The sequence below is a fragment of the Nocardioides sp. CER19 genome (assembly GCF_029846275.1).
Taxonomy (GTDB): Bacteria; Actinomycetota; Actinomycetes; order Propionibacteriales; family Nocardioidaceae; genus Nocardioides.
Genome location: NZ_JARVWS010000003.1, coordinates 566,994 through 624,664, shown reverse-complemented (window position 1 = coordinate 624,664; position 57,671 = coordinate 566,994). Strand labels below are relative to the sequence as shown.

At 66.4% G+C, this 57,671-nt stretch carries 55 protein-coding genes (1 of these 55 only partly in view); 43 read left to right on the top strand and 12 right to left on the bottom strand.

Going from position 1 to position 57,671, the window contains the following annotated elements:
- The 5 genes from QDS12_RS18455 to QDS12_RS18435 form a co-directional block, all read left to right on the top strand.
- Nucleotides 1–811, top strand: the 3' portion of a protein-coding gene (locus QDS12_RS18455; RefSeq protein ID WP_279881726.1) for a mycofactocin-coupled SDR family oxidoreductase. It extends 44 nt beyond the left edge of the window; only the last 811 of its 855 coding nucleotides appear in the window; its start codon lies off the left edge, out of view; its stop codon occupies nt 809–811.
- Nucleotides 808–2,091 carry an aspartate aminotransferase family protein gene (locus QDS12_RS18450; RefSeq protein ID WP_279881724.1) on the top strand — a complete coding sequence of 428 codons (1,284 nt, stop codon included), beginning with the start codon at nt 808–810 and terminating at the stop codon, nt 2,089–2,091. Before QDS12_RS18455 ends, QDS12_RS18450 begins: the two co-directional genes overlap by 4 nt.
- A 49-nt stretch (nt 2,092–2,140) precedes the next feature.
- A complete protein-coding gene (locus tag QDS12_RS18445; RefSeq protein ID WP_279881720.1) occupies nt 2,141–2,530 on the top strand; it encodes an SMR family transporter in 390 nt (129 codons plus the stop codon).
- On the top strand, nt 2,530–2,847 hold the full coding sequence (locus tag QDS12_RS18440) for an SMR family transporter (RefSeq protein WP_279882209.1): 318 nt from the start codon (nt 2,530–2,532) through the stop codon (nt 2,845–2,847). The genes QDS12_RS18445 and QDS12_RS18440 overlap by 1 nt, the downstream gene beginning before the upstream one ends.
- A 124-nt stretch (nt 2,848–2,971) precedes the next feature.
- Complete coding sequence (locus tag QDS12_RS18435; RefSeq protein ID WP_279881717.1) at nt 2,972–3,934, top strand: helix-turn-helix transcriptional regulator; 963 nt, start codon at nt 2,972–2,974, stop codon at nt 3,932–3,934.
- 10 nt (nt 3,935–3,944) lie between these two features.
- On the opposite strand, the gene mftF is transcribed toward QDS12_RS18435, so the two are convergent.
- Genes mftF through mftA form a run of 5 tightly spaced genes read right to left on the bottom strand, consistent with a single transcriptional unit; the run spans nt 3,945 to nt 7,793 of the window.
- A complete protein-coding gene (mftF, locus tag QDS12_RS18430; protein ID WP_279881714.1) occupies nt 3,945–5,330 on the bottom strand; it encodes a mycofactocin biosynthesis glycosyltransferase MftF in 1,386 nt (461 codons plus the stop codon).
- Between the two features lie 35 nt (nt 5,331–5,365).
- Entirely contained in the window at nt 5,366–6,160 is a 795-nt protein-coding gene (locus tag QDS12_RS18425; RefSeq protein WP_279881711.1) for a mycofactocin-coupled SDR family oxidoreductase, read from the bottom strand.
- A 12-nt stretch (nt 6,161–6,172) separates the two neighbouring features.
- Nucleotides 6,173–7,405, bottom strand: a complete 1,233-nt coding sequence (gene mftC / locus QDS12_RS18420) for a mycofactocin radical SAM maturase (protein WP_279881709.1) — start codon at nt 7,403–7,405, stop codon at nt 6,173–6,175.
- Nucleotides 7,402–7,698: a mycofactocin biosynthesis chaperone MftB gene (mftB, locus tag QDS12_RS18415; RefSeq protein ID WP_279881707.1), complete on the bottom strand. Its 297-nt coding sequence runs from the start codon at nt 7,696–7,698 to the stop codon at nt 7,402–7,404. Before mftB ends, mftC begins: the two co-directional genes overlap by 4 nt.
- Nucleotides 7,698–7,793 carry a mycofactocin precursor MftA gene (mftA, locus tag QDS12_RS18410; protein ID WP_279881705.1) on the bottom strand — a complete coding sequence of 32 codons (96 nt, stop codon included), beginning with the start codon at nt 7,791–7,793 and terminating at the stop codon, nt 7,698–7,700. Before mftA ends, mftB begins: the two co-directional genes overlap by 1 nt.
- A gap of 260 nt (nt 7,794–8,053) precedes the next feature.
- Between mftA and mftD the strand changes: the two genes are divergently transcribed.
- The 6 genes from mftD to QDS12_RS18380 all read left to right on the top strand — a co-directional run bounded on the left by mftD (nt 8,054) and on the right by QDS12_RS18380 (nt 14,536).
- Nucleotides 8,054–9,283: a pre-mycofactocin synthase MftD gene (gene mftD / locus QDS12_RS18405; protein WP_279881703.1), complete on the top strand. Its 1,230-nt coding sequence runs from the start codon at nt 8,054–8,056 to the stop codon at nt 9,281–9,283.
- A 191-nt stretch (nt 9,284–9,474) separates the two neighbouring features.
- Nucleotides 9,475–10,353, top strand: coding sequence for a pyridoxal 5'-phosphate synthase lyase subunit PdxS (gene pdxS / locus QDS12_RS18400; RefSeq protein ID WP_279881701.1), 879 nt, complete (start codon nt 9,475–9,477; stop codon nt 10,351–10,353).
- Between the two features lie 48 nt (nt 10,354–10,401).
- Entirely contained in the window at nt 10,402–11,391 is a 990-nt protein-coding gene (locus QDS12_RS18395; RefSeq protein WP_279881699.1) for an aminotransferase class IV, read from the top strand.
- A gap of 13 nt (nt 11,392–11,404) precedes the next feature.
- A complete protein-coding gene (locus QDS12_RS18390) occupies nt 11,405–12,550 on the top strand; it encodes an FAD-dependent oxidoreductase (protein WP_279881697.1) in 1,146 nt (381 codons plus the stop codon).
- Between the two features lie 71 nt (nt 12,551–12,621).
- Entirely contained in the window at nt 12,622–13,416 is a 795-nt protein-coding gene (gene mftE / locus QDS12_RS18385) for a mycofactocin biosynthesis peptidyl-dipeptidase MftE (protein WP_347882189.1), read from the top strand.
- A gap of 154 nt (nt 13,417–13,570) precedes the next feature.
- A complete protein-coding gene (locus QDS12_RS18380; RefSeq protein ID WP_279881693.1) occupies nt 13,571–14,536 on the top strand; it encodes a helix-turn-helix transcriptional regulator in 966 nt (321 codons plus the stop codon).
- 46 nt (nt 14,537–14,582) lie between these two features.
- Here the strand turns inward: QDS12_RS18380 and QDS12_RS18375 are convergent, their stop codons facing one another.
- A complete protein-coding gene (locus QDS12_RS18375; RefSeq protein ID WP_279881691.1) occupies nt 14,583–15,206 on the bottom strand; it encodes a TetR family transcriptional regulator in 624 nt (207 codons plus the stop codon).
- Nucleotides 15,207–15,319: 113 nt separating this feature from the next.
- Here QDS12_RS18375 and QDS12_RS18370 point away from each other — a divergent pair, with 113 nt between their 5' ends.
- From QDS12_RS18370 to QDS12_RS18330, 9 genes are read left to right on the top strand one after another with little or no spacing between them, the layout of a single operon-like run.
- Nucleotides 15,320–16,546 (top strand): acetyl-CoA C-acetyltransferase, encoded by a 1,227-nt coding sequence (locus QDS12_RS18370; RefSeq protein WP_279882207.1) that lies wholly within the window; start codon nt 15,320–15,322, stop codon nt 16,544–16,546.
- A 36-nt stretch (nt 16,547–16,582) separates the two neighbouring features.
- Nucleotides 16,583–17,338: an SDR family oxidoreductase gene (locus tag QDS12_RS18365; protein WP_279881689.1), complete on the top strand. Its 756-nt coding sequence runs from the start codon at nt 16,583–16,585 to the stop codon at nt 17,336–17,338.
- Nucleotides 17,335–18,111: an SDR family NAD(P)-dependent oxidoreductase gene (locus QDS12_RS18360; RefSeq protein WP_279881687.1), complete on the top strand. Its 777-nt coding sequence runs from the start codon at nt 17,335–17,337 to the stop codon at nt 18,109–18,111. The genes QDS12_RS18365 and QDS12_RS18360 overlap by 4 nt, the downstream gene beginning before the upstream one ends.
- Nucleotides 18,108–18,779 (top strand): HAD family phosphatase, encoded by a 672-nt coding sequence (locus QDS12_RS18355; protein WP_279881685.1) that lies wholly within the window; start codon nt 18,108–18,110, stop codon nt 18,777–18,779. Before QDS12_RS18360 ends, QDS12_RS18355 begins: the two co-directional genes overlap by 4 nt.
- The gene (gene fabG, locus QDS12_RS18350) at nt 18,776–19,537 is read left to right on the top strand and encodes a 3-oxoacyl-ACP reductase FabG (protein WP_279881684.1); all 762 of its coding nucleotides are present in this window, start codon (nt 18,776–18,778) and stop codon (nt 19,535–19,537) included. Before QDS12_RS18355 ends, fabG begins: the two co-directional genes overlap by 4 nt.
- Complete coding sequence (locus tag QDS12_RS18345) at nt 19,534–19,986, top strand: MaoC family dehydratase (protein ID WP_279881681.1); 453 nt, start codon at nt 19,534–19,536, stop codon at nt 19,984–19,986. Before fabG ends, QDS12_RS18345 begins: the two co-directional genes overlap by 4 nt.
- Entirely contained in the window at nt 19,983–21,014 is a 1,032-nt protein-coding gene (locus tag QDS12_RS18340) for a phosphotransferase family protein (RefSeq protein WP_279881679.1), read from the top strand. The genes QDS12_RS18345 and QDS12_RS18340 overlap by 4 nt, the downstream gene beginning before the upstream one ends.
- The gene (locus tag QDS12_RS18335) at nt 21,014–22,246 is read left to right on the top strand and encodes an acyl-CoA dehydrogenase family protein (protein WP_279881677.1); all 1,233 of its coding nucleotides are present in this window, start codon (nt 21,014–21,016) and stop codon (nt 22,244–22,246) included. The genes QDS12_RS18340 and QDS12_RS18335 overlap by 1 nt, the downstream gene beginning before the upstream one ends.
- Nucleotides 22,243–23,769 carry a long-chain fatty acid--CoA ligase gene (locus QDS12_RS18330; RefSeq protein WP_279881675.1) on the top strand — a complete coding sequence of 509 codons (1,527 nt, stop codon included), beginning with the start codon at nt 22,243–22,245 and terminating at the stop codon, nt 23,767–23,769. The genes QDS12_RS18335 and QDS12_RS18330 overlap by 4 nt, the downstream gene beginning before the upstream one ends.
- Nucleotides 23,770–23,843: 74 nt before the next feature.
- Here the strand turns inward: QDS12_RS18330 and QDS12_RS18325 are convergent, their stop codons facing one another.
- Complete coding sequence (locus tag QDS12_RS18325) at nt 23,844–24,704, bottom strand: mycofactocin-coupled SDR family oxidoreductase (protein ID WP_279881673.1); 861 nt, start codon at nt 24,702–24,704, stop codon at nt 23,844–23,846.
- 23 nt (nt 24,705–24,727) lie between these two features.
- A complete protein-coding gene (locus QDS12_RS18320) occupies nt 24,728–25,705 on the bottom strand; it encodes an alpha/beta hydrolase (RefSeq protein WP_279881670.1) in 978 nt (325 codons plus the stop codon).
- Between the two features lie 295 nt (nt 25,706–26,000).
- Here QDS12_RS18320 and QDS12_RS18315 point away from each other — a divergent pair, with 295 nt between their 5' ends.
- The 13 genes from QDS12_RS18315 to QDS12_RS18255 all read left to right on the top strand — a co-directional run bounded on the left by QDS12_RS18315 (nt 26,001) and on the right by QDS12_RS18255 (nt 40,469).
- Nucleotides 26,001–27,449 carry an APC family permease gene (locus QDS12_RS18315; RefSeq protein WP_279881668.1) on the top strand — a complete coding sequence of 483 codons (1,449 nt, stop codon included), beginning with the start codon at nt 26,001–26,003 and terminating at the stop codon, nt 27,447–27,449.
- 216 nt (nt 27,450–27,665) lie between these two features.
- Entirely contained in the window at nt 27,666–28,748 is a 1,083-nt protein-coding gene (locus QDS12_RS18310; RefSeq protein WP_279881666.1) for an LLM class flavin-dependent oxidoreductase, read from the top strand.
- Between the two features lie 120 nt (nt 28,749–28,868).
- Nucleotides 28,869–29,435, top strand: a complete 567-nt coding sequence (locus tag QDS12_RS18305; RefSeq protein WP_279881664.1) for a flavin reductase family protein — start codon at nt 28,869–28,871, stop codon at nt 29,433–29,435.
- 2 nt (nt 29,436–29,437) lie between these two features.
- A complete protein-coding gene (locus QDS12_RS18300) occupies nt 29,438–30,199 on the top strand; it encodes an SDR family NAD(P)-dependent oxidoreductase (RefSeq protein WP_279881662.1) in 762 nt (253 codons plus the stop codon).
- A gap of 35 nt (nt 30,200–30,234) precedes the next feature.
- The gene (locus QDS12_RS18295) at nt 30,235–31,440 is read left to right on the top strand and encodes a saccharopine dehydrogenase NADP-binding domain-containing protein (protein ID WP_279881660.1); all 1,206 of its coding nucleotides are present in this window, start codon (nt 30,235–30,237) and stop codon (nt 31,438–31,440) included.
- Between the two features lie 1,003 nt (nt 31,441–32,443).
- The gene (locus QDS12_RS18290; RefSeq protein ID WP_279881658.1) at nt 32,444–32,935 is read left to right on the top strand and encodes a thioesterase family protein; all 492 of its coding nucleotides are present in this window, start codon (nt 32,444–32,446) and stop codon (nt 32,933–32,935) included.
- A gap of 4 nt (nt 32,936–32,939) precedes the next feature.
- Entirely contained in the window at nt 32,940–34,085 is a 1,146-nt protein-coding gene (locus QDS12_RS18285; RefSeq protein WP_279881654.1) for an acyl-CoA dehydrogenase family protein, read from the top strand.
- Nucleotides 34,086–34,607: 522 nt separating this feature from the next.
- Nucleotides 34,608–36,272: an ABC transporter substrate-binding protein gene (locus QDS12_RS18280; RefSeq protein ID WP_279881651.1), complete on the top strand. Its 1,665-nt coding sequence runs from the start codon at nt 34,608–34,610 to the stop codon at nt 36,270–36,272.
- Nucleotides 36,273–37,220, top strand: coding sequence for an ABC transporter permease (locus tag QDS12_RS18275; RefSeq protein WP_279881648.1), 948 nt, complete (start codon nt 36,273–36,275; stop codon nt 37,218–37,220).
- Complete coding sequence (locus QDS12_RS18270; protein WP_279881645.1) at nt 37,217–38,089, top strand: ABC transporter permease; 873 nt, start codon at nt 37,217–37,219, stop codon at nt 38,087–38,089. Before QDS12_RS18275 ends, QDS12_RS18270 begins: the two co-directional genes overlap by 4 nt.
- Nucleotides 38,086–39,063, top strand: a complete 978-nt coding sequence (locus tag QDS12_RS18265) for an ABC transporter ATP-binding protein (protein ID WP_279881642.1) — start codon at nt 38,086–38,088, stop codon at nt 39,061–39,063. The genes QDS12_RS18270 and QDS12_RS18265 overlap by 4 nt, the downstream gene beginning before the upstream one ends.
- Entirely contained in the window at nt 39,056–39,871 is an 816-nt protein-coding gene (locus tag QDS12_RS18260) for an ATP-binding cassette domain-containing protein (protein ID WP_279881639.1), read from the top strand. The genes QDS12_RS18265 and QDS12_RS18260 overlap by 8 nt, the downstream gene beginning before the upstream one ends.
- A 280-nt stretch (nt 39,872–40,151) precedes the next feature.
- Nucleotides 40,152–40,469, top strand: a complete 318-nt coding sequence (locus tag QDS12_RS18255; RefSeq protein WP_279881636.1) for a hypothetical protein — start codon at nt 40,152–40,154, stop codon at nt 40,467–40,469.
- 138 nt (nt 40,470–40,607) lie between these two features.
- Here the strand turns inward: QDS12_RS18255 and QDS12_RS18250 are convergent, their stop codons facing one another.
- From QDS12_RS18250 to QDS12_RS18235, 4 genes are all read right to left on the bottom strand, one after another.
- Entirely contained in the window at nt 40,608–42,026 is a 1,419-nt protein-coding gene (locus tag QDS12_RS18250; RefSeq protein ID WP_279881633.1) for an aldehyde dehydrogenase family protein, read from the bottom strand.
- A 503-nt stretch (nt 42,027–42,529) separates the two neighbouring features.
- A complete protein-coding gene (gene rraA / locus QDS12_RS18245; protein ID WP_279881630.1) occupies nt 42,530–43,024 on the bottom strand; it encodes a ribonuclease E activity regulator RraA in 495 nt (164 codons plus the stop codon).
- A gap of 26 nt (nt 43,025–43,050) precedes the next feature.
- Entirely contained in the window at nt 43,051–44,202 is a 1,152-nt protein-coding gene (locus QDS12_RS18240; RefSeq protein WP_279881628.1) for an MFS transporter, read from the bottom strand.
- 63 nt (nt 44,203–44,265) lie between these two features.
- Nucleotides 44,266–44,964 (bottom strand): GntR family transcriptional regulator, encoded by a 699-nt coding sequence (locus QDS12_RS18235; RefSeq protein ID WP_279881625.1) that lies wholly within the window; start codon nt 44,962–44,964, stop codon nt 44,266–44,268.
- A gap of 260 nt (nt 44,965–45,224) precedes the next feature.
- Here QDS12_RS18235 and QDS12_RS18230 point away from each other — a divergent pair, with 260 nt between their 5' ends.
- The 10 genes from QDS12_RS18230 (at nt 45,225) to QDS12_RS18185 (ending at nt 57,402) form a co-directional block, all read left to right on the top strand.
- A complete protein-coding gene (locus QDS12_RS18230) occupies nt 45,225–46,388 on the top strand; it encodes an extracellular solute-binding protein (RefSeq protein WP_279881623.1) in 1,164 nt (387 codons plus the stop codon).
- 168 nt (nt 46,389–46,556) lie between these two features.
- Nucleotides 46,557–48,209 (top strand): iron ABC transporter permease, encoded by a 1,653-nt coding sequence (locus QDS12_RS18225; RefSeq protein ID WP_279881620.1) that lies wholly within the window; start codon nt 46,557–46,559, stop codon nt 48,207–48,209.
- Nucleotides 48,202–49,329 (top strand): ABC transporter ATP-binding protein, encoded by a 1,128-nt coding sequence (locus QDS12_RS18220; protein WP_279881618.1) that lies wholly within the window; start codon nt 48,202–48,204, stop codon nt 49,327–49,329. Before QDS12_RS18225 ends, QDS12_RS18220 begins: the two co-directional genes overlap by 8 nt.
- Nucleotides 49,330–49,373: 44 nt before the next feature.
- Nucleotides 49,374–50,462 carry an isocitrate/isopropylmalate dehydrogenase family protein gene (locus QDS12_RS18215; protein ID WP_279881616.1) on the top strand — a complete coding sequence of 363 codons (1,089 nt, stop codon included), beginning with the start codon at nt 49,374–49,376 and terminating at the stop codon, nt 50,460–50,462.
- An 84-nt stretch (nt 50,463–50,546) separates the two neighbouring features.
- The gene (locus tag QDS12_RS18210) at nt 50,547–51,215 is read left to right on the top strand and encodes a hypothetical protein (RefSeq protein WP_279881613.1); all 669 of its coding nucleotides are present in this window, start codon (nt 50,547–50,549) and stop codon (nt 51,213–51,215) included.
- The gene (gene otnK, locus QDS12_RS18205) at nt 51,212–52,483 is read left to right on the top strand and encodes a 3-oxo-tetronate kinase (RefSeq protein WP_279881610.1); all 1,272 of its coding nucleotides are present in this window, start codon (nt 51,212–51,214) and stop codon (nt 52,481–52,483) included. The genes QDS12_RS18210 and otnK overlap by 4 nt, the downstream gene beginning before the upstream one ends.
- Complete coding sequence (otnC, locus tag QDS12_RS18200; RefSeq protein WP_279881607.1) at nt 52,480–53,157, top strand: 3-oxo-tetronate 4-phosphate decarboxylase; 678 nt, start codon at nt 52,480–52,482, stop codon at nt 53,155–53,157. The genes otnK and otnC overlap by 4 nt, the downstream gene beginning before the upstream one ends.
- Nucleotides 53,154–54,218 (top strand): Ldh family oxidoreductase, encoded by a 1,065-nt coding sequence (locus QDS12_RS18195; protein WP_279881604.1) that lies wholly within the window; start codon nt 53,154–53,156, stop codon nt 54,216–54,218. Before otnC ends, QDS12_RS18195 begins: the two co-directional genes overlap by 4 nt.
- Nucleotides 54,218–54,553, top strand: a complete 336-nt coding sequence (locus QDS12_RS18190) for a putative quinol monooxygenase (protein ID WP_279881601.1) — start codon at nt 54,218–54,220, stop codon at nt 54,551–54,553. The genes QDS12_RS18195 and QDS12_RS18190 overlap by 1 nt, the downstream gene beginning before the upstream one ends.
- A complete protein-coding gene (locus QDS12_RS18185) occupies nt 54,550–57,402 on the top strand; it encodes an aconitate hydratase (RefSeq protein WP_279881598.1) in 2,853 nt (950 codons plus the stop codon). The genes QDS12_RS18190 and QDS12_RS18185 overlap by 4 nt, the downstream gene beginning before the upstream one ends.
- Nucleotides 57,403–57,671 lie beyond the last annotated feature (269 nt).

Genomic DNA, 57,671 nt, shown 5'->3' with positions numbered 1-57,671 from the left:
GCGCGGTCAGGGCCGCGCCCACGCGGTCGGGTTCGCCGAACAGGGGGCATCGATCGTCGCCCTCGACGCGTGCGCGCCGGTTGACGGCATTCGGTACGCCCTGGCAAGCAAGGAGGACCTTGCCGAAACGGCGGACCTGGTGAAGCGGGCCGGAGGTGAGATCCTGACTCGCATCGCCGACGTGCGAGCACAAAGCGACCTGGACGAAGCCGTGTCCGAGGCCCTCGCGGCCTTCGGGCGGATCGACCACGTGATCGCCAACGCGGGCGTCTTCTCACACGCACCCAAGACATGGGAGATGACGGAGGAGACCTGGACGACCACGGTCGACATCGACCTCAACGGCGTGTGGCGAACCTGCAAAGCGGCCATCCCGGCCATGATCGAGGGCGGCCGCGGCGGGTCGATCACCATCACTGCGTCCTCCAACGGCTACCGCGGTGAGCACGGCCACCCCGCCTACAACGCCTCGAAGCTCGGCATCGTCGCGTTGATGCGGGTCCTGGCCGCTGAGCTGGGCGAACACAGCATCCGGGTCAACACCATCCACCCAACGACGGTGAAGACGCCCCTGATGTGGAACGACGAGTTGGTGTCCATCTTCGCCCCGGGGGAGACCACCCGGACGATCTCGATCGACGACTGGTGGGAGGGCATGGTCGGAATGAACATCCTCCCGATCGGCGCGATGGAAGCCGAGGACATCACTCGTGTCGTCCAGTTCCTCGCCTCGGACGCGGGGCGCTACATCACCGCCAGCGAGATCCCGATCGACGCCGGATACATCATGAAGATGGGGAACCAGGGATGACGGCAGTCAACACCGACCCGGTGGCTATCTCTCCGAGTTCCCGGGTGGCCTGGGAGCGCGCGAAGAGGAGCATCGGCGGCGGAGTCAGCTCCGGCCTGCGCGGAGACTTCCAGCCGTATCCGATCTTCGTCGATCGTGCCCAGGGCCCTCTGATGTGGGACCTCGACGGGCGCGAGTTCATCGACTATATCGGCGCATGGGGGCCGATGCTTCTCGGTCACTCCCACCCCGACGTGATCGCCGCCGTGGCCGAGGAACTCCCGCGGTTGCAGATGCCCGGCACCGGCCACGTGCTGGAGTACGAGGCTGCGGAGGCCGTCCTCGGCGCCGTCCCCGGGGCAGAGAAGCTGCTTTGGAGCAACACCGGTACCGAGGCCGTCCAAGTTGCGCTGCGCTTGGCGCGCGCTTGGTCGGGACGAAATCACATCGTCAAGTTCACCCGTGCCTACCACGGCTGGCACGACTCTGTCTTCGCCAGCGTCGCGGAGCACGGCGAGGGTACTCGGGCGGTCGCTCACAGCAAGGGGCAAAACCCGCGGGTGCTCGACGACCTCATCGTGTTGCCGTTCAACGACACCGAGCAGGCAGCGAAGACGTTGGCACGCGCGGCCGAACTCGACATCGCCGCAGTGCTGATTGACCCGATCCTGAACAGCGGTGGGGGAGTCGAGCCCGACCCCGAGTTCCTCGCCGTCCTGCGTCAGACCTGCACTGAGCACGGCGTCGTCCTCATCTTCGACGAGGTCGTCAGTGGGTTCCGAGTGGCACGCGGCGGCGCGGCTGAGCGCTGGGGCGTCACACCCGACCTCTGGACGCTCGGGAAGGCACTGGCGGCCGGGTTCTCCCAGAGCGCCGTCCTGGGACGAGCCGAGATCATCGACCAGGTGACCGTCGACGTTTACCACGCAGGCACCTACAACGGGAACCCGGTCGCCCTCGCCGCAGTCAAAGCCGCGATGCACGCCTATAGCTCGCCGGGGGTCTACGACAGCCTCGAAGAGAACGCTGCTCACCTCGAGAACGGCGTCGCCGCAGCCGCCGAGAGGACGGGCGCGCCGTTCGGCGTCCACCGCGTTGCCTCGATCATGTGGGTCTATCCCACACGGGGGGACGACGACACTGCAGACGCCTTGGCCATCGAGCTCGCCGCCCGGGGGATCTTGCTCCTGCCACGCGGCGAGATGTTCGTGTCGATGGCGCACACCCGGGAAGTGGTCGACCGCACGATCGTTGCGTTCGAGGACGCCTTCGCCGCGGTTTCGGCCTCGAATCCATCCTGATCCTGAGCACCCCGGGGTCTTTTGAGCCCGGGGTGAGAAAGGTGCACACGTGCATAAGTGGGTGTTCCTCGTGGGCGCGATACTCGGCGAGGTGACCGGCTCCCTGTCGATGGAAGCAGCGACGCGACACCCAATCTTCTACACGATCGTCGCGGTCGGATATGGCATTTCCTTTGCCCTCTATTCGGGGGCGCTGCGTCGCGGCATGGCGCTGAGCGTGGCGAGCAGCGTGTGGGCCGGCAGCGGTGTGCTGTTGACAGCCATCTTCTCGGCTCTCGTCTACAAGGAGCGATTCGCCCCAACGGCAATGATCGGATTGGCCCTAGTTTGCGTCGGCGTCGTCCTCGTTTCGACGGGCGCACGCCCGAAAGGCAAGGTAGGCCGACCGTTGGACGGCCCGTCCGAGGGCCCAAGGCACTCGAGTCAGGTCGTCGCGTGATGGGCTGGCTCTACTTAACCATTGGCATCGTTGTGGAGGTCGGAGCCGGCCTCTCGCTGCGCATGGCGGCTCATGGACGCCCGATCTGGTACATCCCCATGACGCTGGGCTACGCGACTTCCTTCATAGCGCTCATGCTCACCCTCCACGCCGGCTTCGGCATCGGTGTCGCCTACGGCATCTGGGCAGCGGCGGGGGTCGCGCTCATGGCCGTCGCGGCCCGGGTCCTCTTCGATGAACCGCTGACGCCCCTGATGTGGACGGGGATCGCCCTAGTCAGCGGCGGTGTGCTCCTTGTCGACCTGGGAGGAATCTAGCCGCCCGGCTGATGGGCGGAATCCGCCGTTCGCGCGCATGCAATGTCACCGAAACAGGGCGACGGCAAGATCTTCGTAATTCGTTCGCTTCCGCAAGGTGAGCAACACAGCCAGGAGGCTACCGATGACCCGCATTGCCCCTACGCCGCACGCTTCGCCGACGCCGACCGCTCACGTCGACTTCGAAGGCTGGCGACAGTTCTGTTCCGACAGCCTCATGGGCGACGACGTATGGCCGATTGAGAACGAGGACCACTTCAGCGGCGAGTTCGACCGACGATGGATCGACGATTGTCTCGTCGTTCGCTGCTCGGCCTCGCCGTACCACGGCTCATTCCGGCGAAATTCCCAAGCCAGCGACTACCTCGCCTTCAGCATCTCGTGGCCCCCGACCGGCGAGGACTTCGTCTTGCGGACCGAGGAACAAGTCCGATCATCCGACACCCGGATGGGGTTGTGGGATCACGCGAGCATCCACCAGTTCGCGGTGAACATCCGCCGCGACAACACCTACGTCTTCGTACCGAAGGACGCGCTCAGGGGACATGGGGTCCGATTGAGCACCCTCTCGCAGCCAACCGGTGTCGACGCACGACCCACGGCACAGGTCCTCGCCGGCGTCCTCTCATCGATTCTCGATCAGCCGGCACCCCTGGCACCGGCGGACTCGAGCGCCATTAGGAGCGCCATCCTCAACCTCTTCGCTGGCACATCGCGCGACGTCGTTCTTGAGACCTCCGGGGCGGTGAGCGCCATGATGAGGCAACGCGTCGAACAGTGGATCGCAGCTAACGTCAGCACCGGCCCGGTCAGCCCGGCCGCTGCCGCGAACGCTCACGGCATCTCAGTCCGGTCCCTCCACCGCCTCTTCTCAGAAACGTCGGAGACCTACGGTGACGTCGTGCGGGCAGTGCGGTTGGATGGTGCCCGCCAGGAGCTGGCATCGAGCTCCGCCACCGTCCAGACGATCGCAACCCGATGGGGCTATGCGGACGTCAGCCACTTCTGCCGTGAGTTCAAGCGGTCCTTCGGGATGACGACAGGCGACTTCCGAAAGTCGCTGCACGCTCCTCGTTATGTCGCATAGCCGGCGCCGGTCAGCTCCGGGGCCGACGCGGCAGGAGGCATTCGATCGACCTCGCCCGCAGCGCACCCAACCAGAGCCCCGCGCCATATGCCAGGTCGTCGAGCCGACGACCGACCAGAAGATATGGAGCAGTCGGCATCTCCAGCCGCGCGGCGACCGCGTCCACGATGAGGGCGGACGCGACGGCTCGGCGAACCGCCGGCACGAAGGGAAACAGGACGACGGTCAACGGCCACCAGTGCCGCAGGAGGAGTGCCGACTCCTGACGCACCGCCCAGGCTGTGCCCTCTACCGACAGGCACATCGATCGGGTCACCCGACCCTCCATGGACGGCAGGCGGCGGTTGAGCCGCCACCACGTGTAGCCGACACCGGCGACGAGCGCCGGTGCTGACCATCGGCGACGAATCAGCACCGCCGCGGCGGAGGTTGCACTGACGACGCTGAGCACGGCCGGTGCACCGTGGCGCCCATGCCGGGCAGCAAGGGCGGCTCCGCCCGACCCGTAGATCAGCTTCCGTCCGAGCCAGCCAGCGAGCGACGATCTGGTGTCATGGTCGGCACCATGGCTCGGGTCGTACCGCACTCTCCATCCGGCGTCGAGCAAGCGCCACACGAGATCGACGTCCTCGCCTACCCGCATCGACGCATCGAAACCTGGAAGCGGCAGCTGCCGCAGCGCCAACGTCCGCCCGACCAGGCAGGCTGACGGCAGCCAGCCGACCGCCGCTCCAGGACGCACCGAGCTGGGACGATTGCCGAGGGCCAGCGACGACGCCGCCTCGTCATACTTCTCGAACCACCGGGAATCGCGCCCCGACAGGGCGGCGGTAAAGCGCCCACGGACCAGCGGGCCGACGAGCGCCAGGCGCGCGTCGCGGAAGTGGGCCATGAGCTGGACGAGCATGGACGCCTCGGCCGTCACGTCGGAATCGACGAACGCGACGAAGGTGGTCCTAACATGCTGCAAACCCGCATTCCGTGCGCCTGCCGGACCCTGATTCACCGGAAGACGCAGGTACCGCGCCCCGTGAGCATCTGTGACCCGACGAATCGATGCCGAGTCGATCGAAGCGTCGTCCACGACGACAACGGACAGGTTTCCCAGTGAAGCAAGGCACCGTTCCAGCTGCTGTGGCCGGTCCCTCACCGGAATGACCACGGTCATCTCCGACGCCTCACCATCGGTGTCGTTCGGGTCCGCCGGGTCGACCAGAGGATCGGCGAGGTTAGCGTCGAGCAGATAGCCAGCGACGCGGTCCGATACCCTGTCGGTGACCGTGAGGACTCCTCCGCTGATTCGGCTCAGGGCGCTCTGACCGATCCGGACGGCGCGCATCGGAGACCCTCCGACCAGCACATCACCCCGGACCGTCGTACGTGCCCGCAGCCTCACTCGGAACCCGGCGGGAAACCGACGCTCGTACGATGTCACCCGCGGAAGCCGCCGTCGGCGTGCAGCACTGACCCGTTGAGAGACGCGCCTTCGATGGAGCAGCAGAATGCCACTGCTGCAGCGACCTCGTCAGGGCTCAGGGCCCGTTGGAGCAGCTGGTGATCGGAGAGGTCTTCGGTTGTCGCGCCCGGGTAGAGCGCTACGGTCGCATCAAGCATCTGAGTGCGTGTGGAACCGGGGGACACGGCCACAGCGGTGACGCCGGTGCCGGTCAGGTCCGCTGCGAGTCCTCGGACGATGCCGACGGCCGCATGCTTGGCCGCGTTGTATCCGGCGAGATGAAAGAGACCCCGCGAGCCTGCTGCTGACGTCACAGCGACGAAGCGACAACCGGAAGGGTCGGGTCCCGCAAGCATGGCCGGTATTGCCGCTGCCGCGGTATTCCAGACACCCTTGGCGTTGACGCCCCACTCGAACTCGAGTTCCTGGTCGGGGGTGTCCCACAAGGTGCGCCCGCCGGTGATCACGCCCGCGCACGCAACGGCGACATCAAGTCTTCCCCAGCGATCGTGCGCGAGTTCGACCGCAGCGTCCATACCCTGTCGGTCGCGCACATCGGCGACGTGCGCGACCGCACCACTGAGCGGCCCAACCACGGCGTCGAGGTCGGACCGCTCAGGCATGGGATAGGGGTACGCGCTGGGGCCCGCGCACCAATCCAAAGCGAGCACCGAGTAGCCGTCGGCTGCAAGCCGCCTTGCAGTGGCGGCACCGATGCCGCGGGCGGCACCGGTGACCAGGGCAACTCGAACCACTTTCGTCTCCCGCATCGACTGCTGGTGTCAGGAATGGGCGCTCGCGGCGGTACCGGCGAGAGGGTTCTCGTCACAGGCAGTCGTCGGGGGGCGGCGCTGAAGCGTGAGTAGCACGGGGGCGTTCCGCCCAGGGCTGCTGCGTGAGTGGTCCTGGCTCGCGGCGGGCACCTCGCGGGGCGCCGCGAGTGCTGCCTCACCATAACCCTGGACGCACTCCGGGTCCGGCCCGTCGAGCGGAAGGCCCGTGAAGAACTTCGCTGCCATGCAGCCGCCGCGGCAAGCGTCGAAGAACTGGCAAGAGGTGCAGGCTCCTCCCGTCTGCGGAGAGCGTAGATCTGCGAACAGCCTCGACGTCTGCCACACGTGCTGGAAGCCTGCTTCGAGCACATTGCCCGCCAGGAACTCCTCGTGGATCGCGAACGGGCAAGCGTAGACGTCACCGATCGGATCGATCAGGCAGACGACCCGGCCGGCACCGCACAAGTTTAAACCTGGCAGCTTCTCGCCGAACGGGGCCAGATGGAAGAAGGAGTCGCCGGTCAGAACGTTGTCGCCACGCGCCACCAGCCAGTCGTAGAGCTCTCGCTGCTGTGCGGGCAGGGGGTGGAGCACATCCCAAACATCCGCTCCGCGCCCGGAAGGGCGAAGTCGGGTGAGCCGCAACGTCGCACCATAGGCATCGGCGATCGACTTGAACTCGTCCAATTGGGGGATGTTCTCCCGGGTACAGACAACCGACAGCTTGGGGTCCTTGAACCCAGCCTCGTGCAGGTTGCGCAGCGCGGTGATGGCGGTGTCATATGACCCAGGCCCGCGGACACGGTCATTCACGTCTGCGGTGGCGCCGTCAAGTGAGATCTGCACGTCGACGTAGTCGGTCGACGCGAGCCACCGGGCCCGCTCGGGCGTCAGGCGCACGCCGTTGGTGGAGAACTTCACGCCGACGTGATGCGCGACCGCGTACTCGACCAGGTGCCAGAAGTCTGGGCGGACGGTCGGTTCTCCACCACCGATGTTGACGTAGAAGACCTGCATCCGCTCCAGCTCGTCGATGACCGCCTCGCACTGCTCGGTGGTCAGCTCGCGTGGGTCCCGCCGGCCGGACGAGGAGAGACAATGTGCGCACGCCAAGTTGCACGCATAGGTCAACTCCCAGGTAAGGCAGATGGGTGCATCCAGTCCAGCTTCGAACTGCTGCACCAAGTCACCCCCGCGTGGGCGCGTCGGACCTGTCGCCTCTACACCGAGCGTCGTGGTCATGATGCGCGCTTTCGGATCATGTCAGTCGCAGCCAGCCCGGACAGAGCGTCTAGGTAGGCCGCGCGCTGACGAGCGGAGATGCCGACGATGTCCAGAGCCGAAGCGACGCTCGGCGCGCTGGCGAGCGCCCGTACCAGGGCCACCAGGTCAGGTCGTTTGAGAAAGGTCAGCTTCCGATTACCGAAGTGATACGCCAGCGCCCCGAACGGCTCTGGACGCAAGGCAACGGAGGGAGACAGTTCCCACGCCTCAGCAAGGTCGACCCGCGCCTGCTCGGCTCCGGACGCGACCATCAGTAGACGCCGCACATACCGTCGATCGAGACCTCTTCGATGAGGCTCTCGCCGTCGAGGTCGAAGTCCTCGTCGTGCTCTGCTCGCGGCTTCATAATTCTCCTCCTGTCGTCGCGATTCTGCGGGAACACCGTAGGCCGGGCGGAGCCTGGAATCAGGGGCCGGCACAGGTCGTGACGCTGAGGCGCAACAGCGTGACCCGCTCAGTCAACCGACGCAGGCGCGGAGGACCCGACCCGATCGCCTTTCAGGTCACGTCCCGTTCACGCAAGGCCGTGGCACGCACACTCAATGAGGCAGACGACGAGGCGGGCGACGATCGAGCCACCAACACCCGACATGTGGAAGGAAACACATGGCCATCGCACGTCCCGCCTGGCTGGCGAATCCGTGGAAGCAGAATCCATGGTTCGAATCGGTGGCAGTCGCTCAGGAGCGGGCACGGAAGCGGCTACCGAAGCCGGTCTATATGGCCCTGGTCGCCGGCTCCGAACGGGGGCAGACGGTCGCGAACAACCAAGCCGCGTTTGCGGAGCTGGGTTTCGCTCCGCATGTGGTCGGAGCCAAGGCAGACAGGCGAATGAGCCGCACCGTTCTCGGCCAGGACGTCAGTCTTCCGGTGATCATCAGTCCGACCGGCGTTCAGGCGGTGCACCCCGACGGCGAGGTCGCGGTCGCGCGGGCGGCGGCCAGTCGCGGCACGGTGATGGGGTTGTCCAACTTCGCCTCCAAGTCGGTCGAGGAGGTCGTCGCCGCCAATCCGAGCACCTTCTTCCAGATGTACTGGACCGGCAACCGGGAAACGATGGTTGAGCGGATGGAGCGCGCCCGCGCTGCGGGCGCGCAAGGTCTGATTGCCACCACGGACTGGTCGTTCTCGGTCGGACGCGACTGGGGGAGTCCGGAGATTCCCGAAAGGGTCAACCTGAAGGCGATCGTGCGCAATAGCCCAGCAATGGCGCTCAAGTTCAGTTGGTGGTGGTCCTTCCTGCGCACCCGAAGGGTCCCTGACCTGACCGCGCCGAACTTGGCGGCCCGCGGCGCAACAAAAGGCCCGACCTTCTTCGGTGCCTACTACGAGTGGATGACCACCCCGCCGCCCCAATGGGAGGACATCGCGTGGGTCGCCTCCACCTGGCAACAGATGTCAGGCAAGCCCTTCGTGCTCAAGGGTGTTACGCGGATCGACGACGCCAAGCGCGCCGTTGACGCAGGTGTGGACGCCATCTCGGTCTCCAACCACGGTGGCAACAACCTCGACGGCACGCCCCCCACGATCCGGCTCATCCGTGGCATCGCCGAGGCGGTCGGTGGTGAGATCACGGTGCTTTTCGATGGTGGGATCCGACGCGGATCCGACGTGGTGAAAGCCCTCGCTCTCGGGGCCGACGCCGTGATGATCGGACGCGCCTACCTGTGGGGGCTCGGCGCGAACGGGCAGGCCGGAGTCGAGAACGTCCTCGACATCCTGCGCAGCGGAATCGACTCGACGTTGAGCGGGCTGGGCGTCCAGTCGATCGACGAGCTCACCCACGAACACCTCATCATCCCCGAGGGTTTCGACCTCCACCTCGGCCGAAAGTAGGCACGCAAGTAGTCGGTCCCTCGCGACGGAGTTGACCCGCTCGCCGCCACCGCCCGGCGTTCAGGCGCCGCCAGACCAACCACTGGCACGCAGGCTCAACCGGCGGATCGGCAGCGACGCCAGACTCGCAACCGCACACAACATCCTGCAGAGAGGCAGTTATGGACTCGCGGCACGACACCGGGCCTGGCGTGGCTGGCACCACCGGCGTGAAGCGCGGGATGGCCGAGATGCTCAAGGGCGGCGTGATCATGGACGTCGTCACGCCCGACCAGGCGAAGATCGCCGAGGACGCCGGTGCCGTCGCGGTGATGGCGCTGGAGCGGGTGCCGGCCGACATCCGCGCCCAGGGCGGCGTCTCCCGGATGAGCGACCCGGACATGATCGACGGCATCATCGAGGCCGTCTCCATTCCCGTGATGGCCAAGGCCCGGATCGGCCACTTCGCCGAGGCCCAGGTGCTCCAGGCGCTGGGCGTCGACTACATCGACGAGTCCGAGGTGCTCACCCCGGCCGACTACGAGAACCACATCGACAAGTGGGCGTTCACCGTTCCCTTCGTCTGCGGCGCCACCAACCTCGGCGAGGCGCTGCGCCGGATCACCGAGGGCGCGGCCATGATCCGCTCCAAGGGGGAGGCCGGCACCGGCGACGTCTCGAACGCCGTGACCCACATGCGCACGATCCGCAAGGAGATCCGGCGGCTCGGCTCGCTCTCCGAGGACGAGCTCTACGTCGCCGCGAAGGAGCTCCAGGCGCCGTACGACCTCGTCCGGGAGGTGGCGCCCAACGGCAAGCTGCCCGTCGTGCTCTTCACGGCCGGTGGCATCGCCACCCCGGCCGACGCCGCCATGATGATGCAGCTCGGCGCCGAGGGCGTCTTCGTCGGCTCCGGCATCTTCAAGTCCGGCAACCCCGCCCAGCGCGCCGAGGCGATCGTCAAGGCGACCACCTTCCACGACGACCCCGACGTCGTCGCGAAGGTCTCCCGCGGGCTCGGTGAGGCGATGGTCGGCATCAACGTCGACGACATCCCGGTCCCGCACCGGCTCTCCGAGCGCGGCTGGTGAGCCGCGTCCCATCCTAAGTCGTCACCAACATTTCGAAAGGGAAAACACATGGCTCTCACTACCGAGGACGGTTCGCTCGCCTACAAGGCAGACACGGGAATCGACTACATCACCTACAGCGACTACACGCTTTCCGCGGACAACCCGCTCGCCGGCGCGGCCGCCTGGATCGAGGGCGAGTTCGTCCCCGCCGACCAGGCGCGAATCTCGATCTTCGACCAGGGCTACTTGCACTCGGACGTCACCTACACGGTCTTCCACGTCTGGCACGGAAGGGCCTTCCGCCTTACCGACCACATCGATCGGCTCTTCCAAGGTGCCGAGGCGATGCGAATCGACCCTCCCATGACAAAGGACGAGGTCGCCCGCATCGCCCTGGAGCTCGTCGCTCGGACCGAGCTCCGCGAGGCCTACGTCTCCATCTCGCTCACTCGCGGTTACGCCACGAGCCCGGGCGAGCGTGACATGACAAAGCACCGGCCTCAGATCTACATGTACGCCGTCCCGTACCAGTGGATCGTGCCGTTCGAGCGAATTGCCAACGGCGTCAAGGCGATGGTCGCCCAGACGGTGCGCCGCGCAGGACGGAATGTGATCGACCCTCACGTCAAGAACTACCAGTGGGGCGACCTGATCCGGGCGATCCACGAGAATCGAGACCGTGGCTACGAGATGCCGATCCTTCTCGATGTTGACGGCTTGGTCGCCGAGGGCCCGGGCTTCAATGTCGCGATCATCAAGGACGGCGAACTCCTCACCCCTGGTGGCGCTGCGTTGCCGGGAATCACCCGCAAGAGTGTCCTTGAGGTCGCGGAGGCGCTCGGTCTGCGGACACGCCTGGCGGACATCACGCTCGATGACCTCTACAACGCAGATGAGGCACTCGGCTGCACCACCGCGGGTGGCGTCTGGCCATTCGTGTCATTCGACGATGCCGTCCTCGGAGACGGCACGCCCGGCCCGTACACGCGCAGAATCATCGAGGGTTACTGGGGACTGATCAATCACCCGGAGCTCATCACTCCGGTGCGGTACTGATCGCGGGCAGTGGATGAGCAACCCCTTCGACGCCATCGTCATCGGCGGTGGTATTGCCGGCGTGTCGTTGGCCTACGAGCTCGCGTCCGAACGAACCGTCGTCCTTCTCGAGGCTGAATCGACCCTGGCGCACCACACCACGGGGCGATCTGCCGCTACCTGGCTGGGAACATATGGAAACGAGCCCGTCCGCGCCCTCGCCGCGGCCAGTCGCTCCTTCTTGGTCGAACCCCCCGAGGCCATGTTCGAGGCGCCCCTCACAAAACCCCTCGGGCTGCTGTACGTGGCGGGTCTCGGGCAGTCGGCAGCACTTCGAGCGCTCCACCGGTCCGTGGCAGAACTGACGCCAGAGGCACAACTGCTCGACCGCCAAGAGACGTTGGCCGCTAACCGCCTGCTGCATCCGGAGCGCATCGAAGGGGGGCTTATTGAACCTGGTGCCATGGACGTCGATGTCAACGAGCTGCACGCGGGATACGCCCGCGCACTGCGTCGGCGCGGCGGTCAGATCGTCACCCGATCGCGTGTGATTGCTGCGGAGCGTGTCTCGACCGGTTGGCGAGTGACGACGAGCGCGGGAGACACCTACACATCCCCTGTCGTTGTGAACGCAGCTGGAGCGTGGGTCGATGAGGTTGCCGCGCTCCATGGCGCGGCTCCCATAGGCGTCAGACCGCTACGTAGGACCATGTTCGCCGCTCCAGCTGACGGCGTTGACCTGGCGTCGGTTCCGATGACGTTTGCCATTGATCATTCCTTCTACTTCAAACCTGAGGGTCCGCAGCTCCTTTGCTCGCCTCAAGATGAAACATTGTCACCGCCCGGCGACGCGAAGCCTGATGAACTGGAGATCGCTCGAGCGATCGAGGCCATCAACGAGATCACAACATTGAACATTCGACATGTGCGGAGCCCGTGGGCAGGGCTGCGGACATTCGCACCCGATTCGACGCCTGTAGTCGGTTGGGCCGCCGACGCCGACGACCTGTATTGGTACGCCGGTCAGGGAGGGTACGGCATCCAGATCGGGCCGGCGATGGCGCGATTTGCCGCAGCCGAGATACTCGGCCACCCGGTGCCGCCTGACATCGCGGCCACGCTCTCTGATCCGAGCGTTCTATCCCCGCGACGGTTCGCCGCTGCGCCAGCACGCTCCTGAGCAGCTCCGGCCCGCGGTGACCAGCGGCCGCCTGAGAGGCCAGCACCGTCACCGCCGGCAAGGGCTGTGGTGTGCCGACGTCTCCCGGTCGACGCCCTGACACGTGGGAAGGTAATTCTGTGAGTTGCGGTCCGTGGACCCCCTGGCCCGATCTTCCCATTGGGCCGGTCGTGCTCGTCCCCACTGGTTCAATGGAGCAGCACGGGCCCCACCTGCCCCTCGACACGGACACGGTCATCGCCAGTGCCGTGGCCAACGGCATCGCCGCCCGGATCGAGGGCGAGGTCTTCGTCGCCCCTCCCATCGCGTACGGCGCGAGCGGTGAACATGAAGCATTCCCCGGCACTGTCTCGCAAGGGTCCGAGGCGCTAGCGCACATGCTGCTCGAGGTCGGCCGATCTCTTCGCCACTGGGCCTTGCGATACGTCTTCGTCAACGGCCACGGTGGCAACGTCGCCGCTCTCGAGACTGCGGTGAGGCGGCTGCAAAGCGAGGGCGACACTGCGCAATGGGTGCCGTGCGCGGTCCCCGACGCGGACCCGCACGCCGGACGCACCGAGACCTCGTTGATGCTCCACCTGATGCCGGAACGGGTCCGTCTGGGTGCCGCGCGCCCGGGCAACGTCGCGCCCCTTGCAGAGATCCTGCCCGAGTTAAGAGCGCGGGGCGTTCGCGCCGTATCCAGCTCTGGCGTCCTGGGCGACCCGCGCGGTGCAAGCCCCGCTGCCGGGGAGGCGATCCTCGCAGACATGATCGACAGGGCGGTACGTCTGATTACCGCTGACGGGGGGCCGCCAGGAAAGAACGCGGATCCTGCTAGGCGGGTCACCGGCACCGACGAACGGTCCAAGACAATTTCGGACTGAGTCTTGGGCTCGTCCGTGGTGTTTGTCATATGGGGATGTATTGTGGCCGCCGTCACGTCAGGGTCTCGGGTAAGCGGCGCAGCGATCATCCGAGCACTGCAGAACCGCTCTGCACCTGACGGCAGTGACCGCGATACACCCCGGGAGGCACTCGATGGGCAACTCCACCCTCGAAACAGTCCGATTTGGCCGGCCGTCAACCACTGAAGGGTTCGACGAGTGGCGACAAATCTGCGCGCAGAACTTCCTCGGGGACACGGTGTGGCCGATCGCTGGCGAGCGTGGATTCAGCGGCGAGTTCCAGCGTCGATGGATCGACGACTGCATCGTGATGAGGTACACGGTCACCCCCTACGCCGGACGCTTCCGGCCCGCCTCTGAGGCCGGAGAATTTGTGGGCTTCGGCGTCACCTGGGACGGCGGAGGAGAGACCTTCACGACGCGACGGGACTCCTCGGTCCAGGAAGCTAACTCGATGCTCGGCATCTGGGACAACGGCAGTATCGCCGACTTCTCAGTCAACGTGCCCCGCGAGCAGAGCTACATCTTCGTGCCCAAGGACGCGTTGGCACGGTTCGGCGTCCGCGTTCGCGACCTAGCCGAACCCTTGAGCGTCGATGACAAGCCGTCGGCCCGCATCCTGGCCGGCGTCATCGATTCCGTGCTGAATGCGCCGCCACACGTTGAGCTGCCCGACGCAGTCGCAATCCGCAATGCCGTTCTCAGCCTCCTGACCGGCACGCTTCGCGACACATCAGGGAGTGAGACCGGTGCCGTGAGCGAAGCCATGAAGCGCAAGGTGGAGGACTGGGTCACCAGTCGACTCTCGGACGGCACGATCAGTCCTGTCGATGCGGCCGCAGCACACGGAATCTCGGTTCGATCCCTTCACCGCCTCTTCTCCGACTCCGGCGGCACGTTTGGCGACATGGTCCGAGCCCTCCGGCTAGAGCGTGCCCGTCAAGACCTCGCGTTGACCTCGCGCACTGTGCAGGCGATCGCCACCCAGTGGGGGTACGCAGACGTCAGTCACTTCTGCCGGGAGTTCAAGCGCACGTACGGGATGACCACGACGGCGTTCCGCAACGAGGTGTCCGCACAGGACGCCGTCGCCTCCTGACTTCCGGCCCGCGGACCTCGGACCGCGGCCTGCCTCCCCGTAGGGCCTAGGCGGGCGTGGCAGGCGGCCGTCGTGCGCCCAGCATCCGCAGCGCCATATCGGCGTAGAAGGCGCCGACTCTCTCAGGCGTCCAAGAACTGCCATCGCGGTACCAGCGCGCGACGTCGATGCCGAGTGACATGACTGCGTTCGCCGCCATATGCGTATCGCTGGTGGCGAAGACCCCGTCGGCGACTCCTCGCTCCACGATGGTGACGAGCTCACGCGCGATCGCCTCGCGCAACCCCAAGATCTCGTCCAAGTGCGCGGGCTCCAAGGCCAGGAGCTCGTAGTTCACCAGCCGGGCACGGACGTGATGACGAGCGTGATCCTCAGCGAAGGCCCGAGCCACCTCCTCCAATTGGGCCTGGGCGCCCTCTCGGCTTCTGGCGGCATCCTGGACCAGTTCCAGGATGTGACGATGACCATCCCGGGAGAGAACGAAGAGAAGGTTCTCCTTGGAACCATGGTGGATGTAGACGGCGGCAGGACTCATGCCCGCGGCCGCGGCGATGTCGCGAGTCGAAGTGCCGTGGAAGCCGCGGGTCGCGAACGCCGCTGCAGCTGCTTCCTCGATGCGTAACCGGGTCTCGGCGCCTTTGCGGTAGCCCCTCGCAGTCTCAGATGCCATGTGCCTCTTCTCTCCTCCCTCGGGTCAGGTCGTCGAACTGCTTGACGCCACATCCGCCGAGCGGCACGATACTGACATCAAAAGTAAGCGACCGCTTAGATTGTGAGAGTCAAGTGCCTGAAGCCGTCATCGTCTCGACCGCTCGCTCACCGATCGGCCGTGCCTTCAAGGGCTCGCTGAAGGATGAGCGTCCCGACGATCTCGCCGCTCAGATCGTGCGCGCCGCACTCGACAAGGTGCCTGCCCTCGATCCTCGCGACATCTCCGACTTGATCCTCGGCTGCGGGCTCCCCGGAGGTGAGCAGGGATGGAACATGGGCCGCAACCTGGCCGTCCTGCTCGGATACGACCACCTGCCCGGCACCAGCGTCACCCGATACTGCTCGTCCTCCCTGCAGACGACCCGGATGGCATTCCACGCGATCAAGGCAGGCGAAGGTGACGCCTACATCTCGGCCGGCGTGGAGACGGTGAGCCGCTTCTTCAAGGGCAACTCCGATTACATCGAGGGTCAGGATCTGCTCAACCCCCGCTTCGCTGACGCCACGCACCGAACGCACGTACGCTCGAAGGCGGACGCCGAGACCTGGACCGATCCCCGCCTCGACGGCGAGCTCCCGGACGTGTACATCGCGATGGGCCAGACAGCCGAGAACGTCCAGCAGATCATCGGCATGAGCCGACAGGAGCAGGACGAGTTCGCCGTCCGTAGCCAGAACCTAGCGGAGCAGCGCATCGCCGAGGGCTTCTGGGCCCGCGAGATCACGCCTGTCACAGTTGCTGACGGGAGCAAGGTGAGCGCAGACGACGGGCCGCGGCCGGGCGTCACCCTCGAGGCCGTCAGCGCACTGCAGCCGGTGTTCCGCCCCGACGGCACGGTCACCGCCGGAAACGCCTGCCCGCTCAACGACGGCGCCGCCGCGCTCGTCATCATGTCCGACACGAAGGCCCGCGACCTTGGCCTGAGGCCCTTGGCCCGCATCGTCTCGACCTCAGTCACTGGCCTTTCGCCGGAGATCATGGGCCTGGGGCCGGTCGAGGCCATCCCCGCCGCACTCAACAGCGCGGGCCTGACCATCGACGACATCGACCTGTTCGAGATCAACGAGGCCTTCGCCGTCCAGTCCCTCGGCTCGGCCCAGCAGCTCGACATCCCCCTCGAGAAGCTCAACGTCAACGGTGGCGCGATCGCGATCGGCCACCCGTTCGGCATGACGGGCGCTCGCATCACGACCACCCTCATCAACTCCTTGCAGTGGCACGACAAGCAGTTCGGCGTCGAGTCCATGTGCGTCGGCGGCGGCATGGGGATGGCCATGGTCCTCGAGCGCCTGAGCTGACCCGCCCTCACTACAGAATCCCCAGGAGCACGACACATGTCCCGATTCACCGGGAAGACCGCCATCGTCACGGGAGCCAGCCGTGGCATCGGCCTTGCCATCGCCGAGCGGCTCGTCGCCGACGGCGCAAAGGTTGTCATCACGGCCCGCAAGGCCGAGGCCCTCGACGAGGCCGTCCAGTCTCTCGGTGGCCTAGACAACGCCCTCGGCGTTGCTGGCCACGCAGCGGACCTCGACCACCAGGTCGAGGTCATCTCACGCGCCATCGACACCTTCGGAAGTGCCGACCTGCTGGTCAACAATACCGGCATCAACCCCGCCTATGGCCCGCTGACGGAACTGCCCCTCGACGCAGCCCGGAAGGTCATCGACGTCAACTGCATCGCCGCTCTTTCCTGGGTCCAGCAGATCCACCGGCTCTGGATGAAGGAGCATGGAGGGGCGATCGTCAACGTCGCCTCCGTCGCAGGCCTCAAGCCCGCCCCCGGGATCGCGCTGTACGGCGCAAGCAAGGCCATGCTCATCCACCTGACCGAAGAGCTCGCGGTCGAACTCGGCCCGACCATCAGGGTCAATGCGGTCGCGCCTGCCGTGGTCAAGACAAAGTTTGCGACCGCGCTCTACGAGGGTCGTGAAGAGACCGTCGCGGCGCAGTATCCGCTCAGGCGACTGGGCGAGCCGGAGGACATCGGCAGCGTCGTCGGCTTCCTGCTCTCCAAGGACGCAGCCTGGCTGACAGGCCAGACCATCGTGATCGATGGCGGTCTAACCCTCACAGGCGGCGTCGAATGACCGTCGCCGGCACGCGCGCCGTTGTCACTGGCGCAGGGAACGGTATCGGCCGAGCCCTCGCCACACGGTTGGCTGCCGATGGTGCGACGGTTGTCGTCAACGATCTGGACGGCGGGGCCGCCGAACAGGTCGCGTCCGCCATCGGCGGTATCCCGCTCCCGGGAGACGCTGCAAGTGAGGGTGGGCTCGCGACGCTCGTGGACCAGGCTCACGACCGGCTGGGCGGCATCGACAGCTGGTTCGCGAATGCCGGAATCGACGTGGGTCGCGGACTTGAGGCCTCAGAGTCTGACTGGGCCCTTGCCCACGAGATCAACGTCATGGCGCACGTCCGGGCCGCGCGCCTACTGCTGCCCGAATGGCTTGAACGCGGTCGCGGCAGATTCGTCGTGACGGCCTCGGCCGCCGGAGTGCTCACAATGCTCGGCAGCCCCGTCTACTCCGTGACCAAGCATGGCGCTGTCGCATTCGCCGAGTGGCTCTCGGCCACCTACCGACACCGGGGCATCGACGTCCACGCCATCTGCCCGCAGGGCGTGAACACCCGCATGTACGACAACCTCGGAAACCTTCAACAGCTCGTGGGTCGCGACACCGTCGTCGAACCGGAGCAGGTTGCCGATGAGTGCATGCGCTCGATCGCGCTCGACCGGTTCTTCGTCCTTCCACACGCCGAGGTCGGGCGCTACTACGCGGCTCGGGCCGCCGCGCCGGACCGATGGCTACGACAGATGAACAAGGTCCAGCAGCAGCTTGAGGGAAGAGCCTCATGACGGCGCCAGCACCCCAGGCGATCCTCTTCGATTACGGGGGCGTGCTGACGACACCGGTAAGCGAGTCAATCGCTGCCTGGCTCACGGCCGACGGAATCGAGCCGACGTCCTTCAGTCGGGTACTCAAGGCATGGCTCGGGCGCACCGCTCCGTCCGGAACACCGATCCATCGCCTCGAGACCGGTGACCTGAGCATTCCTGACTTCGACGCACTGCTCGCCGCCGAGCTCAGCACACTCGACGGCAGCCCGGTCAAGCCGGTCGGCGTCTTGCAGAGGCTGTTTGCACGGATGCAACCGGACTCGTCGATGTTCGAGCTTGTCGCGCAACTTCGCGAGTCCGGCCTGAAGGTCGCGCTCGTCTCGAACAGCTGGGGCAACACGTACCCGCGGCAGCGCATCGACGCCTCCTTCGACGAGGTCGTGATTTCGGGCGAAGTGGGCCTGCGCAAGCCAGACGCCGCCATCTATCGGCTGGCGCTGGGCCGCTTGGGCGTCGAGCCAAGCAACGCCATCTTCGTCGACGACGCAGAGCCCAACGTCGAAGGCGCCCGGGCGATCGGGATGCCGGCGATTCTCCACACCGACCCCGCCGCCACCCGCACAGCCCTCGCTGAGGCTCTGCCACACCTCATCAACATCAACGAACCTGCAGGAGTTTACGAATGAGCGACAACACCCCCCGCACAGCAATCGTGACGGGCGCTGCACGAGGGATCGGCGCGGCGATCGCACGCCGCCTTGCCTCCGACGGCCTGCGAGTCGCCGTCGTCGACCTCGACGAATCGGCGTGCTCGGCCACCGTCGACGCCATCAAGTCAGCCGGCGGCGAGGCCGGTGCCTTCGGCGCCGACGTCGCCGACGAAGCCGCCGTCTCGAGCGCCGTCGAGCGCATCGTCGCAGACCTCGGCGAGCCGACGGTGCTGGTCAACAACGCCGGAATCATCCGTGACAACCTGCTCTTCAAGATGACGGTCGACGATTGGGACGCCGTCATGAGTGTCCACCTTCGCGGGGCCTTCCTGATGAGCCGAGCCACGCAGGGCTACATGACCCAGGCCGGTTTCGGGCGCATCGTCAACATGTCCAGCAACTCAGCCCTCGGCAACCGCGGGCAGGCCAACTACTCCGCTGCCAAGGCGGGGCTGCAAGGCTTCACGAAGACCCTTGCTCTCGAGCTCGGCAAGTTCGGTGTCACGGTGAACTCCATCGCGCCGGGCTTCATCGAGACCGAGATGACCGCCCAGACAGCGGCCCGCATCGGGATGGGCTTCGAAGATTTCAAGGCGGCTGCGGCTGAAGGGATCGCGGTGCGCCGCACCGGCGTCCCTGACGACATCGCTCACGCGGTCTCGTTCCTAGCCAGCGAGGGGGCCGGGTTCGTGTCTGGTCAGATCATCTACGTCGCGGGTGGGCCGCAGGGATGAGGCGCTTCACTTCGGTCGACGAGGTCCGCGCCGCGGTGGGCGAGCATCTAGGCCAGTCGGATTGGCATGAGATCACTCAGCATCAGATCGACCTCTTCGCGGAGGCCACCGGCGACCATCAGTGGATCCACGTTGACGCCGCGCGGGCACAGGCCGGACCGTTCGGAGCGACCGTCGCCCACGGCTACCTCACCTTGTCGCTGCTCCCGCACCTCGTCGGTCAGGTCTACACCGTGGACGGGACGTCGATGGCGGTTAACTATGGATCGAACAAGGTCCGCTTCCCTGCTCCCGTCCCCGTCGGCTCACGTGTGAGGGCGGGCGTCGAACTGGTCAGCGTCGAAGCCAGCGGAAACGGTCATCAACTCGTGACACGGGTGACCGTGGAGCGCGAGGGCGCCGACAAGCCTGTGTGCGTCGCCGAGACCGTGAGCCTGCTGGTGCCATGACCGAGAAGAAGCAGCTCCCGGGTCTTGACCTCGAACGCCTCACTGACTGGATCGCAGAAGCTGCGCCGAACCTGGCATCCGAGCGCCCGCTGGAAGCCTCACTCGTCGCCGGCGGACGGTCGAACCTCACCTACTCGGTGACCGACGGCAGCCGCCACTGGATCCTCCGCCGACCGCCTCTAGGCCACGTCCTAGCGACCGCGCATGACATGGGCCGCGAATACCGGGTGCTGAGTGCGCTACAAGACACCGCAGTTCCGGTCCCTCAGACCTATGCGCTCTGCACAGACACGGCCGTCCTTGGCGCGCCGTTCTACCTGATGGAGCAGGTTGCGGGAACGCCGTATCGGACTAGGGACGAACTAGCAACCCTCGGCGCCGACCGCACCCGACGCATCACCGAGCGCCTTGTCGACACCCTTGCCGCCCTGCACGCGGTTGACCCCGCTGCCGTTGGGCTCTCGGACTTCGGCAAGACCGACGGCTTCCTCGCTCGACAGGTCGGACGCTGGAAGAAGCAACTGGACGCGTCCTACACACGCGATCTGCCCGCCGCAGACGAGCTTCACCAGAAGCTTCTCGGTGCTGTCCCGAGCGAGTCCGCGACGGGCATCGTGCACGGTGACTATCGGCTGGACAACATTCTCGTCGACGAGGGCGATCGCGTCACCGCAGTCCTCGACTGGGAGATGGCGACGCTCGGCGATCCGCTGACGGACCTCGCTCTGATGATCACCTACCACCGGCTGGACCTGATGCTCGACAACGGTGCGACCAGCGCGGCCTCGTCGCCAGGCTTCCTCAATGAGGCCGAGGTGATCGCACGCTACGGACGCGGGAGCGAGCGAGACCTCTCGCGGTTCGGCTTCTACCTCGGGCTGGCGGCCTTCAAACTCGCCACCATCCTCGAAGGCATCCACTTCCGCCACCTGCAAGGCAAGACGGTCGGGGAGGGGTTCGACACCATCGGTCAAGCCATCGACCCCCTGCTTGCTGCCGGCCTCTCGGCTTTGAAGGAGACCTACTGATGGACTTCCAGTACGACCCGCGCACCAGCGGCCTGATCGAGAACCTGCTCGACTTCATGGATGGCCACATCTACCCCAATGAGCGTGCGTTCGAGGAGCAGGTCAACTCGCTCGAGAACATCTGGGCCTGGGACTCGGCACCTCTTCTCAAGAAGGTTCGGGAAGAAGCCCGCGGCCGAGGCCTGTGGAATCTCTTCCTGCCCGGACAGCAAGGTGCCGGGTTGACCAACCTGCAGTACGCGCCGCTGGCCGAGATCACTGGACGAAGTGGCGCATTGGCACCTGCGGCCCTCAACTGTGCAGCACCGGACACGGGCAACATGGAGGTGCTGCACCAGTTCGGCACCGAGGCGCAGAAGGAGAAGTGGCTCGAGCCGCTCCTCGACGGCCGGATCCGGTCGGCGTTCGCCATGACCGAGCCCGACGTCGCCTCCTCCGACGCCACCAACATCCAGCTCAGCATCGTTCGTGACGGCGACTCCTACGTCATCAACGGCCGCAAGTGGTGGATCACTGGCGCCATGAACCCCAATTGCCGCATCTTCATCGTGATGGGCAAGACCGACCCGGGCGCCGCCCGCCACCGGCAGCAGTCGATGATTCTCGTCCCGCGCGACACCCCCGGCCTGGAGGTGAAGCGCGGCATGCACGTCCTCGGGTACGACGACCACGACCACGGCGGCCACGCCGAGCTGTCCTTCACCGACGTGCGGGTGCCGGTCGAGAACCTCATCGGCGAGGAGGGCGCCGGCTTCGCGATCGCCCAGGCGCGGCTCGGTCCCGGCCGCATCCACCACTGCATGCGCTCGATCGGCGTCGCCGAGCGGGCGATCGAGCTGATGTGCGCCCGAGCCTCCTCGCGCGTCGCCTTCGGACGCCCGATCGCCGACCAGGGCGTCGTCCGCGACTGGATCGCCGAGTCGCGGGTCCGGATCGAGCAGCTGCGCCTGCTGGTGCTCAAGACCGCGTGGCTGATGGACACCGTCGGCAACAAGGGCGCGCACTCCGAGATCCAGGCGATCAAGATCGCCACGCCGGCGACCGTGCAGTGGATCCTCGACAAGGCCATCCAGGTGCACGGTGCGGGCGGCCTCTCGCAGGACTTCCCGCTGGCCGCGATGTACGCCGGCGTCCGCACGCTGCGGTTCGCCGACGGCCCCGACGAGGTACACAAGAACGCCCTCGCCAAAGCCGAGCTGCGCCGCCACCAGGCCGGCAGGAAAGGTGCATGACCATGAGCTTCAATCTTGCAACGATGCTGCGTGAGTCGGCGGCCTCCGCCGGCGCCGACCGGCCCCTTGCCTACTTCGGGACGCACACCTTCACGTACTCCGAAGTCGACGCGAACTCGGGGCGAGTCGCCTCCGCGCTGCGAGCCGCTGGGCTCGAGCCAGGCGACAAGGTGGCAGTGCAGCTGCCGAACGTGCCTGAGTTCCTGTTCGCCTACTTCGGCATCCTGAAGGCCGGCTTGGTGATGGTGCCGCTGAACCCGTTGCTGGCGAGGCCGGAGATCGCCTACCAGTTGGACGACAGCGACGCGAAGCTTGTCATCACCCATGCCGTGTGCATCGACCGGGCCGCGGGTGCGGCCGCCGACGCAGGGAGCCTCCCCGTCTACATCGTCGGTGACGCCGACGCACGAGGGGCCAAGCCGTTCGGCGAACTATTGCAGGCCCCCGACGCAGGCCTGCTGCACCCGACCAGTTCCGACGACACCGCGGTACTGCTCTACACCAGCGGAACCACGGGGAAGCCGAAGGGCGCCGAGCTCTCGCACTTCCAGCTCTTCATGAACTCAACGACCTCAGGTGCGCTCTTCGGCCTCTCCGCCGACGATGTCAGCGTCGCCGTGCTTCCGCTGTTCCACGTCTTCGGCCTTTCCGCGGTGTTGGGAAACGCCGTGCGATACGGCGCCAGCATGGTCCTCATCCCTCGGTTTGACGCCAACGACGTGCTGGACGCCATCGAACGCCACCAGGTGACAGTTTTCTCCGGTGTTCCGACCATGTTCAGCGCGCTTCTGCAGGCCGACACAACCGGCCGAGATCTCTCCAGTCTCCGTGCAGCTGTGTCCGGAGGCGCGTCCATTCCGGGAGAGGTTATTCGCGCATTCGAGGAGAAGTACCCGAACGCCGTCATCCTGGAAGGCTACGGACTGTCCGAGACCGCCAGCACTGCCACGTTCAACGTGAGCGCCGATCAGCGGAAGGTTCTCTCGATCGGGCGCCCGATCTGGGGCGTCGAGCTGCGCATCATGGGCAGCGACGGCGAGCCGCTCCCGCCGGGCAAAGCGAACGTGGGCGAGATCGTTCTTCGCGGCCACGTCGTCACCAAGGGCTACTACAAGAACCCCGAAGCCACAGCGGCCGCGATTCGAGATGGCTGGCTCCAGACCGGCGACCTCGCGTACCGCGACGAGGATGGATACGTATTCATCGTCGACCGCGTGAAGGATCTGGTCATCCGAGGTGGCTACAACGTCTATCCACGCGAGGTCGAGGAGGTGCTCTACGAGCACCCAGCTGTGGCCGAGGCCGCCGTCGTCGGACGACCTGACCAGGAGTTGGGCGAGGAAGTTGTCGCCTTCGTTGCCTTGCGGCCCGGCGCGTCAGCCGACACGCAGGACATCGTCGCATTCACGAAGGAACGCCTGGCCGCCTACAAGTACCCCCGAGAAATCCACGTCGTTTCGGAGCTTCCCAAGGGTGCGACAGGCAAGATCCTCAAGCGCGAGCTCCGCGATCAGCCACAGTAAGCGCCTACCGGAAGAGTGCCGAAGGGGCCCGCACCACGAGGTGCGGGCCCCTTGTCTTCGTGCGCAGGTCCGGTCTACTCGACGTGCGGATGCTTGAAGGCGGCAAGCGCCCCTGCATCGACCACGTGTGTAGTCGCGGTCACGTACCTGGTTTCGTCAGAGGCGAGGTAGAGCACCGCATTGCTGATGTCGATCGGCTCGATCCACGGAACGGGCATCAGGTTCATGCTCTGGAAGGCAGCCTTGATCTCCGGATGCTCGAAGGTGAAACCGGGGCGACCACCGGCGAAGAGATCAACCGTGGGCTGATTCTCGATCATCGGGCTACGCACGTTCGTCGGATGAATCGAGTTCACCCGGATCATGTAGTGCGCCAGGTCGGCCGCGAGTGCGCGCATCAGCCCGGTGACGCCTGTCTTCGCCGCAACATAGTGGGCGATGTTGATCTCCGCGCTGATCCCGGAGGTCGAGCTGATGAGGATGATGGAGCCGCCCTGTCCCTGCTCGATCAATGCCGGGATGGTTGCCTTCGCCGTCCGCCACGCGCCGCCGAGCGCGACATCGACCTGGTCTTGAAACTGATGCTCGGACAGCTCCCAGGCCGGACCATTGCCGTTAAGCGTGCAGGCGTTGGCAACGACGGTGTCGAGTCGCCCGAAGGTATCCCAGCCGCGGTCGACAGCGTTCTGGAGTGCCGACAGGTCGCGGACGTCCGCCTCAAGGCCAAGCATCCGGCGGCCCGTCTTCTCCACCAGCGCGACCGTCTCGGCTAGGTCCGCAGGCGTGGACATGGGATACGGAACGGTGTCGATCTGCGCGCAGATGTCGACACCGACGATGTCGGCTCCCTCCTCCGCAAGCCGCAAGGCGTGCGATCGCCCCTGACCCCGGGCTGCACCGGTGATGAATGCGACCTTGCCCTCTACTCGTCCCATGGTGTTCCTCTCCTCGCCATGTACTAAAGCCTCTTGAGCACGTCGACACGGTCACGGATCGCCTGGATGGCGATCGGCCCGTCGGGCGCGAACCAGTCGAAGTCGTGGGGCGCCCCTGCGCGGACGCGCAGTTCGCAGGAAGTGCCGGCACCCCACAAGGCCGCCGCGTACGCCGCGTCTTCGTCTCGAAATATGTCGAGCTCTCCGACCTCGATGTAGGCCGCGGCCAGGCCATCGAAGTTGCGGAGCCGAGCGGGCGCGGCAAGCTCGCTGACCTTGGCCGTGCCAACCTTGTCACCGAGCAACGCTTGCCAGCCGGTGAAGTTCATGTCGTGTGACCATGTGATGCCCTGGGGTGCCCAAGGAGCTGCGACGGTGTTGCGGTCATCGAGCATCGGGTAGATGAGAATCTGCCGGGCCAGAGGGATGCTCCTGTCGCGGGCCATGATGGCGACGCTCGCCGCGAGCCCTCCTCCGCTGCTGTCGCCCATCACGGCAACGCGCTGGGGGTCAACGCCAAGCACGTCGGCGTGGTGGTGCAGCCACTTAAGTGCGGCAAAAGCGTCCTGGGCCGGGTGCAGACCTGGGAACTCAGGTGCCAATCGCTGGTCTACTCCTAGGATCGGGACGCCTGTCTGTTCGACGTAGAAGCGGAGGATCGGGTCGTAGATGTCGAGCGACCCGGATACCATGCCGCCGCCGTGGACGTACACGACGGCGCTTCCGGATGCGACGGCGTCCGCGGGGACATACCATCGCACCGGGATCGGAGCCCCGTCGAAAGACAGCGCCACGTCGTCGGAGGTGGTCAATTCCCGGGCGACCGCCGTTGCGTGATGGATCTCGGTAGCAGCCGCCACAGCGAGCTTGAAGCCCGCTGTCATCTCGGCGTCGGCGAGGGCCCGCAATGCGGCCGCGTCGCCCCGGGCGAGAACCGGTCTCGGGGCACCATCTAGGTTGAGTCCCGCGAACGCTGCGGCAATCGCCGGATCAAGAGGCATGCCTGGCACGGTCAAGAAATCCCTTCCCCGTCGACGACAACTGCGTGTGCCAAGGGTGGCAGGGTGCCGGGTTGCTCCGGTTGTCCGGAGACGCCAGCTCGTGGTCCGAGGACGCCATCGGCGCGACCTCGGTCCTGTCTGCGGCGTGCCGGCACACCCAGACCAATCCCTGGCGCGCAGTATCAATCGCTACCGGGTGTGACCTCGGCCACCATGGCGCCTACGATTCGGCAACCCCACAGCGCGGTGGCGGCTGCCGTTCTCTGTCCGCCAGAACCGAAAGAGTCAAGACAACATGACGACCACCGATGCGGCCCGCACACCGCGGGCGACATCAAGTGACCAGAAACTAGAGGGCAAGCTCGGGGTAGGAGGGCTCGTTCTCACCGCGCTTGCCTTCAACACACCGCTTGCGACCATGGGCGGATTCGTGCCGCTGGTGATCGGGATGGGCGTCGGCGCAGCCACCCCATTCGTCTACCTGGCAGTGATGGTGCTGATGCTTCTCTTCGCTGTCGGGCTGGTCCACATGGCCAAGCACATGGAGAAGCCGGGTGCCTTCTACAGCTACGTGACTGCGGGTATCGGACGGATCCCCGGGCTCGGCGCCGGATTCCTCGCCCTCATCTCCTACTTTTTCATCGTCGTTGGCGTCTACGTGCTCGGCGGATACCTGTGGAACAACCTCTTCATGACGGACTTCGGCACGCCGTCGCTGCCGTGGTGGCTCTGGGTCATCCCCGGGTTCCTCGTCGTCTCGGCCTTGACCCTCTTCAACATCGAGGTGTCAGGCAAGGCGCTCGTCGTAATCCTCGGGCTAGAGACGGTGAGCGTCCTTATCTGGGAGGCCTTCGTCTTCGCCAAGGGCGGTGCCCATGGGGTCGGCCTGCCCGTGACCGCGCAACTGCACACCGGATCGGTCGGATTCGCCGCCCTATGGGGCATCGGTTGCATGATGGGCTTTGAGTCGATCCAGGTCTTCCGAGCCGAGACCCGTGAGCCCGAGCGGACCGTCCCTCGAGCCACCTACCTGACCGTCATCTTCCTGGCTGGCTTCTATGCACTGGGTTCGTGGGCATATCTCGCGGCCTTCGGAACCGATGCGGCATTGGCGACGGCAGCCGACCCGACCGGCAGCTTCATGGCCAGCGTCGCAGAGTATGTTTCCGCGTCCTACGCAAAGGTCGTCTACTTCCTGCTGGTCACGACCGGTATGGCGGCAACCCTCTCGCTCCAGAACATCCTGGCGCGCTACCTGTTCGCCTTCGGGCGAGACCGCGTTCTGCCTTCGTGGCTCGGGCATGCCCATCCGCGCTTCCGCTCGCCTGCACGGGCCGCTGCGGTGGTGTTCGCGGTGATCGGCGTGTCGTTGGTGATCATTGCGCTGGTCGACCCCGACGTCGTGCATGCGTACTCCGCCCTCACAGGCATTGGAAACATCGTCCTGCAGATCCTTCTCGTCCTCACCGCGATCTCGATCATCGTGTACTTCCGGCGACGGACGGACCTGCAGGAGGGAACCTGGAAGACCCTGATCGCGCCGGCGCTGGCAGCACTCGGTCTCGGCACCGTCGTTTTCCTCGACTTCAAGAACCGAGCGCTGGTCGTTGGCGACACGACTCTTGCTGACATCGGCCTGGCCGTGGTCCTCGCTGTCTTCCTTGCCGGAGCCGTCTATGCCAGGTGGCTGCGACGCAATCGAGCCGACGTCTGGGAACGGATCGGCAATCAAGATGGCGCCTGAGCCGTCCTGACGGCTGGAGGATGAGCGGCGGGTGCCCGGGTTTACGGCCTGGCGCCCGCCGTTCGTCTGCCTCGCACCTACGGCTGCCGAGGGCGCTGCAAAGCGACGGCGTGGCACTCACAGTCAATGAGCGCGGCAGCTCCGAATCGAGACTTGTCACACATCCTCGGCGGCCATCAGCATCGGTGCCGCGAGGAGCACTCGTGGAGGTTCGTCGTGAAGTTCGCTATATTCAACGTCCCCTTCGCCCTCGACTATGCCGCGGGCAAGGAGCCGCTCAAGGACGTCATCGCCTGGGGGGTGCAGACCGCCCTGTGGGCCGACCAGTACGGCCTCGACGAGGTGTTCTTCGCTGAGCATTACACCCTCGGGGTGGAGTGCAGTCCCGCACCCGACCTGATGATCGCTGCCGCAGCCCAGGTCACGAACAGGGTCAAGCTCGGCGCACTCGGACATCTCGTTCCATATCACAACCCGGTCGCACTGGCACATCGCATGCTGTTCCTCGACCACATGACGGGCGGCCGGTACCTCGCGGGCGTCGCTCCCGGCGCCTACCCGAGCGACGCCCAGCTCTTCGACACCGGCTCGAGCAATCCGGCCATGCTGGCAGAAGGACTCGACATCATCGAGGCGATCTTCCACAAGCCGGGCCCATGGAGGTTCGAGGGAAAGTACTGGAACGCCGACATGCCGGCATTCGACGAACACCTCGCTGGCCCACACCTGACCCCTCTTCAGCCTGGTGGTCCGGAGAAACTGATGACGGGCATGCAGCCCCAGTCGCCAACGCTGACCGAGGCCGGTCGCCGAGGCTACAGCCCGGTCAGCCAGGCCGTGCACTCCGACTACGTCAGGATGCACTGGGAGACCTATGCGGCCTCCGCAATCGCGGCCGGCCACTATCCGTCTCGCAAGAACTGGCGCATCACCCGCGACTGGCTCGTCGCCGATACCGACGCCCAGGCGCGCGAACTCGCGCTCAACGGCTCGCTCGGCACACTCGCTGCCTACAACCTCGAGATATTCAGATCCATCGGGATCGACGCCCTGTTGGCCGGCCCGGACGGCAATCCGGATGACCTGACGCCCGAATGGCTCATCGACAACTTCGCGCTTGTGGGTTCGCCCGAGACCGTCGCCCGTAAGATTCGCGAGCTCTACGAAAGCCTCGGCGGCTTCGGAACCATCATCTGCGCCTCACACGCCCGAAATCCCGACCCGGAGACGTGGCGCCGCAGTTGGGAACTCACCGGTCTTAAGGTCGCGCCGCTGATCGCGGACCTGGTCGGCGACTGAGCGATCTGCCGCTGACGCAAAACCTGCTCTCGCCCAAACCCAACGGTCCGACCGCGGCGCCGACAAGGCAAATCGTCTACCGAACGAACAAGGGACCCTCGTGGTCACGGAGGAAATGAGATGACGCAAGTGCAAGAACGCGAGTCTCTTGATGGACGAATGCTCCGAAACGCATTCGCCAAGTTTCCAACCGGCGTCGTGGCGCTCTGCGCCCATGACGGCACCGAGCCCGTCGGAATGGCCGTCTCGGCATTCATGCCGGTCTCGCTGGAGCCGCCGCTGCTCAGCGTGTGTATCCAAAAGAGCTCATCGACGTGGCCGCGGCTGCGTCAATGCGGCTCAATCGGCGTCAGCGTCCTCGGCCGCGAGCAGAAGGACCATGCCCAGCGCCTCGCAGCCAAGGAAGGCGACCGGTTCGCTGGTGTCGAGATGACCCAGCTACCCTCCGGCGCCATCGTCCTGGGTGACACGCACGCATGGTTCGAGTGCCGACTCGACGCCTCTCACGACGCGGGGGACCACATCATCGTCGTCCTGCAGATCCTCGACCTCCACGTCGAGCAGGAAGCCGAGGACCCCATGGTCTTCTTCGGCAGCGCCTTCCGCGGCATCCGCCATCGAGGCGGGCCGCCAATCACAACTCCTCAATTCGACCCGCCGATCCCTCCCACTAGGAAGCGAGCCTGATCATGCTGCTCAAGGACAAGATTGCCATCGTCACCGGCGCCGCCCGGGGCCAGGGCGCCTCACACGCCCGGCACCTTGCCGGCGAAGGCGCGAAGGTAATCGTGACCGACATCCTCGACGACCTCGGCAAGGCCGTCGCCGAGGAGATCCGAGAGTCCGGGGGAGAGGCGGAGTACGTTCGCCTCGACGTTCGCAACAGCGACGAGTGGTCGGCTGTCGTCGGCGACGTCGTCAAGCGGTATGGAACCGTCGACGTCCTGGTCAACAACGCCGGAGTCTGCGAGTTCGCGCCCCCGGCTGAGTGTTCCGATGAGGAGTGGGCGTACGTCAACGACACGAACGCCGGCGGGGTGTTCAAGGGCTGCCGCGCGGTCATCCCCGTGATGCAGCAACACGGCGGCGGCACCATCGTCAACACCGCCTCGGTTCAGGCCGTGAAGGGCACGGCTGACTACACGGCCTACCAGGCGAGCAAGGCGGCCGTTCTCGGCATCACTCGGTCCGTCGCGTTGACCTACTCGAAGGAGAACATCCGTGCCAACGCAGTCGCCCCATCCGTCGTGGACACGCCCATGTTCCACCGCGAGCTCGAGCACTTCGCGCAGAATGAGTGGTTCGACTTCGATGCCTGGCTCGAGATGCAGCCGATCAGCCGTGCCTCCCAGCCGGAGGAGGTCTCCAAGATGGTCGTGTTCCTTGCCTCCGATCTGTCGTCCTACTCGACCGGCGGCGTCTTCCCGGTTGACGGCGGCTTGCTCGCCTGATTTGCCCGCGCGAGATCGCCACAGAAAGGCTTCACATGCGCATCATCGCGCTCGGCGGTGCCGGGGGAATGGGACATGCTGCCTTAAAGGTCATGGCGTCGGAGTACACGTTCAGCGAGGTCATCGTCGCCGACCTCAACGCTGACGCCGCGCAGCTCGTCGCCACCGAGCTGCGAGCCCTCGGCCAGCCTGCGTCGTCTCAGCGCATCGACGTCTCCGACCGCGAGGCGCTCCTCGAGCTCCTGGCAGGCGCCGACCTTGTCATGAACTCCGTCGGGCCGTACTTCAGGTTCGGAGTGCCGATCCTGGAGGCCGCGATCGAGAGCAAGGTCCGGTACATCGACCTCTGCGACGACGCCCAGCCCACGGTCGACATGCTCGCCCTCGACGAGCGTGCTAAGGCCGCGGGGATCACCGCAGTCATCGGCGCCGGCGCGAGCCCAGGCCTGATGAACGTCTTCGCCAAACTGGCCGCTCAGGGACTCGACAGTCTCGAGGACATCACGGTCGGATGGACGCTCAACAATGCCCAACGGAACTGGGACATGATGCGCGCCGGTGAGGACGACGAGTCCGATGAGAAGGGCGGCGACGCCGCGCTCGTGCATTTCTTCGAGCAGTTCATGCACACCGTCCCCGCATACGTCGACGGTCAGCTCTCAGAACGCGCCACCCGCCACCAGGTACGGATTGATGTCCCGGGCCTCGGATCCGGCACTGGATACTCGGTCGGTCACCCCGAGCCCGTGACTCTGCCAGCGACTCTGAAGGCCCACGGCTCCTCCCTCAGCGTCTGCCTCATGAGTTCGGATCGCGCAATCGCACTGACGGGCATCGCCGCGGACCTCGAAGCGGGGATGATCGACTACGCACAGGCCGGGGAGCGCACCATCGACGCCGTGATGGCGCCAACCGCGGTCGATGACGACCCCGCTTTCCCTGGCGCCGGCGACCTCCCAACCTACTTCGTCCTGCTCAGCGGGGAACGGGACGGCAAGCAGGTGCACCAGTTCGCCGGATGTGTCTCGAAGCCGGCCCCGATGAGGATCGGCACCGGGGTGCCCTACGGAATCGCGACAGGCACGATCGCCGAAGCAGACCTCGCGCCCGGCGTCTACCCCCTCGACGCTGTCATGGAGCCGGAGCCATATTTGACGAAGGTCGCCGAGCACTGGGGCGTACCCCGAGATCAGCTCTACTTCACTGGCAGTGCACCAATTGGAGAGCTGGCCAAGTCCTGATCGTGCGGACGCCTATGGCACACCTTCCCGTCACCCAACCACACAGGGCGTCCGCGACACGTCATCCAGTCTGTCGGTAACCAGTCGTCAGTCGAAAGGTCCACCGTGAAAACCCAGGGTTCGGTCCTGCATGGTGCTGGGGCAACGCTCCCGGACCGCCGGCCGCGGCCGCTGGATGTCCGAACACCGGAACTCGATCCGCCCCCGACGAATAAGTTGTTGGTCCGCATGGCGGAGGCGGCGGCCTGCCGCACCTACGTCCCCCCGGTCGACGGGAACCGCGTTCGGCCTCTCCCGATGCTGCTCGGTCACGAAGCCGCGGGAACGTGGAAGCAGTGGGCGACCGCGTGCCGCACAGCCTTCGGGCGCGCAACGTTGACCGGCTACGGCGCCGCCAATCACACGGCGCAGGTGCGGTCTGGCAAGTCTGCTGTCGTGCTCGGACTCGGGGGCGTCGGTTCGGCAGCCGTGATGTCGACCGGCTCCGCAGGCGCGAACGCGGTCCTCGCGGTCGACCCGATCGCTGCCAGAGGCGACCTCGCGCTGGAGGCCGGCGCGACCCACACCCGCAGCCCAGACCGGCTCGACCACGCCATTTCACGCATTGCGGCGGACAGGTTCGACCGAGCCTTCGAAGCCGTCGGGTCGCCGAAGGTGTTCGAAGCCGCCCACGCCGCGACGGTCCGCAGAGGTGAAACCGTGTCGGTCAGGCTTCCGCAGCCATCGGCCGTCGTGGCTCTGCCTCCACTCAGCATCGTTGCGGAGAACCGCCGCGTCCTGGGGCCAAACATGGAGACCGCACAGAGAGCACCTGACACCCCGGCGAGGGTGTCGCTAAGGAAGGGCGGACAGGCTGCCGGTCGATCGGCTCGTGTCGAGTGCGTCGCCGCTCAAGAACAGCAACGTCGGGTCGGACGATATCGCGTCGCGACGTGCCATACGGCAGGTCGTGCACCCGCACGACGTGCGGATGGGTCCACCTGCGGGGGATTGCGAGGATGAGATGACCGCCGAGCTCTTGAACCGTGGTGCGTTCAGCGTCTTCCACGAGCTGTCGACGCGCTGGAACGACAATGACCAGTACGGGCACGTCAACAACGCGGTCTACTACGAATACTTCGACTCGGCGGTCAACGCTTGGCTGACGAAAAGGTGCGGCGACGTCACCCATCTCGGCGCACTCGGTGTTGTCGCCGAGACCAATTGCCGTTACCTGCGTTCAGCCGCGTTTCCTCAGCCTCTCGACGTCGGGATAGCACTGCTTCGACTCGGCCGCTCCAGCGTCAGCTATCAGTTGGCCGTGTTCCCGCACCACGGCGAATGGCCCCACGTCATAGGTCGATTCGTCCACGTCTACGTCGACCCCCTCACCCGCCGTCCGACGGCAGTTCCGCCGAAGGTCGCTGCGGCCGTCGCGACCCTCTCAGTCATCGATCCCGGACCCGAGGCCAACGCGGTTTCCGCGTCGGCCGTCCACTCACTCAAGGAGAACTGAACACGTGAACCGTGACGTCTACGACGAGGACCATGAGGCGTTCCGCGAGTCGGTTCGCACATGGCTGGAGCGGTCGGTCGTTCCGAACCTCGAGAAGTACGCCGACGCCCACGCCATCCCGCGCGACGTCTGGCTCGAAGCGGGCGAGCAAGGGTTCCTCGGTCTGGAGATCCCTGAGGAGTTCGGCGGAGCCGAGGCAGGCGACTACCGTTTCAACGCGGTCCTTGGCGAGGAGCTCTCGAAAGTCATGGCGGCGGCCGGGTCATGCTGGGGAATCCATGCCGACATCGTCGCCCCCTACATCGTGTCGCTCGGCACTGAGGAGCAGAAGCGACGGTGGCTCCCGGGCATCGCCTCTGGTGAGATCTGGTGCGCGATCGGCATGACGGAGCCCTCCGGCGGCTCCGACCTGGCGGCGCTCAAGACGACCGCGGTCCGCGACGGCGACGAGTGGGTCATCAACGGATCCAAAACGTTCATCACGAACGGCTACTCCGCTGACCTTGTGCTGGTCGCCGCTCGAACGGCCCCCGAAAAGAAGGCTCGCGGAATCACCCTCTTTGCGGTCGAAGCGACCAACCCCGGATTCTCGCGCGGCCGCAAGCTTGACAAGGTCGGTCAGGACGAGTCCGACACTGCGGAGCTGTTCTTCGAGAACCTGCGGGTGACCGACAACGAGATTATCGGCGAGCTCGACAATGGCTTCATCCACATGATGCAGAACCTTCCTCAGGAGCGTTTGGGCTGCGCCCTGGCAAACATCGCCCATGCCAAGCAGATCCTCATCGAGACACTCCAGTACGCCAAGGACCGGAAGGCCTTCGGTCAGTCGATCGGACAGTTTCAACACAACAAGTTTCTTCTGGCTGAGATGTTCACCCAGATCGAGGTGGCCGAGGCGTACGTCGACAAGTGCGTGCTCGCCCACACACGGGGCGACCTCACGCCTATTGAGGCAGCAAAGGCGAAGTGGTGGACGTCGCAAGTCCAGGGCGAGGTGCTCGACCATTGCGTCCAGCTGCACGGCGGCTACGGATACATGAACGAGTACCGCGTCGCGCGCGCCTGGCGCGACGCTCGTGTGACGAGAATCTGGGCCGGTTCGAACGAGATCATGAAGGAGCTCATCGGCCGCGACCTCGGACTGTGAGACTGTCTCCCACAGCCGCGTGGGTAGATCTTGGTTCGGTCATCGACCGAGTGAGGTGAAGGTGGGGGCGCGCGCTGCTGCGCGTGAGGTACCGCGCTTTAGCCCGGCCCCGATAATTGTGATCATCAGGCGTTCGCTTGAGGCGGGTCGCGACGCCGTCAGTTTCAGGCGGTCTCGAGACGACACCGGGCTCAAGCGATGGGCACGTCCGTGCCCGGCACGGCGGCGCAACACCGAAACTGCCGCGGGAGGGCACCGCGTCCCCAATGCAGCGGTCGCTGGTGCGAAGGCACATCTGCGATCGTCCCGAGATGGGCTCCCGACCCGATGGTGCACCTCGCTGAGCTGGGCCGGACAGGCTAAGTCCGCGCTTGAGGGGCCGGAGCCGAGAACCGTCCTCTTCGGCACTCTCAGCACATCTACTGGCGCGGCAAGACAATCCAGCGATCCCTCATCGGAGCAGCATGCGCCCCAGGACGCTGTTGCCTCGGGGTAACGGCCTACGTGTGGAGGCGGATCCGCATGATCATCTTCAGCCGCTTTCGGAGCGACCGCCGTCCGCACAGGCAGCCGCACAAAGCCCTGTTCTGTTCATTCATCGCGGTGGCGCTGATCGCGCTCAGCGCCTGCAGCGGTCAGCCACAGGCGACCAATTCCCGCGGCACCAAGCTGACGGTGACGACACCGGAGGCCGTCGGTGACCTGGACTCGGCCACCTGGGGGATGTACCGCCCCATCAACTCGCTCGACCCTATCGTCGCCTTCGACTATCCGGAGAACACTGTCGTCGCCACCCTGTGTGAAGCGATCCTGCGACAGCAGCCGGATGGATCGCTGAAGCCGGGACTCGCCACACTCAAATACCAGGCGCCGACCACGATCACCCTCGACCTCCGCCCCGAGGTGAGGTTCTGGGACGGCACACCCGTCACGACCGCCGACGTCATCTTCAGCCTGCAGCGGGCGGCCGATCCGAAGGCCGGCGGCTACTACACGGAGGTCTTCGACCGGGTCAGTTCGATCACCGCGACCGGTCCGAACCAGGTCACCATCACGCTCAAGCAGCCGGATTACTGGTTAGAGGGAGAACTGTCGTCACTTGCGGGCGTGGTGGTCGAGAAGCGCTACGCGCAGGCTCACGGCGACTCGTTCGGCACGCCGGCGGGCGGCATCATGTGCACCGGCCCCTACCGCGTCCAAACATGGAAGGCCGGCGGTGACATCACTGTCACCAAGAACGACTCCTACTGGGATACGTCAGCGCAGGCGAAGGCCAAGCAAATCACGTTCACAGGCGTCACGGACGCAAGCGCGATGGCCAAAGGCCTGTCGAGCGGCGAGATTGACGGCGCCTACGTGCAGGACGTGGTCTCGCTTCCAGCTTTGCAACGGGCGTCGAGTCTCAACATCTACTACGGCGCCTCGTTCGACAGCGACATGTTCATCGTCACCAGCCTTGCCGGCCCGCTCGGAGATGTGCGCGTGCGCCGCGCGCTTTCACTCGCCTTCGACCGCAAGACCTATATCAAGAGCGCCGTCCATGGGGCGGCACAGGTTCCCCGCATGCCCACCAACCCGGGCACCTGGGGCTTCGCCCACGGGGTATTCCAGCAGGCGTGGGATTCGATGCCCGAACTCAAGGTCGACCTGACGAAGGCACGGCAGCTCGTCAAGGAGGCGGGCGCGGACGGGAAGACGATCGTCATTGGCACCTCGACCGCAATCGCCGGTGTCGCACTGGAGGCAGATGCCTGGCGGGCAGCGGCCGAGAGCATCGGACTCAAAGTGACCCTCGCCAACGTATCGGCGAACAACTACTTCAACTTCTTCGTCGACGAAAAGGCCCGCGCGAACCTGGATGCGTTGATGGTGACCACCTACGGGAGCTACGCCGACCCCGCGTCGCTCGAGTCCACCTATGCACTGCCGAACGGTAGTCAAAACTTCTCCGGGTACAACAACCCGCAGATCACCAAACTCTTCGGCGAAGCACGGTCGGAGGCAGACCCCGAGCAACGAGCCAAGCTCGACGTCGAAGCCGAGAAGCTGATAATGGATGACTTGCCATGGATCCCCGTCAGCGCTCCTTACGTGGTACTGGTGATGAACAAGCGGGTGACGGGCCCTCCGTCAACGTTCAACTACATGTCCGCCCCGGTCATGGCGATGCTCGGGGCGGCAGGTTAAGTGTCGGGCTTCCTGCTTCGGCGGCTCGGGATGCTCGTTCTCACGCTCCTGGCCTCCAGCATCGTCATCTACGCCGCCCTGTATCTCGCGCCCGGAACGCCCCTGTCTGCGTTGACCGGTGGCCGACCGCTTCCCGAAGAGACGATCCGCGTCCTCGAGCAGAAGTACCACCTCGACGACCCTGTGCTCGTCGGATACTGGCACTGGCTGAACGGAGCCATGCATGGCGACTTTGGGACCTCCTTCGTACAGCGTGTGCCGGTGACCGACCTCATCGCTCCCCGAGCCCTCACGACCGCAGAACTTGTCTTCTACGCGGCTGTCCTGGTCGTCGTGTTCGGCGTCGCTATCGGGCTGCTGGGTGCGCTCCGTCCAGGGATCGTCGACAGCGGGATGCTGATCTCCACGACCGTCCTGGCTGCCACGCCGTCATTCGTCGCCGCCACGGTGCTGATCTCGGTGTTCTCGGTCAGGTTGGGCTGGTTCCCGACCCTGGGCGCCGGAGACGGGCTCTTGGACCAGATCCGGCATCTGACCCTGCCGGCCATCGCACTAGCGACCTCGTCTCTCGCGCTCGTGGCTCGAGTCACGAGGGCATCGGTTCTTGAGGAAGCAGACCGCGAACATGTGCAGACTGCCCAAGCGCGCGGCCTGCCGCGCCGACTCATTGTGCGCCGGCACGTGCTGAGAAATGCGGCGATACCGATCACGACCGTCACGGGCGTCACCATCGCGTCGCTCGTCGCCGCGGTGGCGGTTGTCGAGCAGGCCTTCAACATCGACGGGCTCGGGGCCTACCTGGTCGAGGCAGCGTCCTCGAAGGACTTCGCCGTGGTACAGGCCATCTCGCTGCTCCTGGTTGTCGCCTTCGTCCTGACGAGCACTGTCGTCGACATTCTGTACGCGGCACTGGACCCGCGAGTGAAACTCGGGAGCCACACATCATGACCGTTTCGTCCGCGAGCGTCAGCCTCAAGGAAACTCCGCGCCGGCGGGTCAAGCGACGGCTCACCATCTCGGAAGTGCTCTGCGCAATCGTGATCGGAATCGCCGCTATTCTGGCGATCGCCGGACCCGCCCTCGCGCCGCATGACCCCGACGCCGTGGATCTTGCCAACGCCAACGTCGGCACGACGCTGGCCGGATTCCATCCGCTGGGGTTCGACGCCGAGGGTCGGGACCTCTTGTCCCGGGTGCTCGCGGGAGCGCGCACGTCAATGGTCGGCCCGTTGATTGTCGTACTCATCGCCGTCAGTCTTGGCTCGCTCGTCGCCGTCGCTGCCGCCTGGGTGGGCGGGTGGCTCGATATGACCGCAGGTGCGGTTCTCGACGTGATCTTCGCCTTTCCAGGGCTCCTTTTGGCGGTACTAGCGACCGCCGTCTTCGGGCCTGGCCTTACGGCGGCAGCCATGGCACTGGTAATCGCCTACGTGCCTTACGTCGCGCGGGTACTCCGCGCTTCGGCCCTGCGCGAACGGTCGCGCGACTACGTGGCGGCGCTTGAGGTGCAAGGGCAGCCTGCGCTTGCCATCTGCCTGCGGCACATCCTGCCGAACATGTTTCGGGTCATCGTCGCTGAAGCAACGATCCTGTTCGGCTGGGCGATGCTCGACCTTGCGGCGATCTCCTTTCTCGGGCTGGGTGTCCAGCCGCCTGCGGCCGATTGGGGCGTGATGGTGTCCGAAGGTGAGGTCGGAGTACTCCAGGGCTACCCGGGTGAGTCCTTGGCGGCCGGAATCGCGATCGTCCTGGTTGTCGTTGCCTTCAACGTCGCCGGCGAGCGCCTCGCGACCCGGGCGTCGGAGGGCAACCGATGAATCTGCTCGAGGTCGACGACCTACATGTGGACTTGAGGACGGGCGACACTATGGCTCCGGTGCTCCGCGGCGTCTCGTTGAGGGTTTCGGCGGGGGAGGCCGTCGGCCTCGTGGGCGAGTCCGGATGTGGCAAGTCGATGACGACGCGGGCGGTGATGAACCTCCTGCCCCGCGGCGCGACAACCACGGGGCGAGTCCGCTTCGAGGGTAGCGACATCCTCGCGGCTGAAAGAGCAGTCGTGCGGGCCAGCCGCCAGCGGATCGGGATCGTCTTTCAAGACCCACGAGCCCACATCAATCCGGTGCGGCGCATCGAGGACTTCATCACGGAACAGGCGAGATCTCAGGGGCACGTGCGGCGCATGGCGGACCGGCGTGCCCTGGAACTGCTCGAGGACGTGGGGATCGAGGATCCGCGGCGGTGCATGACGCGCTACCCGCACCAGTTGTCCGGAGGAATGCTGCAGCGCGTGATGATCGCGGCTGCGTTGATGGTCGAGCCGGTGCTGATCCTCGCCGACGAACCAACGACGGCGCTCGACGTGACGACGCAGTCAGAAGTCATGGCCATCCTCGATGAGCTCCGGCGGGAGCGTGGCGTCGCCCTGCTCTTCATAAGCCACGACCTCGACCTCGCGATGGCGGTCTGTGACCGGATCTCAGTCATGTACGCCGGACAGATCGTTGAGACCCGTGCGGCCGCATTGCTCCACGACGACCCGCTGCATCCGTACACCGCCGGACTCGCGTCCGCTCGGCCAAGCGTCGCCCACACGGCCGGTCGGCTGGCCGCGATTCCCGGCAGACCTCTGTCTGCCCTGGAGGCGCCCGAGGGTTGTGCGTTCGCGCCGCGATGCGCCCACGAGAAGCCGGCGTGCTCGGAACCTCAGCTGCTGGTCGCGCTCGACGAGGGAGAGGCGCGCTGCGTCCGGGCCACCGAGCTGCGCGGACTGCTCGGGAGCAAACGTGGCTGACAGCAGCAGCCCGATGTTGACCGTCAGTGGGCTGCGCAAAGAGTTCGGGGACCAGGTCGCGGTCGATGACGTCGACTTCGAGCTGATGGCCGGCGGATCGCTGGCGATTGTTGGCGAGTCCGGATCAGGCAAGACGACGGTCGCCCGGATGATAGCCGGCTTGGAGCGCCCGACCCGCGGGACAATCATCTGCTGCGGCCGCGACCGTTCCGTCCCGGCTCGCTCCACACGGGAACGGCGTCGACGCGGTGGCGAGGTTCAGATCGTCTTCCAGGACCCGTACTCGAGCCTGGATCCGCGCCAGACCGCGCGGGCCTGCCTCGACGAGGTCCTCCGTCTTCACCAGCCGGATACGCATGATGTCCGACGCGCGCGGATCGGCGAGCTGGCTGAGATGGTGGGACTTGACGACCGCCAGCTGAGTGTGCGTCCAGTCGCGCTATCAGGCGGGCAACGTCAACGGGTGGCCATCGCTCGTGCGCTCGCGGCGCGGCCGCGCTTGTTGATCCTCGACGAGTCTGTCTCGGCATTGGACGTATCGATCCAAGCGCAGGTGTTGAACGTTCTGGCCGACATTCGTGAGGAGACCGGTTTGCCGTACCTGCTCATCAGCCACGATCTCGCCGTCGTCCGTCAGCTCACTGAGCATGCACTGGTGATGAGGCGTGGCCAGATCGTCGAACAGGGCACGACCGCGCAGATCCTCGACTCGCCGCAGCATCCGTACACCCAAGCCTTGCGGGCGAGCGTTCCCGAGCCGGGATGGCGACCGACCAGGCAGGCCCGGGGACCAATGCTCGACGAGTGAGCGGTCGCGCAGACGCCGGACGCGGCACGGCGGCGGACGGCCACAGTCGACCAGCTCATCGCGGGACCTGTGTCTGCGGCTGTCACACGCGCGGTTCACGCTGGCCATAACGGCCGATGGCGGCCCCATGCTGTGGGCTGGCACTCAACGTCAATGGCAAACGTGACGCCCTTCAGCACGCTTGAGTTGAAACGGTCCGGCGGGCTGGGACGGGACAGCCGTCGAGCTAGCGCAACGCGTGCGCGTTCCGATCTCGGATCGACTCACCGAAAGGGACTTGGTGACCCACATGGCGAAATCGAAGGCCAAGCTGTATCAGTTCGGTGCCGCGCCGACACCTGCGACGACCACGATGTGGTTCGTCGCGGCGCCGTTCGCGCCGATCCGGGATGACGAGAAGGCGTTCGCATTGCCGGCCGGTGTGGTCGCGCATGCGAAGCAGATGGGCACGACCCAGACAGCGTGCGGCCGCTCCGCCCTGACGTGGCACCGTATCTGGACACGTGCGTTTCCCGAGCCAACGGTGCCCAGCTGCAAGGAGTGCCTGCGGGCCATTGGCTTGGCGGAAAAGGACGTGCAGAAACTGGGCTGCGTTTGACGGCCGCGCTGCCCGGATCCCTCGCGATGGCACGGTCACCGAGACGAGCACCGGAGGCGAGGGCGTCACCGGCCAACCGCCTGACTGGTTTCGCTGTCAAGCGGGTCAGGTTTGCCTCCCGGGCCGCTGCCGGGACCACTAGACGCCTACTTGCTGCCCCGCCGCGAAGTGCTGGAGGGGACCGTCGCCGGGGGCCGCTGACCGAATGAGCTTCTTGTTGACGAACTCGTCGGCTCCGGAGCGACCAAGTTCGCGCCCGAAACCAGATCGCTTGATGCCGCCGAATGGAAGCTCGGGGCTGTCAGCGAGCACGATGTTGACGAACACCATGCCTGCTTCGATTTGATTGGCCACGCGGTCCGCTTGGTCCTGGTCATTGGTCATCACGTACGAGCCCAGCCCGAACGGCGTGAGGTTCGCGATCGCTACCGCTTCAGCCTCGTCGCTGGCCCGGTAGACCTGCGCGACTGGTCCAAAGAACTCCTCTTGGGAGGCTTCGTCGCCGGGCGTGATCCCGGTGAGGATCGTCGGTTCGAAGAAGTTGCCGTGCTGCCCTCCGCCAACCACGACAGATGCGCCGGCTGCGACGGCCCGGTCGACCTGATCACGAAGCCGCGCCGCAGCGGCGGCTGAGGACAGGGGGCCGATCTCGGTTCCTCGGACGGCGGGGTCACCAGGTGTCGCAGTCTCGAAGACCGCCTTGAACTTCTCGAGAAAGGCGTCGTAGAGATGATCGATGATGATGAAGCGCTTGGCGGCGTTGCACGCTTGACCAGTGTTCTCGAGCCGTACGGTCGCAGCGGCTTCCACGACCGCGTCGAGGTCGTCGGTGCCAAGGAGAAGAAACGGATCCGACCCACCCAACTCAAGGACGATCTTCTTCAGGTGGCGGCCCGCAAGTTCCGCCACCGCTGCGCCCGCCCGCTCCGACCCGGTAACCGAGACGCCGCGAACCCGCGGGTCGGCGATGACGGACTCGACCTGGGCGTTCGTAGCGTAGATGTTCTCGTAGGCACCGCGCGGAAAGCCCGCGTCGTCGAACATCGCGTGGATCGCCTCAGCCGACTCCGGGCACTGGGGCGCGTGCTTGAGCAGGATCGGGTTCCCGACGACAAGGTTGGGCGCCGCGAACCGCGCGACCTGATAGTAGGGAAAGTTCCACGGCATGATTCCGAGCAGGACGCCGAACTGGCTCCGACGGATGATTGCGCTGCCGCCTCCGCGGACCAGGTCGATCGGCTCATCGGCGAGGAGTGTCTCAGCCTGGTCGGCGTAGAAGTGGTAAATCGCGCCTGCGTAGTCCACCTCGATCAGCGCCTGCTCAAACGGCTTTCCCATCTCGCGCATCACGATCTCGGCGAGTTGTTCGCGGCGCTCATAGTGCAGGTCGCCAACAGCACGGACGAGGACCGCACGTTCGAACACGCTCGAACCGCGGGCCCAGGCGGCGGCCGCCCCCGCCCGCTCAATTGCCGCCCGAAGCTCGGCGTCGGTGATCTCCGGATATTCCTTCAACGTCTCGCCGGTGGCGGGGTTGGTGACGGCGTAGGTGCTCACTTCGGCTCTCACTCTCGCGTTCAGTTGTGGATGCCTCGAACGATGAAGCGTCGGTCAGCCGCCCTTCATCGAAGGGCTAGTTGACGACTCGCGGTCCAACGCCAGGAGGTCGTGAACCCGACGTGGTACCAAACTTCTCCACGCCATCGATCGCACATTGCTTGAGCGCGCCGCCCGATTGCCTCTGCGTGCCACTCGCGTCCGCGCGAACGGTTCGAAGTGGATCTGGTTGGGGTGACGCTGGAGCCTCGCTGAATAGTCGGTGTGCTGGGAGCCGTTCCGTGTCGACTCAGCCAGGGCGCCAGTGCAAATGGACCTCACCCTCTCCCTGTGGCAGACGGTCGCGTTCGTCATCTCGGGGATCTTGTCGGGGGAGTGACCGTGGGAGTGACCGGACCATCGGTATAACGAACGGCCCGGTATGAGCCAGACCCTGACCGGATACGCCAAGGGATGCCATCCGGCGCCCGCCCGAGCAGGCGGTCGCCGGCTAGGTTCGTCGGTCACGCTGGTGACGGCGAGGAGTCCGGCAGCACAACGACGCCGTCCTCATCGCACACGACATAGGCGCCTGGGGTGAAGACCGCGCCGCCGAAGCTGACGACCACGTCCGTCTCGCCGGCACCGTGTTTGTGGGACTTGCGCGGGTTGGTGCCGAGCGCCTTCACGCCGAGGTCGATCCCGCCGAGAGCGTCTGCATCACGGATGGCGCCGAAGATGACGGCGCCCTCCCAGCCATTGTCGGCGGCGATCTGCGCCATCTTGTCGCCCATCATCGCACAGTGCACCGACCCACCGGCGTCAACGACGACGACCTTGCCGTGGCCGGGTTCGCTGACCACCTTCTTGAGCAGCGCGTTGTCCTCGTGAGAGCGGACGGTCACGATCTCGCCCTGGAAACGCGACTTTGGGCCGAACTGACGGAACTGCGTGTCGCAGGAGTGGAGTGCGTCGCCGTGCTCGTCATACAGGTCGGCGGTGGGGATGAACTGGGTCATCGAGGTTCCCTTCTGAAGATTGCTGCTCAGGTGGTTGGGGTGGTGGGGGCTTGACCAGGGGAGCCAATGCTCCGAGAAAGCACGGCGACAGCTGCGAGGGAGACGCCCGTGGCGCACAGCACGGCGCCCGCTCCAGAGCCGATGGCGAGCACGCCGGCGGCTGAAGGTAGGACGACCTGTCCGAGCCGGTTGCCGGTCAGCCGCAGCGACATTGCCCGCCCGCGTAGGCCGGGCGGGCTCGACTCGGCGAGCCATGACATGGTGAGCGGTTGTCCGCATCCCAGGCCGAAGCCCATGCCCAGGACGAGCAGGAAGAGCGTCGGTGTGCTGGAGACGAAGGCGAGCGCGGCCATGGTGACGGCGGCTACCGACACGCTGGTGGTGAGCAGGCGCGCGCGTCCCAGCAGGTCGACGAGACGGCCGAGGAACAGTCGAGAGCCCATGCTGGCCACTGCTCGGACCGTCAGCAGTGCGCCGACCGTTCCCGCCGCCACGGAGCGTTCGCTGCCGAGCGCGGGAAGGTAGACGACCGTAATGTCCACGGCGGCCTGTACGACGCAACTGACCGTTAGTGCCAGCACGAGTTCTCGCCGGCGCAGCAGAGAGGCGACCGAGCCTTCACGCCGTTCGGCAGCGCCCATGGGCCGCTCCTGACTCGGCACGGCGGCCGCCGTGGCGATCAGTGTCAGGCTGAGCAAGGTGGCCCAGACGAAGATCGTGTGGGTATGGGGGATGGCCTGCGAGCGGCCGGACACGATGATCAGTCCCGGGCCGATGGCCTGGCCGAGTGAGGCGGCGAATGTGTACCTGCCGAACACGCTGTCGTAGCGGGAGGCGTCCGTGCGGTTCGCGACCAGCGCCTGCTGGGCCACCACGGAGCCGAGATGCCCGGTTCCCAGCAGGATAAACCCGACTAGCAGTCCCCAGACATAGTCGCCGAGGAAGACCAGGACGGCTCCGGCCGCGGTGGCCAGCACAGCTCCAGTGACCATGACGCGTCGTTCGCCGATGCGGTCGACGGTGCGGCCAAGTTGGACCGCGACCAGGAGCGGCACGATCGCGAAGCTGGCGCTCATCAGACCGAGCCACTGCGCGCCGACGCCGAGCTCGAGAGCGCGGTAGGTGGCGCTGGGGCGGACCACGAAGGTGACAGCCTGCACCACGATCGTGTTGGCCACGAATGCGGCCTGCCACCCGTGGCTCATCGCGTGGAGTCGGCGCATCGGGCGGCTGGTGAATGGTCAGGACAGGGACGTCACGGTGGCGGATGGAGTGCCGGCGCCGAGCCGGTCGGCCGCCTTCGCGCCCAAGCTGGTGTTGATGTGCTGAAGCATTACCGCTGCAGCGAGCTCTGCCTCGCCGCTCACGATCGCGTCCACCAGTGCGTGGTGCTCCTCGTCCTTCTGATCGCGCTCCTCCTGGCTGCGCTGCACCTCCAGGCCCATCCGGCGATACCGATCAGCCTTGTCCCACAGTCCGTTGAGCGTCGAGATCAGCAGGTCGTTGTGCGAGGCCTCGTACACCGCCTGGTGAAAGGCTCGGTGCGCGGTGAGATCAGGGATGGTCGGGTTGCTAAGCAGAGGCTTCGTATGGTCCAGCCGCTCGCGCATGAGACGGATGTCCTCTTTCGTCCGTCGCTGCGCGGCGAGCGAGGCAGCCAGTGGGTCGAGCGATAGGCGGATCTCCAACAGGTCGCGAGCCTCCTCCGCGGTGAGCGGCGAGACCCGCGCGTCGCGGTGCGCGTCCAGCTCGACCAGCCCTTCGGTCATGAGCCGGCGCAGGGCCTCGCGCAAGGGGGTGGTGCTGATCCCGATCGTCTTCGCCAGCATGGCCTGCTGCAGCACGGCGCCGGGCGCGAACTCGCCCGAGAGGATGCCCTCGCGCAGACGTGTGTAGGCGAAGTCGCTCTTGGTGACGTACAGCCCGGCGGGCTCAGACATGGGGCCTCCTCAGGTACCGCTGGTTATAACGTAGCCCACATGCCCGCTCGAATGAAGCCACAGACGATCGAGAGAAACGTCCGCGTCGACTTCTGCGAATCGGGCGAGGTGACGGTTTTCCCACGTCAGACCAGCCAGAATCAGTCTCGGGCGATGCCGGTCGTCACAAACTTTCCTCCTTGAGGCTTGACGGTCATAGGTTATAACGAGCACAGTGGTCGCCGTCACATCACTCTTGCCGTTGCACTGAGGAGCGGTTCATGAAGACAAGTCAGGCCAAGCTCGGGCTTCATCGTGGATCCAGGTTCGCCCTGGCCGTCGCCGGCGTCGTCGCGCTGTCGTCGCTCGCCGCCTGTGGTGGCGGCGGTGACGCCGCGGAGAAGCCGAAGGAGAACAAGATCGCCGTCTCTGAGGTGCCGAGCTACTACCCGGCGGACTACTCCAGCGTTCTTGACGCCTCGAAGAAGGAGGGCGGCGAGCTGACCATCTACTCCAACACCTCCGAGGAGAACTGGGCGCCGATCTTCCGCGACTTCCAGAAAAAGTTTCCGTGGGTCAAGAAGGTCTCTGCCAACGACCTCGACAGCGACGAGGTGTTCCAGAAGGTACTGAGCGAGCACGCCACCGGCTCCTCGCCCGTCGACCTGATCGTCTCCAACGCCGCCTCCGCCTGGGCGGAGTTCGCGCAGCGCCCCGACGTCCTCGAGGCCTACAAGCCGGCTGAGCTGGCAGAGATGCCCGACGCGCAGCTGCTCCCCAACGTTTACGCGATGTCGAAGGACCCCATGACCATCGCCTACAACACCTCGCTCATGGACAAGGCGCCCACCAGCATCCACGACCTCGCGGAGATGGTGAAGGCCGACCCGAAGAAGTTCGAGAACAAGATCACCGTGCGCGACCCGGAGAGCTCCTTCGGCTTCTCGGTCACCAAGGCGTTCACCGACGCCAACCCCCAGGCGTGGACCGACTTCGAGACGCTGCTGCCGGCCGCGCGGCCGGAGACGTCCTCGGGCACCCAGCTCGAGAAGATCACCTCCGGTGAGTACGTCGCCGGGTTCTTCATCAGCGGCGGACCGGCCTTCCCGGTCGTCGACGACAGCGACGGCCTGGTCCAGGTCACCTACCCCTCCGACGGCACCAGTGTCCTGCCGCGCGGTGTCGGCATCGCCGCGGATGCGCCCGACCCGGCCACCGCCAAGCTCTTCGTCGACTTCGTCCTCTCGGAGGAGGGCCAGCGCGCGGTCGCCGAGGGCGGCCTCTCGTCCTACCGCGAAGGGATCTCTGGCCCCGGGCTGCACACCTATCAGGAGCTCGTCTCCAAGGTCGGCCAGGACAAGGTGATCCCGGTCAAGTACGAGGTGGTCTCCAAGGAGGACTCCACCGCGTGGCTCGACAAGTTCAACGCGCTCGTCAAGCAGTGACGACCGCCTAGACAGCACCGACACAAGTCCCACGATCGGAGCCACACCATGGCAACCCTCACCAGCCCCGTCGCACCTGAACAGCGACCAGAGGACGAACGCGATTTCCGTCCTCCGCGGTACCGGCGCCCGTTCGGCATCGGCCGGGACACGGCGGTGCAGTACGCCGTGATCGCTCTCCTGGCGATCTGGGTGCTGGCTCCGGTCGTGCCGACCCTCATCCAGTCGATCCGCTCCGAGCCGCTCTACGAGGACGGGGGCGCGTTCACCCTCGACGGCTACCGCCACCTGTTCACTGACGCGGGCTTCGGCCGGGTCATCTGGAACACCGCACTCTTCGCCACCCTGACGACGCTTCTCACACTGCTCATCGCGATCCCGATGGCCGTGGTCGTCGTACGCACCAAGTTGCCCGGCGGTCGCTTCTTCGCGCTCGCCATGCAGTGGCCGTTCTTCATCTCGTCCCTGATCCTCGGCTTCGGCTGGATCATCATGTACGGCCCCGCCGGTTTCGTGAGCACCGAGTTCCGTAACGTCTTCGGCGGTGTGCCCTGGAACCTCTACTCGATCCCAGGGATGGCGATCACCGAGGCGGTCGCGCTGGCCCCGATCGCCTACGTGTTCTGCGCCAACGCACTGCGTCAGTCCGACGCCTCGCTCGAGGCCGCCGCCCAGGTCTGCGGCGCCGGCCCGTTCCGCATCCTCACGCAGGTGATCGTGCCGATGCTGCGACCGCCGATGGTGTACAGCTCGATCCTCATCTTCTCGATGTCCATCGAGACGCTCAGCGTGCCGCTGCTCTACGGCCAGCCGGTCGGGATCGACGTCTTCTCGACCTTCCTCTTCACCAACGGGCTCCAGTCGGTCCACCCCAACTACAGCGTGCTCGGCGCCGCCTCTGTGATCATCCTGTGCGTCACGATCAGCCTGGTCGCTGTCCAGGCCAAGCTTCTCAAGGACGCCGCGCGCTTCGTGTCCGTCCGTGGCAAGGCCACCCGGCCCCGGCCGCTCGACCTCGGCTGGCTGAAGTGGGTGAGCATCGCCGCCATCACGTTCTACGTGGTCTTCGGTGCGCTGATCCCCATCCTCGGGCTCGTGGCCCGATCCTTCACCCGGATCTTCACGCCGCTGCGCAACCCGCTCGACTTCGTCACGACCGACAACTACTCGACCATCACCCGCTACGACACCTACGTCCAGTCCATCTGGAATAGCCTGATCGTCGCCGGCATCGGCGCGGTGGTGGTGAGCGTGATCGCCCTGCTGGCCGTGATGGTCGCCCGACGCTCGAACTTCCGCTTCGGTCGCTCGGTCGAGTACCTCGCCCTCATCCCACAGGCAGTGCCCGGCATCATCATCGGCATCGGGTTCTTCTGGGCGTTCGCCTATGCGCCGTTCGGCCTGGCCAGTGCGCTCCCCGGAACTCTGACCGCCCTCGTCATCGCCTTCGGGCTCCGTGCCCTGCCCAGCGCGTTCGGCTCCGTCGCCCCGTCAATGATGCAGATCGGCGCCGAGCTGGACAACGCGGCCCGGGTGGCCGGCGCTGACTGGGTGATGACCTTCTTCCGGATCCTGCGCACCCTGATCACGCCGGCCTTCATCGGCGCCGTGGTCCTGGTCTTCGTCATCATGCTCAAGGAGTACTCGCCCGCGGTCTTCCTGAGCTCCGCCGACAACAACATCCTCGGCACCACCATGCTCGAGCTGTGGGCCCAAGGCACCACCGGTGCCGTGGCTGCGCTCGCCACCATCCAGATCGCGATCACCGCGGCATTCGTCGCGATCGCCAGCCTGCTCACGAGGGGAAAGCACCATGCCTGAGCTGACCGTCCGCAACCTGCGGAAGCAGTTCGGTGACAACACCGTCCTGCACGACAACAGCTTCACCATCAAGGACGGGGAGTTCTTCACCCTGCTCGGGCCGTCCGGCTGCGGCAAGTCGACTACGTTGAACTGCATCGCCGGGCTGGAGCAGCCAACCGGCGGCTCCATCACGGTCGGCGGCACCACGTTCGTCGACACCGAGCGCAAGATCTTCCTCCAGCCGGAGGAGCGGAACCTCGGCATGGTCTTCCAGTCCTACGCGCTGTGGCCGCACATGACGATCGAGAAGAACCTCGCCATGCCGTTGAAGATCCGCAAGATCCCCCGGGACAAGCAGCGGACCTTGATCCACGAGGCTCTTGAGAAGGTCGGTCTCGCCGACCTCTCCGGGCGCTACCCGCACCAGCTCTCGGGCGGTCAGCAGCAGCGCGTCGCGCTGGCCCGCGCCCTCGTGTACTCGCCCACCGTCCTGCTGCTCGACGAGCCGCTGTCGAACCTCGACGCCAAGCTCCGCGAACAGGCCCGCGCCTGGCTGAAGCGGCTGCAGGAGGATCTCGGCATCACCACCATCTACGTCACCCACGACCAGGACGAGGCCCTGGCGCTCAGTGACCGCATCGCGGTGATGGCAGGCGGTCACATGCTGCAGGTCGACGACCCGCACTCCATTTACGAGCGCCCCGCCGCGCCCGAGGTCGCCGCGTTCGTCGGACGCTGCAACTTCTTCGAGGGCGCCGTCCTGGAGACCGTCGACGAGCGACACACGATCCGGCTCGGCTGCAACGACGGCGTCGTGGAGGTGCACTCCTCGACCCAGGTCGCGGTCGGTGACACGGTCACGGTGGCGCTCCGGCCGGAGCGACTCGAGGTCGTGCCCGCCGGTGAGGAGGTGGCCGGCATGAACCGCCTCGACACCGAGGTCCTCACCTCCTCCTACGTCGGCTCGCACTACGACTACGACGTGCGGCTCGGCAGCCAGGTCGTCCAGGTCGAGAGCAGCACCCCTGGGCTCACCGGTCAGGTGCAGGTCGTCTTCAAGCCGGCCAACGCGCTCCTCTACGCCCAGACAGTCGAGCTCAGCGAGGACGAGCGCGAGCTCATCACCGTCGACAGCTGACGTGCCACCCACTCCTTCTCCTCCCGGATCGAAAGGCCACCACCGTGACCACCACTGACCACCGCACCTACCGACTCGGCGTCCTGCACGGCGACGGGATCGGACCCGAGATCGTGCCCTCGTCGGTGAAGATCGTCGACGCCGCAATCGCCGCCGCCGGGGTGAGCCCCATCGAGTGGCGAGAGCTCCCGCTCGGGTTCTCCGCCATCGACGAGTACGGTTCCCACACCCCGGAGATCACGCTCAAGGCGCTCGACGACCTCGACGGCTGGCTGCTCGGCCCGCACGACAGCGCCGCCTACCCCGAGCCCTACAAGTCGCAGCTCAATCCCTCCGGCACCATCCGCAAGCAGTTCGGGCTCTACGCCAACATCCGTCCGGCCAAGGCGTTCCCGGGCGGCAACGCCGTCGTCGACGGCACCGACCTCGTCATCGCCCGCGAGAACACCGAGGGCTTCTACGCCGACCGCAACACCTACCGCGGCACCGGCGAGATGATGCCGACCGCCGACGTCGCGATCATGCACGGCATCATCACCCGCGCGGCGACCGAGCGGATCGCGCACTCGGCGTTCCAGCTCGCCACACGGCGCCGCAACAAGGTCACCATTGTGCACAAGGCCAACGTGCTCAAGATGACCACCGGGCTCTTCCGTGACGTGTGCCGGGAGGTCGCCGAGCAGTACCCGCAGGTCGAGGTCGACGACTTCCACATCGACGCGATGACCGTCCACCTGGTCCGCCGCGCGAACGACTTCGACGTCATCGTGACGGAGAACATGTTCGGCGACATCCTCTCCGACCTAGCAGGCGAGATCGCCGGCTCGCTGGGCATCGCGCCCTCGGTCAACTCCTCCGACACACACGCGATGGCGCAGGCGTCGCACGGGTCGGCGCCCGACATCGCCGGGCGGGACGTCGCGAACCCGATCGCTATGAACCTGTCCAGCGCGATGCTGCTCGACTGGCTGAGTGGCAAGCACGACGATCCGCGCCTGGCCGACGCCGCACGTCGGATCGACGCCGCCGTCACCGAGACGGTGGTGGGCGGCACCCGCACGCGGGACCTCGGCGGCACGGCGAGCTGCAGCGCGTTCACCGACGCCGTGGTCGCGGCCATCCAGGCGGCCTGAGGATCGCCGTTCCCGGTCACCGGCGGGGGTGGCCGGGAACGGCGCCTCCCACCCCTCAACGCTCAACAGACAGGAGCTCGCCCCATGAGCACCGCACCGGTCGTCGCTCTGATCCACGCCACCCCGGCCAGCATGCCGCCGGTCGCCGCTGCCTTCGCGCAGCGCTTCCCCGACGCGAACCTGTGGCACATCCTCGATGACCGGCTCGATCGGGATGCGGCGGCCGCTGGTGGGCTGAACGAGACCCTCGCCGCCCGCATGGACCGGCTCATCCAGTACGCCGTCGACGCGGACGCTGACGCAGTCCAGCTGGCGTGCTCGATGTTCGGCCCGGTCGCCAGCCGCGCCAGCCAGCCGGTGCCCGTGCTCACCTCCGACCAGGGCGCCTTCGACGAGGTCGCCAGGCTCGCACCGAAGCGGGTCCTCGTCCTCGCCTCGCTGCCCCCCGCAGCTGTTGACAGCACAGCGCGCCTGACTGCCTCGCTGACGAAGGTAGGTCAGTCGCCGACCATCGATTCGGCGATCGCCGACGATGCCCGCGCGGCGTCCCTGGCGGGCGACCACGCGAGGTTGGCACGATCACTCGTGGACGCTGTCGGAACGGTCGAGCCCGTCGACGTCGTCATGCTCGCCCAGTACTCGCTCTCACCCGTGGCCGCCGCGGTCTCCGAGCAGCTCGGCGTCCCGGTCCTCAGCGGCCCACACCTGGCCGCCAGCAAGTTGGCGCGCGAGCTGGCGGGGAAGCCCGCGTGATCGCCCTCGGCTGCATCGCCGACGACTTCACCGGTGGCACGGACGTCGCGGCCGCGCTCCGCCGCAGCGGGCTGAGCGTCACGTTGCTCTTCGACGTGCCGCACGAGGCCACAGCGACTCCAGACACCGACGCCGTCGTCATCGCCCTCAAGACCCGCACCATCCCCGCGGCCGAAGCGGTCCGTCACTCCCTCGACGCGTTGTCGTGGTTGCAGGACCGACATGTCGACCGGGTCTACTTCAAGTACTGCTCCACCTTTGACTCGACCGAGGAGGGCAACATCGGCCCCGTCGGCGATGCCCTGCTACGAGCGCTGGGGGAGCAGATCGCCCTCGTCTGCCCGGCCTCGCCCGAGCACGGCCGCACTACGTATCTAGGCCACCTGTTCGTCCACGACCAGCTCCTCGCCGACTCACCCATGCGGCACCATCCGCTCACCCCGATGCGCGACTCGCGCATCGCAGTGCTCCTCAGCAAGCAGACCGACGGTGCGGTCGATCGCCTCACCCTGCCGGTCATCCGCCGTGGCGCCGACGAGGTTGCTGGCCGGATCGCCGAGCTACAGCGGGACCAGACCCGCTACGTCGTCTGCGACGCCGTGACGGAGGACGACCTGCACGAGATCGTCGACGGCACGCTGCACGCGGCCCGCCTGCGACTGTGGACCGGGGGAGCTGGCCTGGCGGGCGCGCTCGGTGCGGCGCTAGCACGCCAAGGGGCGGGTGACAGTGGCCGGCCCGTTCACGAGCTCCCACCGGGCGAGCAGACACTGGTGGTGGCCGGCTCGTGCTCCGCAGCGACCCATGAGCAGGTCGCCGTCGCAGCCACCATGTTCCGGTCCTACCGACTGGAACCGGCCGTCACTCCTGACCCGCGCACGATGCTGAAACGAGCCGCGGAGTGGTTGTCGGAGAACTGGGGGCGTGGCCCCGTGCTCATCTACTCGACAGCAGGGCCGGAGGAGCGGGAGGCGGCGGTGGCGGCCATGGGACCCGCGACGGCCGAGCACCTCGAGCACACCCTCGCACAGCTGGCCCGGACGGCCGTCGATCTAGGAGCACGCCGGATCGTGGTGGCCGGCGGTGAGACGTCCGGCGCCGTGGTCCGGGCCCTCGGCGTATCGATGGTCGAGGTCGCAGGTGAGGCGGACCGCGGCGTGCCGTGGTGCCTCGCACCTACCGCGACAGGCCCCATCGCCCTTCTGTTGAAGTCCGGGAACTTCGGCAGCCACGACCTGCTCGTACGAGCCACGAAGGAGCACCTGTGACCACGACCCCTCTGAAGGCACCGCTTGGCGCGGACACCGCGGCGAGCACTGCCACCGTCCGTGACGACATCGTCCGGCTCGGAGCCTCGCTCTTCGAGCGCACGCTCACGTTCGGGCGTACGGGCAACCTCAGCGTCCGGGTCAGCGACCGGATCATCGTGACCCCGACGGGGGTCAGCCTCGGCGCCCTCGACGCCGACAAGCTCTCCGTCATCGACCTCGAGGGTCAGCACCTCGACGGCGCCAAGCCGAGCAAGGAGGCCTTCCTCCACGCCGCCGTCTACCGCGCACGGCCAGGTGCCGGAGCTGTGGTCCACCTGCACAGCACCCACGCCGTCGCCGTCTCCTGCCTCGCGGGCCTCGATGACGATGACGTGATGCCGCCGCTAACCGCCTACTACGTCATGCGCGTCGGCAAGCTTCCGCTGCTGCCGTACCACGCGCCGGGCGATGAGTCGCTGGAGTCGCTGGCCGAGGCCACCGCGGCCGACCACCGTTGCTTCCTGCTCGCCAACCATGGCTCCGTGGTGGCCGGGGCCGATCTCGCCGCCGCAGCAGACGCGGCCGAGGAGCTCGAGGAGACCGCCCGGCTCTTCCTGATGTTGCGCGACCACCACACCCGCCCGCTCGACAAGGAGCAGGTGGCCGACCTGAACCGGAGGTACCCCGCGTGATCGACGCCGGCCAGCTCACGGACTTCGGAGCCGAGGTACTCACCTCGCTCGACGTCCCCGCCGACGACGCCCACCTCGTCGCCGACAGCCTCGTCACGGCCGACCTCTGTGGACACCCGTCGCACGGGATGCTCCGGCTGCCCTGGTACGTCGCCAGGCTCCGCTCCGGGGTGATGCAGCCGATCACCGCCCCCGAGCTCGTCGTCGACATCGGCGCACTGGCCGTGATGGACGCCCATCAAGGCGTCGGCCAGGTCGTCACCGACCGTGCCTGCACCGAAGCGGTCGCGAGGGCGGAAGAGCACGGGGTGGGGGTCGTCGCGGTCCGCAACAGCAACCACTTCGGCACCGCCGCCTACTGGACCCGGCGCATGGCGCAGGCCGGCTGCGTCGGCATCCTCACCACCAACGGCAGCCCGGCCATGGCGCCCTGGGGCGGCACCCGCAAGACGGTCGGAGCCAACCCCTGGTCGGTCGCCGCGCCTGCCGGGACTCGTGACCCGGTCGTCCTCGACATCGCCAACACCGGGGTCGCGCGCGGGAAGATCTACGCCGCCGCCCAGCGCGGTGAGCCGATCCCCGACACTTGGGCGATCGACGAGAACGGCGTCCCCACCACTGACCCGAAGGTCGCCGTTCACGGCTTGCTCGCTCCGATGGGCGGTCACAAGGGCTACGGCATCTCTTTCATCATGGACGTCCTCTCCGGTGTGCTCACCGGCTCCGGGTACGCCGAGCAGGTCGTCGGCCCCTACGTCCCCGACCAGCAGAGCAACTGCGGGCACCTCGTACTCGCGCTGCGAGTCGACGCGTTCCTCCCCGCCGAGCAGTTCGCTGTCCGCATGGAGGACCTGATCCAGACGACCAAGTCTGTGCCCCTGGCCGACGGGACGAGGGAGATCTTCTACCCCGGCGAGATCGAGGCACGCGCCGAGCGGGCAGGTCGCCTTCGTGGGGTCGACCTCCCTGCGCAGACGCTCAGCGATCTCCGCGAGCTCGGCGACTCCTGCGGGCTCTCCTTCGACGAGTTGACCGGCCACACCGGGACGGCGGTCGGCTGATGTTCGTCGTCATCGTCAACCTGGACGTCGCGGAGACCCGCCTCGAGGAGTTCCTTGCCGCCATCGAAATCAATGCGCACGCGACCCTCCGCGACGAGCCCGGCTGCCTGCGCTTCGACGTCCACCGCAGCGTCGAGGACCCCCACCATTTCATGTTCTACGAGATCTACACCGACGCCGACGCCTTCTACGTCGCTCATCGCTCAGCCCCGCACTACGTCGCGTGGCGTGAGGCATCGGCGCGCTGCGTGCGCGCCGGCACGCAGGTCAACACCTACCTGGAGCCGGCCTTCCCGGCCGACATCCTCGAGGCCGAGACGGTCGACCGCTCATGACCCGTCCCTCGCAGATCCGGGCCGACAACACCTTCCACACCGAGGCGGAGCTGGAGGTCGACGGCCGGAGCTACCGCATCCACGACCTGTCCCGGCTCGACACCGCGGCGTTGCCCTACAGCCTCCGCGTCGTCCTGGAGAACCTGCTGCGCCACGAGGACGGCGAGCGGGTCACCGCCGACCAGGTCCAACTGCTGCTCGACTGGAGCGCCGGCCCGGACCACACCAGGTCCCTCGACCTCAGCGCCTCACGAGTGTTCCTTCACGACACCAACGGCGTCCCGACCGTCGTCGACCTGGCCGCCATGCGGCACGCCATGGTCGAGCTCGGCGCCGATCCGGCGTTGGTCAACCCGCTGATCCCCGCCGAGTTGGTCATCGACCACTCCGTGATCGTCGATGTCTTCGGCAGCCACGACGCCTTCGAACGAAACGTCGAGATCGAGTACAACCGCAACGCCGAGCGGTACCGGTTCCTCAAGTGGGGACAACAGAACCTCAAGGACTTCGCCGTCGTCCCGCCGGGGACCGGCATCATGCACCAGGTCAACTCCGAGTACCTCTCCCGCGTCGTCGAGGCACAGGAGGGATGGGCGTTCCCCGACATCTGCCTGGGCACCGATTCCCACACCACCATGGTCAACGGGCTCGGCGTCCTCGCCTGGGGCATCGGCGGCATCGAGGCCGAGGCCGTCATGCTGGGGGAGTCCCTCTCCATGCTGCTGCCGCCCGTGGTGGGGGTCGAGCTTTCCGGCACCCTGCCGGAGGGGACTACCGCAACCGACCTCGTTCTCACCATCACCGAACTCATGCGGCGCCACGGCGTCGTGGGTAAGTTCGTCGAGTTCTACGGTCCCGGCGTCACCGCGACCACGCTTCCTGACCGGCTGACGATCTCAAACATGAGCCCCGAGTTCGGGTCCACGTGCGCCTACTTCCCGATCGATGAGGAGACCATCCGCTACCTCCGCTTCACCGGCCGGCCCGAGGACCAGGTCCGCCTGATCGAGGCCTACGCGCGCCACCAGGGGCTGTGGCACGACCCCGCCCACCGCGCCCGGTACAGCGAGCACCTCTCCCTCGACCTGGCGACTGTCGTCCCGTCGCTCGCCGGGCCGCGGCGACCCCAGGACCGGGTGCTGCTCACAGAGGCACGCGCCGACTTCCGCCGTGTCCTTCCGGACATCCTCGGCGTGGACGGCGACGACGGCATCCGCACGGCCGCCGACGAAGCATCCGCGGAGTCCTTCCCCGCCAGCGACGCCCCGGCCATCCACCACGACGCGCCCGAAGACACGTCCGTGACGGTGATTCCAACGCGGCTCGCATACGTCGGGCAGCACGTGCCGCGGCCGAATGTTGACGTGTCGATCACGCTCGATGGCGAGGAAGTTGCCTTCGACCATGGGCACGTGGCGATCGCCGCCATCACCTCGTGTACAAACACATCCAACCCCAGCGTGATGGTCGCCGCCGGCCTGCTCGCCCGCAATGCCGTCGCACGCGGGCTGCGCAGCAAGCCGTGGGTCAAGACCAGCCTCTCGCCCGGCTCGAAGGTCGTCACCGACTACCTCGACGACGCCGGACTCACCCCTCATCTCGAGCAGCTGGGCTTCCACCTGGCCGGCTTCGGCTGCATGACCTGCATCGGCGCCTCCGGGCCGCTGATCCCCGAGGTGAGCGACGCGGTCGACCAGCACGACGTCGCCGTCGTCTCGGTCCTGTCGGGCAACCGCAACTTTGACGGCCGCATCAACCCCGACGTCCGCATGAATTACCTGGCCTCACCGCCGCTGGTCGTCGCCTATGCGATCGCCGGAACCATGGACATCGACCTGGTTCACGAACCACTCGGTACCGATGCCACGGGCGCGCCGGTGATGCTGGCCGACATCTGGCCCGAACCGCACGAGGTGCAGGCCACTATCGACAGCACCGTCGACGCCGGCATGTTCCAACGCGCCTACGCGGACGTCTTCACCGGCGACCGACGCTGGCAGGAACTGAGGCCACCCGGCGGTGACACCTTCGCCTGGGACGACGCCTCCACCTATCTGCGTAGGCCTCCCTACCTCGACGGAATGAGCCGCGACGTCATGCCCCTTCGTGACATCGTCGGCGCCCGCGTCCTCGTCAAGCTCGGTGACTCGGTCACCACCGACCACGTCTCACCGGCGGGCGCGATCCCTGCTCACACCCCGGCCGGCCGGTACCTGACCGAGCTCGGTGTCGAACGATTCCAGCTCAACACGTACGCCTCGCGTCGCGGCAACCACGAGGTGATGATGCGCGGAACCTTCGCCAACGTACGGCTCCGCAACCAGCTCGTGCCAGGCAGGGAAGGCGGCTGGACCCGCAACCTCATCAATGGGCAGACCGAGACGATCTTCGACGCCGCCAGCGTGTACCGAGATGCCGACGTCCCGCTCATCGTCGTCGCCGGTAAGGAGTACGGCACTGGGTCCTCGCGCGACTGGGCCGCCAAGGGGCCGGCGTTGCTCGGCGTACGCGCCGTCCTCGCCGAGTCCTTCGAGCGCATCCACCGGTCCAACCTCATCGGCATGGGAATCCTCCCGCTCCAGTTCCTGCCTGGAGACTCGGCCGCGTCGCATGGGCTCACCGGCACGGAGACCATCAGCATCACCGGACTGGCCGACGTTGAGCCCGGCTCGCTTCCGGCCGCGGTGCGGGTCCACGCCGACGACAAGTGCTTCCATATGACCGTCCGCCTCGACACCGCGCGTGACCTCGACTACTACCGGCACGGCGGGATCACGCCCTATGTCCTGCGCAGGTTGCTGCACACCCAGGGTGGCAGTGCCGTCCCGTTTCAGAGGGTCGCGGAGTGAGTTGACCCGTGCCAATCCGGTGGCGCCAACGGCGCATTGACCATGAAGCCGGAACGCCACGAGAACAACTCAGAGAGGGCGCCGTCCACCACGGGACCGGCACCGATCCCGGCGACGGAGGTCCACAGAGCCAGGGCGATCGCCCGCTCCTTCGGATCGCTGAACACCTGCGCAGCATCGACAGGGTCGGCGGCATGTTCGTGGCCGCCTAGGCCCAGGAAAGAGCGGAGCGCAACGACAGCCCGGCCGAGTCGGCCACCATTGCCGTG

Excerpts from the sequence above, each read along its gene's own strand:
- QDS12_RS18450 (WP_279881724.1), top strand. The coding sequence starts at position 808 with ATGACGGCAGTCAACACCGACCCGGTGGCTATCTCTCCGAGTTCCCGG.
- QDS12_RS18440 (WP_279882209.1), top strand. The coding sequence starts at position 2,530 with ATGGGCTGGCTCTACTTAACCATTGGCATCGTTGTGGAGGTCGGAGCC.
- QDS12_RS18435 (WP_279881717.1), top strand. The coding sequence starts at position 2,972 with ATGACCCGCATTGCCCCTACGCCGCACGCTTCGCCGACGCCGACCGCT.
- QDS12_RS18425 (WP_279881711.1), bottom strand. The coding sequence starts at position 6,160 with ATGCGGGAGACGAAAGTGGTTCGAGTTGCCCTGGTCACCGGTGCCGCC.
- mftC (WP_279881709.1), bottom strand. The coding sequence starts at position 7,405 with ATGACCACGACGCTCGGTGTAGAGGCGACAGGTCCGACGCGCCCACGC.
- mftB (WP_279881707.1), bottom strand. The coding sequence starts at position 7,698 with ATGGTCGCGTCCGGAGCCGAGCAGGCGCGGGTCGACCTTGCTGAGGCG.
- mftA (WP_279881705.1), bottom strand. The coding sequence starts at position 7,793 with ATGAAGCCGCGAGCAGAGCACGACGAGGACTTCGACCTCGACGGCGAG.
- mftD (WP_279881703.1), top strand. The coding sequence starts at position 8,054 with ATGGCCATCGCACGTCCCGCCTGGCTGGCGAATCCGTGGAAGCAGAAT.
- QDS12_RS18395 (WP_279881699.1), top strand. The coding sequence starts at position 10,402 with ATGGCTCTCACTACCGAGGACGGTTCGCTCGCCTACAAGGCAGACACG.
- QDS12_RS18390 (WP_279881697.1), top strand. The coding sequence starts at position 11,405 with ATGAGCAACCCCTTCGACGCCATCGTCATCGGCGGTGGTATTGCCGGC.
- QDS12_RS18380 (WP_279881693.1), top strand. The coding sequence starts at position 13,571 with ATGGGCAACTCCACCCTCGAAACAGTCCGATTTGGCCGGCCGTCAACC.
- QDS12_RS18375 (WP_279881691.1), bottom strand. The coding sequence starts at position 15,206 with ATGGCATCTGAGACTGCGAGGGGCTACCGCAAAGGCGCCGAGACCCGG.
- QDS12_RS18365 (WP_279881689.1), top strand. The coding sequence starts at position 16,583 with ATGTCCCGATTCACCGGGAAGACCGCCATCGTCACGGGAGCCAGCCGT.
- QDS12_RS18360 (WP_279881687.1), top strand. The coding sequence starts at position 17,335 with ATGACCGTCGCCGGCACGCGCGCCGTTGTCACTGGCGCAGGGAACGGT.
- QDS12_RS18355 (WP_279881685.1), top strand. The coding sequence starts at position 18,108 with ATGACGGCGCCAGCACCCCAGGCGATCCTCTTCGATTACGGGGGCGTG.
- fabG (WP_279881684.1), top strand. The coding sequence starts at position 18,776 with ATGAGCGACAACACCCCCCGCACAGCAATCGTGACGGGCGCTGCACGA.
- QDS12_RS18345 (WP_279881681.1), top strand. The coding sequence starts at position 19,534 with ATGAGGCGCTTCACTTCGGTCGACGAGGTCCGCGCCGCGGTGGGCGAG.
- QDS12_RS18340 (WP_279881679.1), top strand. The coding sequence starts at position 19,983 with ATGACCGAGAAGAAGCAGCTCCCGGGTCTTGACCTCGAACGCCTCACT.
- QDS12_RS18335 (WP_279881677.1), top strand. The coding sequence starts at position 21,014 with ATGGACTTCCAGTACGACCCGCGCACCAGCGGCCTGATCGAGAACCTG.
- QDS12_RS18330 (WP_279881675.1), top strand. The coding sequence starts at position 22,243 with ATGACCATGAGCTTCAATCTTGCAACGATGCTGCGTGAGTCGGCGGCC.
- QDS12_RS18325 (WP_279881673.1), bottom strand. The coding sequence starts at position 24,704 with ATGGGACGAGTAGAGGGCAAGGTCGCATTCATCACCGGTGCAGCCCGG.
- QDS12_RS18320 (WP_279881670.1), bottom strand. The coding sequence starts at position 25,705 with ATGCCTCTTGATCCGGCGATTGCCGCAGCGTTCGCGGGACTCAACCTA.
- QDS12_RS18315 (WP_279881668.1), top strand. The coding sequence starts at position 26,001 with ATGACGACCACCGATGCGGCCCGCACACCGCGGGCGACATCAAGTGAC.
- QDS12_RS18305 (WP_279881664.1), top strand. The coding sequence starts at position 28,869 with ATGACGCAAGTGCAAGAACGCGAGTCTCTTGATGGACGAATGCTCCGA.
- QDS12_RS18300 (WP_279881662.1), top strand. The coding sequence starts at position 29,438 with ATGCTGCTCAAGGACAAGATTGCCATCGTCACCGGCGCCGCCCGGGGC.
- QDS12_RS18295 (WP_279881660.1), top strand. The coding sequence starts at position 30,235 with ATGCGCATCATCGCGCTCGGCGGTGCCGGGGGAATGGGACATGCTGCC.
- QDS12_RS18290 (WP_279881658.1), top strand. The coding sequence starts at position 32,444 with ATGACCGCCGAGCTCTTGAACCGTGGTGCGTTCAGCGTCTTCCACGAG.
- QDS12_RS18280 (WP_279881651.1), top strand. The coding sequence starts at position 34,608 with ATGATCATCTTCAGCCGCTTTCGGAGCGACCGCCGTCCGCACAGGCAG.
- QDS12_RS18270 (WP_279881645.1), top strand. The coding sequence starts at position 37,217 with ATGACCGTTTCGTCCGCGAGCGTCAGCCTCAAGGAAACTCCGCGCCGG.
- QDS12_RS18265 (WP_279881642.1), top strand. The coding sequence starts at position 38,086 with ATGAATCTGCTCGAGGTCGACGACCTACATGTGGACTTGAGGACGGGC.
- rraA (WP_279881630.1), bottom strand. The coding sequence starts at position 43,024 with ATGACCCAGTTCATCCCCACCGCCGACCTGTATGACGAGCACGGCGAC.
- QDS12_RS18235 (WP_279881625.1), bottom strand. The coding sequence starts at position 44,964 with ATGTCTGAGCCCGCCGGGCTGTACGTCACCAAGAGCGACTTCGCCTAC.
- QDS12_RS18230 (WP_279881623.1), top strand. The coding sequence starts at position 45,225 with ATGAAGACAAGTCAGGCCAAGCTCGGGCTTCATCGTGGATCCAGGTTC.
- QDS12_RS18220 (WP_279881618.1), top strand. The coding sequence starts at position 48,202 with ATGCCTGAGCTGACCGTCCGCAACCTGCGGAAGCAGTTCGGTGACAAC.
- QDS12_RS18210 (WP_279881613.1), top strand. The coding sequence starts at position 50,547 with ATGAGCACCGCACCGGTCGTCGCTCTGATCCACGCCACCCCGGCCAGC.
- QDS12_RS18190 (WP_279881601.1), top strand. The coding sequence starts at position 54,218 with ATGTTCGTCGTCATCGTCAACCTGGACGTCGCGGAGACCCGCCTCGAG.
- QDS12_RS18185 (WP_279881598.1), top strand. The coding sequence starts at position 54,550 with ATGACCCGTCCCTCGCAGATCCGGGCCGACAACACCTTCCACACCGAG.